This is a genomic window from Amycolatopsis stemonae, from assembly GCF_054781455.1.
In genome coordinates, this window is the sequence record NZ_BAAGUJ010000009.1 from 166432 (window position 1) to 223267 (window position 56836).

General features: G+C 71.6%; 50 protein-coding genes and 1 pseudogene (2 of these 51 running past the window's edge). 28 read left to right on the top strand and 23 right to left on the bottom strand.

Annotated elements, in window-relative coordinates:
* Positions 1 to 158, top strand: the final stretch of a protein-coding gene (locus tag ACYVLJ_RS30460) for an LLM class flavin-dependent oxidoreductase (RefSeq protein WP_451981875.1). It extends 865 nt beyond the left edge of the window; the window shows 158 of its 1023 coding nt (coding positions 866–1023); its start codon lies off the left edge, out of view; its stop codon occupies positions 156 to 158.
* Here the strand turns inward: ACYVLJ_RS30460 and kstD are convergent.
* Positions 155 to 1870: a 3-oxosteroid 1-dehydrogenase gene (kstD, locus tag ACYVLJ_RS30465; protein ID WP_460441258.1), complete on the bottom strand. Its 1716-nt coding sequence runs from the start codon at positions 1868 to 1870 to the stop codon at positions 155 to 157. The two genes, ACYVLJ_RS30460 and kstD, sit on opposite strands and share 4 nt — an antisense overlap.
* Before the next feature lie 179 nt (positions 1871 to 2049).
* On the opposite strand from kstD, the gene ACYVLJ_RS30470 reads away from it, so the two are divergent.
* Together ACYVLJ_RS30470 and ACYVLJ_RS30475 are read left to right on the top strand one after the other, a co-directional pair.
* On the top strand, positions 2050 to 2745 hold the full coding sequence (locus ACYVLJ_RS30470) for an SDR family NAD(P)-dependent oxidoreductase (RefSeq protein WP_460441459.1): 696 nt from the start codon (positions 2050 to 2052) through the stop codon (positions 2743 to 2745).
* A gap of 10 nt (positions 2746 to 2755) precedes the next feature.
* The gene (locus ACYVLJ_RS30475) at positions 2756 to 3484 is read left to right on the top strand and encodes a nucleotidyltransferase domain-containing protein (RefSeq protein WP_460441259.1); all 729 of its coding nucleotides are present in this window, start codon (positions 2756 to 2758) and stop codon (positions 3482 to 3484) included.
* Here ACYVLJ_RS30475 and ACYVLJ_RS30480 read toward each other — a convergent pair.
* On the bottom strand, positions 3445 to 4752 hold the full coding sequence (locus tag ACYVLJ_RS30480; RefSeq protein WP_460441260.1) for a 6-phospho-beta-glucosidase: 1308 nt from the start codon (positions 4750 to 4752) through the stop codon (positions 3445 to 3447). The two genes, ACYVLJ_RS30475 and ACYVLJ_RS30480, sit on opposite strands and share 40 nt — an antisense overlap.
* Entirely contained in the window at positions 4749 to 5492 is a 744-nt protein-coding gene (locus tag ACYVLJ_RS30485) for a DeoR/GlpR family DNA-binding transcription regulator (protein WP_460441261.1), read from the bottom strand. Before ACYVLJ_RS30485 ends, ACYVLJ_RS30480 begins: the two co-directional genes overlap by 4 nt.
* Before the next feature lie 113 nt (positions 5493 to 5605).
* Between ACYVLJ_RS30485 and ACYVLJ_RS30490 the strand changes: the two genes are divergently transcribed.
* From ACYVLJ_RS30490 to ACYVLJ_RS30510, 5 genes are all read left to right on the top strand, one after another.
* Entirely contained in the window at positions 5606 to 6628 is a 1023-nt protein-coding gene (locus ACYVLJ_RS30490; protein ID WP_451981890.1) for a carbohydrate kinase family protein, read from the top strand.
* Complete coding sequence (locus ACYVLJ_RS30495; RefSeq protein ID WP_460441262.1) at positions 6628 to 7353, top strand: heavy metal-binding domain-containing protein; 726 nt, start codon at positions 6628 to 6630, stop codon at positions 7351 to 7353. Before ACYVLJ_RS30490 ends, ACYVLJ_RS30495 begins: the two co-directional genes overlap by 1 nt.
* A gap of 75 nt (positions 7354 to 7428) precedes the next feature.
* Complete coding sequence (locus ACYVLJ_RS30500; RefSeq protein ID WP_451981896.1) at positions 7429 to 8226, top strand: heavy metal-binding domain-containing protein; 798 nt, start codon at positions 7429 to 7431, stop codon at positions 8224 to 8226.
* 9 nt (positions 8227 to 8235) lie between these two features.
* Positions 8236 to 9054 carry a heavy metal-binding domain-containing protein gene (locus ACYVLJ_RS30505; RefSeq protein WP_451981898.1) on the top strand — a complete coding sequence of 273 codons (819 nt, stop codon included), beginning with the start codon at positions 8236 to 8238 and terminating at the stop codon, positions 9052 to 9054.
* Complete coding sequence (locus ACYVLJ_RS30510; RefSeq protein ID WP_460441263.1) at positions 9054 to 9452, top strand: hypothetical protein; 399 nt, start codon at positions 9054 to 9056, stop codon at positions 9450 to 9452. Before ACYVLJ_RS30505 ends, ACYVLJ_RS30510 begins: the two co-directional genes overlap by 1 nt.
* Before the next feature lie 36 nt (positions 9453 to 9488).
* On the opposite strand, the gene ACYVLJ_RS30515 is transcribed toward ACYVLJ_RS30510, so the two are convergent.
* Positions 9489 to 11555, bottom strand: coding sequence for a PQQ-dependent sugar dehydrogenase (locus ACYVLJ_RS30515; protein ID WP_460441264.1), 2067 nt, complete (start codon positions 11553 to 11555; stop codon positions 9489 to 9491).
* Between the two features lie 283 nt (positions 11556 to 11838).
* The gene (locus ACYVLJ_RS30520) at positions 11839 to 12693 is read right to left on the bottom strand and encodes an alpha/beta fold hydrolase (protein ID WP_460441265.1); all 855 of its coding nucleotides are present in this window, start codon (positions 12691 to 12693) and stop codon (positions 11839 to 11841) included.
* A gap of 100 nt (positions 12694 to 12793) precedes the next feature.
* Here ACYVLJ_RS30520 and ACYVLJ_RS30525 point away from each other — a divergent pair, with 100 nt between their 5' ends.
* A complete protein-coding gene (locus tag ACYVLJ_RS30525; protein ID WP_460441266.1) occupies positions 12794 to 13369 on the top strand; it encodes a CGNR zinc finger domain-containing protein in 576 nt (191 codons plus the stop codon).
* Between the two features lie 462 nt (positions 13370 to 13831).
* Here ACYVLJ_RS30525 and ACYVLJ_RS30530 read toward each other — a convergent pair whose 3' ends face one another.
* Positions 13832 to 14668: an oxidoreductase gene (locus ACYVLJ_RS30530; RefSeq protein ID WP_460441267.1), complete on the bottom strand. Its 837-nt coding sequence runs from the start codon at positions 14666 to 14668 to the stop codon at positions 13832 to 13834.
* Between the two features lie 111 nt (positions 14669 to 14779).
* Here ACYVLJ_RS30530 and ACYVLJ_RS30535 point away from each other — a divergent pair, with 111 nt between their 5' ends.
* Both ACYVLJ_RS30535 and ACYVLJ_RS30540 read left to right on the top strand, forming a co-directional pair.
* The gene (locus ACYVLJ_RS30535) at positions 14780 to 15340 is read left to right on the top strand and encodes a TetR/AcrR family transcriptional regulator (protein ID WP_451981912.1); all 561 of its coding nucleotides are present in this window, start codon (positions 14780 to 14782) and stop codon (positions 15338 to 15340) included.
* A 72-nt stretch (positions 15341 to 15412) separates the two neighbouring features.
* A complete protein-coding gene (locus tag ACYVLJ_RS30540; RefSeq protein ID WP_460441268.1) occupies positions 15413 to 15820 on the top strand; it encodes a VOC family protein in 408 nt (135 codons plus the stop codon).
* 284 nt (positions 15821 to 16104) lie between these two features.
* Here ACYVLJ_RS30540 and ACYVLJ_RS30545 read toward each other — a convergent pair whose 3' ends face one another.
* From ACYVLJ_RS30545 to ACYVLJ_RS30560, 4 genes are all read right to left on the bottom strand, one after another.
* The gene (locus tag ACYVLJ_RS30545) at positions 16105 to 16860 is read right to left on the bottom strand and encodes an SDR family NAD(P)-dependent oxidoreductase (protein ID WP_460441269.1); all 756 of its coding nucleotides are present in this window, start codon (positions 16858 to 16860) and stop codon (positions 16105 to 16107) included.
* A 72-nt stretch (positions 16861 to 16932) separates the two neighbouring features.
* Complete coding sequence (locus tag ACYVLJ_RS30550) at positions 16933 to 17769, bottom strand: SCO6745 family protein (protein ID WP_460441270.1); 837 nt, start codon at positions 17767 to 17769, stop codon at positions 16933 to 16935.
* A 10-nt stretch (positions 17770 to 17779) separates the two neighbouring features.
* Positions 17780 to 18985 carry a cytochrome P450 gene (locus ACYVLJ_RS30555; protein ID WP_451981924.1) on the bottom strand — a complete coding sequence of 402 codons (1206 nt, stop codon included), beginning with the start codon at positions 18983 to 18985 and terminating at the stop codon, positions 17780 to 17782.
* 98 nt (positions 18986 to 19083) lie between these two features.
* Entirely contained in the window at positions 19084 to 19806 is a 723-nt protein-coding gene (locus tag ACYVLJ_RS30560) for an SDR family oxidoreductase (protein WP_451981927.1), read from the bottom strand.
* 164 nt (positions 19807 to 19970) lie between these two features.
* Between ACYVLJ_RS30560 and ACYVLJ_RS30565 the strand changes: the two genes are divergently transcribed.
* Both ACYVLJ_RS30565 and ACYVLJ_RS30570 read left to right on the top strand, forming a co-directional pair.
* Positions 19971 to 21548, top strand: coding sequence for a discoidin domain-containing protein (locus ACYVLJ_RS30565; protein ID WP_460441271.1), 1578 nt, complete (start codon positions 19971 to 19973; stop codon positions 21546 to 21548).
* A 75-nt stretch (positions 21549 to 21623) separates the two neighbouring features.
* Positions 21624 to 22241, top strand: a complete 618-nt coding sequence (locus tag ACYVLJ_RS30570; RefSeq protein WP_460441272.1) for an SAM-dependent methyltransferase — start codon at positions 21624 to 21626, stop codon at positions 22239 to 22241.
* A gap of 63 nt (positions 22242 to 22304) precedes the next feature.
* Here ACYVLJ_RS30570 and ACYVLJ_RS30575 read toward each other — a convergent pair whose 3' ends face one another.
* Entirely contained in the window at positions 22305 to 23321 is a 1017-nt protein-coding gene (locus tag ACYVLJ_RS30575) for a S1 family peptidase (RefSeq protein ID WP_460441273.1), read from the bottom strand.
* A gap of 162 nt (positions 23322 to 23483) precedes the next feature.
* A complete protein-coding gene (locus tag ACYVLJ_RS30580) occupies positions 23484 to 23780 on the bottom strand; it encodes a GNAT family N-acetyltransferase (protein ID WP_460441274.1) in 297 nt (98 codons plus the stop codon).
* A 167-nt stretch (positions 23781 to 23947) separates the two neighbouring features.
* On the opposite strand from ACYVLJ_RS30580, the gene ACYVLJ_RS30585 reads away from it, so the two are divergent.
* The 7 genes and pseudogenes from ACYVLJ_RS30585 (at position 23948) to ACYVLJ_RS30615 (ending at position 30808) form a co-directional block, all read left to right on the top strand.
* A complete protein-coding gene (locus ACYVLJ_RS30585; RefSeq protein ID WP_460441275.1) occupies positions 23948 to 26104 on the top strand; it encodes a terpene synthase family protein in 2157 nt (718 codons plus the stop codon).
* A gap of 61 nt (positions 26105 to 26165) precedes the next feature.
* The gene (locus ACYVLJ_RS30590) at positions 26166 to 26957 is read left to right on the top strand and encodes an MBL fold metallo-hydrolase (protein ID WP_460441276.1); all 792 of its coding nucleotides are present in this window, start codon (positions 26166 to 26168) and stop codon (positions 26955 to 26957) included.
* Entirely contained in the window at positions 26954 to 27535 is a 582-nt protein-coding gene (locus ACYVLJ_RS30595) for a DedA family protein (RefSeq protein WP_460441277.1), read from the top strand. The genes ACYVLJ_RS30590 and ACYVLJ_RS30595 overlap by 4 nt, the downstream gene beginning before the upstream one ends.
* Positions 27532 to 29640: a phage holin family protein gene (locus ACYVLJ_RS30600; protein WP_460441278.1), complete on the top strand. Its 2109-nt coding sequence runs from the start codon at positions 27532 to 27534 to the stop codon at positions 29638 to 29640. The genes ACYVLJ_RS30595 and ACYVLJ_RS30600 overlap by 4 nt, the downstream gene beginning before the upstream one ends.
* Positions 29637 to 29867, top strand: coding sequence for a thioredoxin domain-containing protein (locus ACYVLJ_RS30605; protein WP_460441279.1), 231 nt, complete (start codon positions 29637 to 29639; stop codon positions 29865 to 29867). The genes ACYVLJ_RS30600 and ACYVLJ_RS30605 overlap by 4 nt, the downstream gene beginning before the upstream one ends.
* Positions 29864 to 30016: pseudogene (locus ACYVLJ_RS30610) on the top strand (putative acetyltransferase); the annotation flags it as partial. The gene ACYVLJ_RS30605 and the pseudogene ACYVLJ_RS30610, both read left to right, overlap by 4 nt.
* 39 nt (positions 30017 to 30055) lie before the next feature.
* On the top strand, positions 30056 to 30808 hold the full coding sequence (locus ACYVLJ_RS30615) for a methyltransferase domain-containing protein (RefSeq protein ID WP_460441460.1): 753 nt from the start codon (positions 30056 to 30058) through the stop codon (positions 30806 to 30808).
* Here ACYVLJ_RS30615 and ACYVLJ_RS30620 read toward each other — a convergent pair.
* Positions 30786 to 31574: a TetR/AcrR family transcriptional regulator C-terminal domain-containing protein gene (locus ACYVLJ_RS30620; RefSeq protein ID WP_460441280.1), complete on the bottom strand. Its 789-nt coding sequence runs from the start codon at positions 31572 to 31574 to the stop codon at positions 30786 to 30788. The genes ACYVLJ_RS30615 and ACYVLJ_RS30620 overlap by 23 nt on opposite strands.
* 77 nt (positions 31575 to 31651) lie before the next feature.
* Here ACYVLJ_RS30620 and ACYVLJ_RS30625 point away from each other — a divergent pair, with 77 nt between their 5' ends.
* From ACYVLJ_RS30625 to ACYVLJ_RS30645, 5 genes are all read left to right on the top strand, one after another.
* Positions 31652 to 33925 (top strand): excinuclease ABC subunit UvrA, encoded by a 2274-nt coding sequence (locus ACYVLJ_RS30625; RefSeq protein WP_460441281.1) that lies wholly within the window; start codon positions 31652 to 31654, stop codon positions 33923 to 33925.
* The gene (locus ACYVLJ_RS30630; RefSeq protein ID WP_460441282.1) at positions 33922 to 34734 is read left to right on the top strand and encodes a siderophore-interacting protein; all 813 of its coding nucleotides are present in this window, start codon (positions 33922 to 33924) and stop codon (positions 34732 to 34734) included. Before ACYVLJ_RS30625 ends, ACYVLJ_RS30630 begins: the two co-directional genes overlap by 4 nt.
* A 118-nt stretch (positions 34735 to 34852) precedes the next feature.
* Positions 34853 to 38020, top strand: coding sequence for a hypothetical protein (locus ACYVLJ_RS30635; RefSeq protein ID WP_460441283.1), 3168 nt, complete (start codon positions 34853 to 34855; stop codon positions 38018 to 38020).
* Positions 38021 to 38031: 11 nt separating this feature from the next.
* Positions 38032 to 41895, top strand: coding sequence for a hypothetical protein (locus tag ACYVLJ_RS30640; RefSeq protein ID WP_460441284.1), 3864 nt, complete (start codon positions 38032 to 38034; stop codon positions 41893 to 41895).
* A 19-nt stretch (positions 41896 to 41914) separates the two neighbouring features.
* On the top strand, positions 41915 to 43150 hold the full coding sequence (locus tag ACYVLJ_RS30645; RefSeq protein WP_460441285.1) for a hypothetical protein: 1236 nt from the start codon (positions 41915 to 41917) through the stop codon (positions 43148 to 43150).
* Here ACYVLJ_RS30645 and ACYVLJ_RS30650 read toward each other — a convergent pair.
* From ACYVLJ_RS30650 to ACYVLJ_RS30660, 3 genes are all read right to left on the bottom strand, one after another.
* Positions 43117 to 44280 (bottom strand): cytochrome P450, encoded by a 1164-nt coding sequence (locus tag ACYVLJ_RS30650; RefSeq protein WP_460441461.1) that lies wholly within the window; start codon positions 44278 to 44280, stop codon positions 43117 to 43119. The two genes, ACYVLJ_RS30645 and ACYVLJ_RS30650, sit on opposite strands and share 34 nt — an antisense overlap.
* A 98-nt stretch (positions 44281 to 44378) precedes the next feature.
* Complete coding sequence (locus ACYVLJ_RS30655) at positions 44379 to 44942, bottom strand: TetR/AcrR family transcriptional regulator (RefSeq protein WP_451982256.1); 564 nt, start codon at positions 44940 to 44942, stop codon at positions 44379 to 44381.
* A gap of 213 nt (positions 44943 to 45155) precedes the next feature.
* Positions 45156 to 45860, bottom strand: coding sequence for an SDR family oxidoreductase (locus ACYVLJ_RS30660; protein WP_460441286.1), 705 nt, complete (start codon positions 45858 to 45860; stop codon positions 45156 to 45158).
* A 101-nt stretch (positions 45861 to 45961) separates the two neighbouring features.
* On the opposite strand from ACYVLJ_RS30660, the gene ACYVLJ_RS30665 reads away from it, so the two are divergent.
* Positions 45962 to 46453 (top strand): winged helix-turn-helix transcriptional regulator, encoded by a 492-nt coding sequence (locus tag ACYVLJ_RS30665; RefSeq protein ID WP_460441287.1) that lies wholly within the window; start codon positions 45962 to 45964, stop codon positions 46451 to 46453.
* 175 nt (positions 46454 to 46628) lie between these two features.
* Positions 46629 to 47183 carry a snapalysin family zinc-dependent metalloprotease gene (locus ACYVLJ_RS30670; protein ID WP_451981984.1) on the top strand — a complete coding sequence of 185 codons (555 nt, stop codon included), beginning with the start codon at positions 46629 to 46631 and terminating at the stop codon, positions 47181 to 47183.
* A 198-nt stretch (positions 47184 to 47381) separates the two neighbouring features.
* Here ACYVLJ_RS30670 and ACYVLJ_RS30675 read toward each other — a convergent pair whose 3' ends face one another.
* Genes ACYVLJ_RS30675 through ACYVLJ_RS30705 form a run of 7 tightly spaced genes read right to left on the bottom strand, consistent with a single transcriptional unit; the run spans position 47382 to position 56398 of the window.
* A complete protein-coding gene (locus ACYVLJ_RS30675; protein ID WP_460441288.1) occupies positions 47382 to 48053 on the bottom strand; it encodes a GntR family transcriptional regulator in 672 nt (223 codons plus the stop codon).
* A 29-nt stretch (positions 48054 to 48082) separates the two neighbouring features.
* The gene (locus ACYVLJ_RS30680) at positions 48083 to 49438 is read right to left on the bottom strand and encodes an ABC transporter substrate-binding protein (protein ID WP_460441289.1); all 1356 of its coding nucleotides are present in this window, start codon (positions 49436 to 49438) and stop codon (positions 48083 to 48085) included.
* The gene (locus ACYVLJ_RS30685) at positions 49435 to 50388 is read right to left on the bottom strand and encodes an acetylxylan esterase (RefSeq protein WP_460441290.1); all 954 of its coding nucleotides are present in this window, start codon (positions 50386 to 50388) and stop codon (positions 49435 to 49437) included. The genes ACYVLJ_RS30680 and ACYVLJ_RS30685 overlap by 4 nt, the downstream gene beginning before the upstream one ends.
* Positions 50388 to 52664 carry a glycoside hydrolase family 95 protein gene (locus tag ACYVLJ_RS30690; protein WP_460441291.1) on the bottom strand — a complete coding sequence of 759 codons (2277 nt, stop codon included), beginning with the start codon at positions 52662 to 52664 and terminating at the stop codon, positions 50388 to 50390. The genes ACYVLJ_RS30685 and ACYVLJ_RS30690 overlap by 1 nt, the downstream gene beginning before the upstream one ends.
* Complete coding sequence (locus tag ACYVLJ_RS30695; RefSeq protein ID WP_451981999.1) at positions 52661 to 53539, bottom strand: carbohydrate ABC transporter permease; 879 nt, start codon at positions 53537 to 53539, stop codon at positions 52661 to 52663. Before ACYVLJ_RS30695 ends, ACYVLJ_RS30690 begins: the two co-directional genes overlap by 4 nt.
* Positions 53540 to 53547: 8 nt before the next feature.
* Complete coding sequence (locus tag ACYVLJ_RS30700; protein WP_451982002.1) at positions 53548 to 54438, bottom strand: carbohydrate ABC transporter permease; 891 nt, start codon at positions 54436 to 54438, stop codon at positions 53548 to 53550.
* A complete protein-coding gene (locus ACYVLJ_RS30705; protein WP_460441292.1) occupies positions 54413 to 56398 on the bottom strand; it encodes a fibronectin type III domain-containing protein in 1986 nt (661 codons plus the stop codon). Before ACYVLJ_RS30705 ends, ACYVLJ_RS30700 begins: the two co-directional genes overlap by 26 nt.
* A 182-nt stretch (positions 56399 to 56580) precedes the next feature.
* On the opposite strand from ACYVLJ_RS30705, the gene ACYVLJ_RS30710 reads away from it, so the two are divergent.
* On the top strand, positions 56581 to 56836 hold the 5' portion of the coding sequence (locus ACYVLJ_RS30710) for an AAA family ATPase (protein ID WP_460441293.1). 896 nt of this gene lie beyond the right edge of the window; the window shows 256 of its 1152 coding nt (coding positions 1–256); it begins with the start codon at positions 56581 to 56583; its stop codon lies off the right edge, out of view.

The window sequence follows — 56836 nt, forward strand, 5'->3', positions numbered from 1 at the left end:
AGGAGATCGCCGACCGGATCATCGAGGTCGGCAAGCTCACCGGCGCCGACCGCTACGCGATGCAGATGGACTGGTCCGGCGTGCCGCAGGCCGACGTCATGCGCGCCATCGAGCTGCTCGGCACCGAAGTCCTTCCGTTGGTGCGCAAGGAGTTCTAGACGTCGTTCCCGGCGATGAAGCCGAACGTCATCGCCGGGCCGATGGTCGAGCCGGCGCCGGCGTAGCTGTGGCCCATCACGGCCGCGCTCGCGTTGCCGGCCGCGTAGAGACCGGGGATCACGGACCCGTCCGGGCGCAGCACGCGCGCCCGGGCGTCCGTGCGCATGCCGCCTTTGGTGCCGAGGTCGCCCGGCACGATCTTGAACGCGTAGAACGGCGGCGCCCACAGCGGCGCGAGACAGGAGTTCGGCAGCACCAGCGGGTCGGTGTAGTAGTGGTCGTACGCGCTGACGCCGCGCCGGAAGTCGCCGTCCACCCCGGACCACGCGAAGCCGTTGAACCGGTCCACAGTGGACTTCAGGGCGGCGGGCGGCACGCCGATCGCCGAGCCCAGCGCCGTGATGCTCGACGCCTTGAAGACCGCCCCGGCCGAGTACCAGGCGTCCGGCAGCGGCAGCAGCGGCAGGGTGTCGCGGAAGAGGTACTTGTTCCGGTAGTTCTGGTCGACGACGAGCCACGCGGGGATGTCCGGCTCGGCCGGGTTCTTGTCGTACATCACGTGCACGACGTCGCTGTAGGGCGCGGCTTCGTTGACGAACCGCTTGCCCGCCTGGTTGACGATCAGACCGCCGGGCAGGGTCCGCTCGGCCAGGCAGAAGTACGGGTCGCCGGGGATCGGGATGGCCGGTCCCCACCACGCGTCGTCCATCAGGTCGAGCGCGGCGCCGGCCCGCTGCCCGGCGCGGTGGCCGTCGCCGGTGTTCTCCTTCGCGCCGACCGTCCACGCCGTGCCGATCGGCTGCCGCTGGTACTGCGCCCGCATCGCGGCGTTGTGCTCGAACCCGCCGGAGCCGACGATCACGCCCCGCCGGGCCCGGACGAGCCCCTGCGGCGTCAAAACCCCGGTCACCGCGCCGTTTTCGACGTTCAGGTCGAGCAGCGGCGTGTTCAGCAGCACCGGCACGTTCGCCTGCAGCAGGCCCGCCCGCAGGCCGGCGGCGAGCGACTGGCCCATGGTCAACGGCTTCTGCCCGGCGAGCGCGGCGGCCGTCCCCCGCTCGAGACAGGCGGCCGCGACCGCCGCACCCTTCGCGTTGACCGCGGCCAGGTTCAGCCACTTGTAGTCGGCGCTGAACACGACCATCCCGGCCGGGACGGCGAGGTACGGCGGGTTCAGGTTCGCGAGTTCGGCGCCGAGGAGATTGCCGTCGAACTGGTCCGGCTCGATCGAGCGGCCGTTCGGCAGGCCGCCCGGGAGCTCCGGGTAGTAGTCGCTGTAGCCCTCCATCCAGCGGAACCGCAGCGGGCTGTTCGCCAGCACGAACGCGATCATCTCCGGACCACTGCGCAGGAACGCGTTCTGCCGCTCGATCGGGACGTCGGAGCCGACGACGGCGGCGAGGTACTGCGCGGCTTTCGCCGCTGTGTCCGGGACACCGGCAGCGAGCAGCACGGGGTTGTTCGGGATCCAGATCCCGGCACCGGAGCGGGCCGCGGAGCCGCCGAACGTCGGCGCCTTCTCGAGCACGACGACGCTCAACCCCCGCTTGGCGGCGGTAAGCGCCGCGGTCATCCCGGCCGCGCCCGCGCCGACCACGACGACGTCGTACTCCGCCGGGGTCGCCGCGTGGGCGAGCCCGGTCGTCATGGCGAGGCCCACGCCCGCCGCGGTGCCGCGCAGGATCTGGCGGCGGGTCAGCTCGGCATCCATGGCGCACATCGTGTCTGCCCACCCTCAGAACTGAAACATGTTCTACCCGCTTGGAGCAGCCTGGTAGGCCACTGGTCCGAACCCATGACGACATTCGCGCACCAAGTTGACGGCATCCTCATCTTCTGGCTAACTTGAGAGCAGTCTCAAGTTATTCCGAGGAGGAACCCTTGTCGAAAGTGATCGCCGTCCTGGGTGTCGGGCCCGGGCTCGGCCTGTCGATCGCCCGGCGCTTCGGCCGCGAAGGCTTCACCGTCGCGCTGGTTTCGCGCACCGACACCCGGCACGCGCAGTACCGCGAAGCGCTGCCGGACGTCACCACGCACACTTACACCGCCGATCTGACCGACGAAGCCCAGCTCCGAACGGTCCTCGACCGCATCTCCGCCGACGCGGGCGAAATCGACACCGTCTACTTCGGGCCGGCCGTCGCGGTGGACCTCAAGCCGCTCACCGAGGCCGGCGCCACCGACGTGCTCAGGGGGTTCGAAGCCGCCGTGCTCCCGGCGGCCCGGCTCGTCGAAGCCCTGCTGCCGCGGATGCGCGAGCGCGGTTCGGGCTCGCTGCTGTTCGCCGGCGGCCTGAGCGGAAAGCACCCGATGCCGATGCTCGGGAGCCTCGCCCCGGCCTCCGCGGCCCTGCGCATGTACGTCCTGACGCTCCACGCGGCCCTGCGCGAAACGGGCGTCTACGCGGGCATCCTCACCATCGGCGGCCTCATCGAGCGCGGCGACATCCACCGGGACTTCAGCCGCCAGGACCTCGGCTTCGAGGTCGGCACCCTCGACCCGGACGACATCGCCGACCGGGCGTGGTCGCTGCACAGCGAACGCACCGACGCGGAAGCGGAGTTCTCCGCGATGGCGGCCGTCTAGCCTGGGGATCATGTTCACCCCGGGGGATCGAAACCAGCTCCGCGAAGCCCTGGTCGAGGCGGCCCGGTCGGACGAGCGCGTCACCGGCGCCGCGCTCACCGGCTCGGCCGCGCTCGACGCCGAAGACGCGTGGTCGGACATCGACCTGGCCTTCGCCGTCACCGGCGATCCCGGGCCGGTGCTCGCGGACTTCACCGCGCTGATGTACCGCGAGCACGGCGCGGTGCACCACATGGACGTCGTGTTCGAGCGGACCGTGTTCCGCGTGTTCCTGCTGGCGAACACGCTCCAGGTCGACCTGGCGTTCTGGCCGGAGGCGGACTTCGGCGCGACGACGCCGAAGTTCCGGCTGCTGTTCGGCACGGCCCAGGACCGCCCGCCGGCCCCGCCGCCGGACGCGCGGCGCCTGATCGACCTGGCCTGGCTGCACGCCCTGCACGCCCGGTCGAGCATCGAACGCGGCCGCGGCTGGCAGGCCGAGTACATGATCGGCCGGGTCCGCGAGTACGCCCTCGCGTTGGCGTGCCTGCGGCACGCCGTCCCGGCGGGCGAGGGGCGCGGCCTGGACCTGCTGCCCGCCGCCGTGCTGGAACCGTTCGAAGCCACGCTCGTCGGCGGTCTGGGCGATCTCGGCCGGGCGTTCCACGCCGTCACGGACCTGCTGATCGGCGAGGCCGAGCGGGTCGAGGCCGACCTGGCTCAGCGCTTGGCGCCGTTGCTGCGCGAGCTGGCCAGGTAGGCGAGTTCCGGGTGCGCCGCGACGTAGGCGTCGAGCAGCCGCCGCGCGACGGACACCGAGTCGACCAGCGGATGCAGCGCGAACGCCCGCAACGCGGCGTCGCGCGACCCCGTCGTCGCGGCTTCGATCACCGCCCGCTCGACGGCCTTGACCGCCGTAACCAGCCCCAGCGCGTGCTCGGGCAGCGGCCCGGTGGCCAGCGCGCGGGCGCCGTTCGCGTCGACGTCGCACGGCACCTCGACGACGGCGTCGGCGGGGACGCCCGGGAGCGCGGAGCCGTTGCGGACGTTGAGGATCAATGTCGTGCGTTCGCCGTGTGCGATCGCGCGCATCAGCCTAAGCGCGACCTTCTCGTAGCCGCCGCCTTCGAGGTCGTCACGCTCCCCTTCGCGCGTCTCGGCCATGTACGTCGCTTCGCGCTCTAGCCGCGTGCGCTCCCACGAAGCGAGCGAAGGCGCCGCGTAGAAGTCACGTTGCTGCTCCAGAAGCTGAGCGCCGCGAGAGTGCGGGCTCATCGCTTCGCGCGCGAAGTAGTAATAGTGCAGATACTCGTTCGGCAAGGCGCCGAGAGCGCGCAGCCAGTCCGCGCCGAAGAGCTTGCCCTCCTCGAAGGACTCCAGCGCGTCAGTGTCGGCGAGCAGCCTCGGCAGCACGTCGTCGCCACCGACGCGAACTGCGCGAAGCCAGCCGAGGTGGTTCAGGCCCGCGTAGTCGAACCACGCCGTCGCCGGATCGACGCCGAGGGCGCGCGCGACGCGACGGCACAGCCCCACCGGCGAGTCACAGATGCCGAGCACCCGGCCGCCGAGGTGCGCGGCCATCGCTTCGGTGACCATCCCGGCCGGGTTGGTGAAGTTGATGACCCACGCTTCCGGCGCCCGCTCGGCGATCGTGCGCGCGAGCTCGACGGCGACCGGGACCGTCCGCAGCCCGTAGGCGATCCCGCCCGCGCCGACGGTTTCCTGGCCCAGCACGCCTTCCGCGTGCGCGATCTGCTCGTCGAGCCGCCGCCCGCGCAGGCCGCCGACGCGGATGGCGGAGAACACGAAGTCCACATCGGACAGTGCGTCGCCGAGGTCGGTGGTGGTGCGCACCCGCGGCGCGGCGCGCACCCCGGCGGCCTGCTCGGCGAGAACGCGTTCCGTCGCGCCGAGCCGCCCGGCGTCGACGTCGTGCAGCACCAGCTCGGTGACGCCGCCGTCCGCCAGCAGCGCGCCGTGCACCAGCGGCACGCGGAAGCCGCCGCCGCCCAGGATCGCGAGCCTCATCGCAGCACCTCGACCCCGGCTTCGTCCAGGGCGGCGCAGGTCGGCTCGTCGGCCCCGGTCGTGGTGACGACGACGTCGAGCGCGTCCGGCCCGCAGACCCGCGCCAGGCCGGTGCCGGGGAACTTCCCGGCGTCGGCGAGCAGCACCACGCGGTCCCCCGCGGCGACCATCGCGCGCTTGACCGGCACCTCGACGACCGTCGAGTCCATCACGTGCCCGTCGCCTCGGACGCCGCTGGCGCCGAGGAAGACCGTGTCGGCGTGGACTTGGCGCAACGCGTCCTCCGTCAGGAATCCCACCATCGAGTGATAACTGCGCCGGACCACGCCGCCGAGGAGCACGAGCTGGACGTCGTCGGCGTCCTTCAGCTCTTCGTAGACGGCGAGGCTGCTCGTGATCACGGTCAGCGCGCGGTCGCGCAGGTGGCGCGCGAGCCGGTGCGCGGTGGTGCCGATGTCGAGCAGCACGGTGTCACCGTCGCAGACCAGGCTCGCCGCGCGGCGGGCGACGGCGTCCTTCTCGTCGGCCCGCTCGGCCGCCACGCGGGCGAACGGCTCGTCGTCGGCCGCCATCGCCCCGCCGTAGACGCGGGTCAGCCGGCCTTCGCGATCGAGCTGCACCAGGTCGCGGCGCACGGTGGCCGGGCTGACGCCGAGCCGCTCGGCCAGCACACCGACCGGCGCCGGACCCTCCGCGCGCAGGGCCCGCAGGATCAGCTCGTGGCGGCGCTGGGGCAGCATGCGGGGACGATAGCAGTCAAACTCGCTCATTTTCCGAGCGAGTTTGCGCGGGTCTTGCGGATTCTGCGCATCTGAAGCACGCTCGTGCGCATCCGTGACCCCTGGAGGCGCCCGTGGCGGACGAGCCCGACATCGATGTCTTCCTCTCCGGCCTGCTGTTCTTCGACCTGGTCTTTACCGGGCTCGAGCAACCGCCGGCGCCGGGCACGGAGGTGTGGACGGGCGGCATGGGCTCCGGCCCCGGCGGGATCGCGAACTTCGCGGTGGCCCTGAGCCGGCTCGGCCTGCGGACGTCGCTGGCGGCCGCGTTCGGCACCGACGTCTACGGGCGGTACTGCTGGGACGTGCTTTCGCGGCAGGAGCACATCGACCTGTCCCGCTCACGGCGGTTCCCCGAGTGGCACTCGCCCGTCACGGTTTCCCTGGCCTACGCGGGCGACCGCGCGATGGTCACGCACGGCCACCCGCCCCCCGTCCCGGTCGCCGAACTGGCGGGCGCACCGCCGCCCAGCCGCGCGACGGTCGCGCACATCGGCCTCGACACCGCCGAGTGGGTCCACAGCGCGCACCAGGCGGGCAGCCTCGTGTTCGCCGACGTCGGCTGGGACCCGTCGGAGGCGTGGTCGCCGGCCCTGCTCGACCAGCTCGCGTGCTGCCACGCGTTCCTGCCGAACGACGTCGAAGCGATGGCCTACACCCGCACCGGCAGCCCCGAAGCGGCGCTGGCCGCGCTCGCCGAACTGGTCCCGGTCGCCGTGATCACGCGCGGCGCCTCGGGCGTCCTCGCGGTCGACGGCACGACCGGCGAGACCGCGGACATCCCGGCCCTGCCGGTCAACGTCCTCGACGCGACGGGCGCGGGCGACGTCTTCGGCGCGGGGTTCGTCGCCGCGACCCTGACCGGCTGGCCCCTGGCGGACCGGCTCCGGTTCGCGGGCCTCACGGCGAGCCTGTCGGTGCAGCACTTCGGCGGCGCCCTGGCGGCCCCGGGCTGGCACGAGATCGCCGAGTGGCACACGCGCAACCGCTTGCCGGAGTACGGGTTCCTCGACGACGTCCTGCCCGCCGAGACCATCGCCGAGACGTCCCGCCGCGGCCCGGTGACGCTCGGCTTCGGCGACGACAGCTGGCGCTAGTGCACCCGCGCGCCCGCCGCTACACGGCATCCGGGCTGCGGACGTCCCTCCTGTCGGTGCCGGGCGCGGTCGGCACGGAGGCGGTGGGCCTGCGGCCGATCGGCGAAGTGATGGGCTGCGTCGTCTCGCAGGACCCCGACGTCTCCTCGGGCATGCGCCACGGCTACGCGACGGCGCTGGACCGGCTGCGCGCGGAGGCGTCGGCGCTCGGCGCGGACGGCGTGCTGGCGATCGCCTGCACGGTGACGCGGGTGAGCGCGACGGTCCGCGAGTTCGTCGTCCTGGGCACGGCCGTCCGCGCCCGGCGTGGCCCGCGCCCGGCCCGGCCCTTCACGACGGGGCTGCCGGGCCCGGACGTGGCCAAGCTCCTGCTGGCGGGCTGGGTCCCGGTGACCGTCGCGATCGGCATCGGCGGCGGCGAGGCGTACGACCTCGCGATGACCGACCACCCGGGCACCGAGGCGGCGGCCCCGACGGCACTGGTGACCCGCGTCCGCGCGGCGGCCCGGGCGGAGTTCTTGTCGGCCGTGGCGGCCTCGGGAGCCGACGGCGGCCTGGTGTCGTCGACCACGCTGCGGGCCTGGGCGCTGGGCCGCACGGGAGTGGCGGCGGTGGCGAGCGTCTTCGGCACGGCCGTGGCCCGTTCCGGGGGCGGTCCGGCCGAGTCCCGCACGGTGCTGCCCCTGGATCGCCGCCGACCGGACCTTCCGGACATCCGCCGGTGATCGGCCCGCGTGCACCGCACGACCGCGCGGATCCGTGCCACGATGGGAGGCGAACCGGTCGAAGGAGGTCCGCCAGTGCCCGAGTGGGACGGTCGTGGCCTGCCGCCCGTCGCACGGGCGCGCGTCGATCGCTTCGCGGCGTCCGGCCTGAAGACGTCCCTGCTCAGCGTGCCCGGCGCGGTCGGCGCCGAGGTCGCGGGCTTCACGCCCGTCGGCGAGGTCATGGGCTGCGTCGTGCAGCAGGTCGGCTGGACCGGGCCGAGCACGTGGCCCGCCGACCAGGTGAAGCTGATGTCCGGGATGCTGCGCGACGGCTACGCGACCGCGCTCGACCGCCTCGGCCAGGAAGCCACCGCGCTCGGCGCCGACGGCGTCCTCGGCATCACGTTCAAGGTCACCTCGCTCGACGGCGTCATGCAGGAGTTCGCCGCCCTCGGCACGGCCGTCCGCGCGGAGACGAAGCAGCGGCCGCGGCGGCTGTTCACCACCGACCTGCCGGGCCAGGACGTCGGCAAGCTGATGCAGGCGGGCTGGGTGCCGGTGCGCGTCGTGATCGGCGTCGCCGGGCGCGCCCAGTACGACTACAACATGCAGTACCAGACCAACGTCTGGGCCGGGAACACCGAAGTCGACGCGCCCACGAAGGTCGTCAACGAGGTCCGCGGCGCGGCCCGCGCGGAGTTCGCCCGCGCGATCCGCGACAGCGGCGCCGACGGCGGCATCGTCTCCGGCATGACGCTGCGGACGTGGCCGGTGCAGGAGGTCGCGATGGCCGGCATCGCGACCATGACCGGCACCGCGATCGCCCAGTTCCACGCCGGCCGCACCGCGCCGGCGAACGCGCTCAAGATCCTGCCGTTGAACCGTTCCTGAGGAGGCTTCGTGACCACCGCGGATCCCGCCGCGCAGCACATCCCCGAGGATGCGATGCGCCGGCTCGCCGAGATGCGACCTGGTCAGAAGACCAGCCTGTTCACCTCCGACCTGAGCGTCAACGAGTTCCTCCTCGTGCGCGAAGCCGGGTTCCGGCCGCTCGGGCTGGTGCTCGGCTCGAGCATCTACCACGTCGGGTTCCAGATGGGACGGTGGAGCAAGAACCAGGAGATGGACCGGCTTTCGCAGGCGATGTACCACGCGCGTGAGCTGGCGATGTCCCGGATGGAGGCGGAGGCCGACGTCCTCGGCGCCGACGGCATCGTCGCGGTCCGGCTCGAAATCGAGTTCAAGGAGTTCGGCAGCGACCTCGCCGAGTTCATCGCCGTCGGCACCGCGGTGAAGGCCGACGAGCCCGGCGAATGGCGCAACAACACGGGGAAGCCGTTCACCTCGGACCTGTCCGGACAGGACTTCTGGACGCTGGTCCAGGCCGGGTACGCCCCGCTGGGCATGGTGATGGGCACGTGCGTCTACCACATCGCGCACCAGCGGTTCCGGCAGATGATGGGCAACATCGGCCAGAACGTCGAGATCCCGCAGTACACGGAAGCGCTGTACGACGCGCGCGAGCTCGCGATGTCGCGCATGCAGGCCGAGGCGGAACAGCTGGAGGCGGAAGGCATCGTCGGCGTGCAGCTGCTGTCGCTGCCGCACCGCTGGGGCGGCCACACCACGGAGTTCTTCGCGATCGGCACGGCGGTCAAGCCGTTGCGCGCCGACCACCACATCGCCAAGCCGCAGCTCGTGCTGCCCCTCACCGACTGATGGGCGAGCTGGACTTCCACCTGGTGGCGGCGGCCCTGCGGCTGGACCGCGCGGACGTCGAGTCCTACCACCGCGTCCTGTCGGAGACCCTCGGCAGCGCCCTGCCGCGGGGCATGGTCGAGGTGACGCGGCAGCGCTCGTTCGCCGACCGCGTCGCGGGCCGCGACGGCCAGGCGGTCGCGGTGCGGGTCACCACCCCGGACCGGGTGCTGGTGCTGAGCGCGGCCGAGCACGGCGGCGTGGCGGCGGAGATCCACCAGGTCGTGCGGGGCGTGGTGATCAGCCGCAAACCGGCCGCGATCGACGACTGGCTCGCGGCGCTGGCCCAGGAGCTGACGGCGTTGGCGGAGAAGGACGCGAAAGCCCGAGACGCGCTCTCGCGCCTGCTAGGCGGCTAAGGCCGGCCGGACCGCGGGGCCCGGCCGGCCTTCCGGTCATCCGACCGTCACCAGCAGGATCTTGTTGTGGCTGTTGTGCGGCGTGCTGTCCTTGTCACCGTCCACACTGGTCGCCAGCCACATCTTGCCGTCCGGCGCGGGCTCCACCGTGCGGAGCCGGCCGTACGTGCCGTCGAAGAACGTCTGGAAGTTCGTCAGGGAGCTGCCGCTGATCACCGCGCGGTAAAGGCGCGTGCCGCGCTCGCACGCCACGTACAGCGCGTCGTGGATGATCGTGATGCCGCTGCACGAGCCCTGCGCCACCGGGTACGTCTTCTTCGGCGCGATGAACCCGGCCGTGCCGCACGTCCCCGACGTCCCCTCGCACGAAGGCCAGCCGTAGTTGCCGCCCTTCACGATCAGGTTCGTCTCGTCCATGATGCTGTTGCCGAACTCCTGCTCCCACAGCCGGCCCTGCGAGTCGAACGCCAGGCCCTGGACGTTCCGGTGCCCGTAGCTCCACACCGCGTTGTGGAACGGGTTGTCCGCCGGGACCGTGCCGTCCGCGCTGATCCGCAGCACCTTTCCGTTGAGACTGCTGGTGTTCGACGCGTTGTCGCCGTTCTGGGCGTCGCCCGTGCCGGCGAACAGGTAGCGGCCGTCGGGGCTGAACCGCAGCCGGCCGCCGTTGTGGAACTTGTTGCGCGCGATGCCCGTCAGCAGGATCTGCTCGGTGCCCGTCGACAGCGAGTCGGCGGCCGCGTCGTACTTGATCCGCACGATCCGGTTGTCGCTGGGCGACGTGTGCATGATGTAGAGCCAGTGGTCCGAAGCGAAGGACGCCGGGTTGATCTCCAGCCCGGTCAGGCCGCCTTCGCCGTCGGTGCTCTGGACGTTCGGCACGGTGCCGATCGTCTTCTTCGCCCCGGTCTTCGGGTTCAGGTGGACGATCGCGTGCGCGTCGCGCTGGTTGTAGAGGATGGTGCCGTCGGGCAGGGTGACCAGGCCCCAGACGACGTCGTCGTCGGTCCCGACCTGCGTCGCACCGCAGACACCCTGCGACGGCGAGCAGCTCGACCCCCCGGTGGTCGTCACGTCCAGCACCGGCGTGCTGGGATCGCTCAGGTTCCCGTTCCCGTCGACGGCCCGCACCTGCAGGTGGTAAGGCGTGTTCGCGGTCAGCCCGCCGAGCGTGGTGCTCGCCGTGTCCGACGTGCCGATCTGCGTGCCGCTGTCGTAGATCCGGTAGCCGGCGACACCGACATTGTCCGTCGAAGCGGTCCACGCCAGCCCGATCGACGTGCTGTTGACCGCGGTGGTGTGCACGTTCCCGGGCACGGACGGCGGCGTGTGGTCGTCGGACGGCGGCGTCTTCACCGCGAGCGTCCCGCTGGCCTGCGAGACGTTCCCGGCCGCGTCGCGCGCGTTGACGTAGAAGCCGTAACTGCCGTTGGGGCCGAGGTTGCCGCAGGTCGCCGTCAGGGCGCCGGTGGTGCTGGCGCAGAGCTGGCCGTCGCGGTAGACGTCGTAGCCCACGACGCCGTTGTCGTCGCTGGCCGCGGTCCACTCGATCGTCGCGCTGGTGGGCGTGACGCTGACGAGCGTCGGCGTGCCGGGCGGCGAAGGCGGGACGACGTCCCCGGTCGAGCCGTAGACGCCGATCTCCTGCAGCGAATAGCCCTTCGACGCGTCGGTGCGGCAGCGTTTGGTGCCGTACATCCGCACGTAGCGGCCGGTGCCGTCGAGGGAAGTCAGGTCTTCGACGCCGCCCTTTCCCGCGGTGGTCGAGTAGATCCGCGTCCACGTGACGTGGTCGGCCGAGGTGTCGATCTCGTAGGACGCCGCGCACGAGGCGTCCCACTGCAGCCGGACCCGGCTGACGTGCGCGGTCGCCCCGAGGTCGACGTAGATCCACTGCGGATCGACCCCGGCCGCGCTGGCCCAGCGCGTCGCCGAACTGCCGTCGACGGCGCCGGGCGCCGGACAGCACCCGCCCGCCGACGACGCCGTCACCGGCTTTCCCTGGGACAGCAACGTATCCGCGGCCCGCACGGGCCCCGCCACGCCGATCGTCGCGGCGACGAGCGCGAGCACGACCGTCCCCACCTGAAGTCGTCTGATCATCCGTCCTCCACGCTGCCGGTGCGGAGGGTCGACGAACAGGCACGCCTCCGCGGAACACCGTCCCGCCGCCCGGCGCCGGTCTCCTGCGCGCCCGGGCCCGTCGGCGAACGACCCGTCGGCGCAGGCAGAGGCGGATGCCTGACGACGACGGCGGGGTTCTCCGGGACCGGACCGACCTGGAGCCAGGGCGATCTCGGGGAAACCCTACGAGCACGCCGCCGGACCGGTCAACCGGCACCGCACCGGCGTCCCGCTCACCGAACTCCCTGCGGGGAAACGGATTTCAGGGCGTCACCACCCGTCCGAGGAATCCGCGGACATACCCGGCGATGGCGTCGAGGTGCGATTCGAGCGCGAAGTGGCCGGCGTCGAGCAGGTGGATCTCGGCGTCGGGCAGGTCGCGGGCGTAGGCCCGGGCACCGTCGGCGACGAAGATTTCGTCGTTGCCTCCCCACACGGCGAGCAGCGGGACCTGGCTGGTCCGGAAGTACTCGTGGAACTTCGGGTACAGGCCGATGTTGTGGTGGTAGTCCGCCAGCAGGGCCATCTGGATTTCGGCGCCGCCGGGCCGGTCGAGCAGGGCCTGGTCGTGAACCCAGACGTCCGGGCTCACCAGGACCGGGTCGGGCACGCCGTCGAGGTACTGCGCCCGGGTGGCTTCGAGGCTGACCATGCCCCGCAGGTCGTCCTCGCTCAGCGTGCCGGCGGCGAGCTTCTGCGGGAGGCCGGCGCCCAGGCCGTCGACGTAGGCGTTGCCGTTCTGCGTGACGATCGCGGTGACCCGCCCCGGGTTCCCGGCCGCGATGCGCAGGCCGACCGGCGCACCGAAGTCCTGGATATAGAGCGCGAAGCGGTCCAGGCCGATCCGGTCGAGCAGCCCGAGCGTGAGCTCGGCGAGCGCGTCGAAGGTGTAGGTGAACTCGTCCACCGAGGGCGCGTCGGACGCCCCGGCCCCGAGGTAGTCGGGCGCGACGACGTGGTAGCGGTCGGCCAGCGCGGGGATGAGGTGCCGGTACATGTGCGAGCTGGTCGGAAACCCGTGGAGCAGCACGATCGTGGGCGCGTCGACCGGCCCGGCCTCCCGGTAGAACAACCGGCGCCCGTCAACGGTGGCAAAGCGGTGATACACGGCAACCATCGGTCACTCCTCACGTCTCATGGATACTCTTACATTTATCCATGAGACAACGTAGACTTGTCAACGACCTGGACAATGAAGGCCGAGCGAAGGAGGCGACGTGGTCACAGCGGCCCCCGGCGAGGAGCGGTCCCCCGCGCTGGCACTGGTCAACACCCGCCGCCTGAGCGCGAACGGCGAAGTCGACGACCTCACCACCCCAGCCGGCGCCACCGAGTGGCTGCGCGAGCACAACCTCCCACCCGCCCCACTCGACGCGGACACCCTCACCCGAGTCACGGACCTCCGCACCGCGGTCCGCGAGCTGCTAGCCGCCCTGGCAGACGACCGCCCGCCGGCCTCGGCCGCGGTGGAGACGGTGAACGCGGCCGCCCGCGCGGACGCCGCAGCCCCCCAGCTGACCTGGCCGGCCACCCCACGCCGGGAGTGGCGCAGCACGAGCCCGGGCAGCGTCGAGGAGGCCCTGGCAACCCTGGCCCGCGACGCGATCGAGGTGCTCACGGGCGACATGGGCAGCTTGGTACGCCCCTGCGAGGCCCACGGCTGCGTCCGGTATTTCGTCCGCGAGCACGCCCGCCGCCGCTGGTGCTCGACAACGTGCGGAGACCGAGTCCGCGCGGCCCGCCACCAGCGCTTGGTGGTGGAGCAACGCGAGGCTGCCCAGGAGCGGGCCTGAGGCCCGTTTCGACCGCAGCCGGGCTCAGGTCACACCGGATGTCGGTAGCCGTGACCATCGGCTCGCCGCACCCTGGCCCGCGACGCAACCGGCCCGCGCGTGCAGCGGCGACCGCGTGTGCAGCCGCGACGCAACGGGCCCGCGCGTGCAGCCACGACCCGCGTGTGCAGCCGCGACCCGCGTGTGCAGCCGCGACCGCGTGTCGCCGCACACCGCCCGCCCGCACGCCTGCCCCACGCGCGATCGACCCACGGCATCGCGCCGCGTCTCACCCAGCCTGGCTCAAGAGGATCGCCCCTCGGCGTAAGCCGGAGCGCGAACCGACGCCCGCAAAGCCCGGCAGCGCACCGAAACCGGCACGCGCAACCAGAGACGGCCGCACTCAGTCCGCGAAAGCCGCCCGCACGCCACCTACGGCCCGCACTGTCGCCGACCACCGCGCCTGGCCGCGTGGCCAACGGCTCAGTCCGTGGTGAACGCCGCCGATCGGCTGACCTCGGCCCACTCCGCCACCTCCGCTCCTCGGGCTCGGTCCGAACGCTGCACCGCTTCCACCGCGTCCGCGCCGAGCAGCAGTCGCAGGGGCGGCCTTTCCAGGCGAACGACGTCGGCGAGGATTCGGGCTCCTCGGGCCGGGTCGCCTGCTTGCTTGCCGTCCGTCGCGTCGCGGAGGCGGTGCATCTCGCCCACCGAGGCGTCGTACTCCGGGCGGACCTGGGCGCGTTCCATCGAGGCGCCCTGCCAATCCGTCCGGAACGCGCCCGGCTCCACGATCGTGACCTTGACGCCGAACGGCTTCACTTCCGCGTTGAGCACCTCCGAGAATCCCTCCACCGCGAACTTCGCCGCCTGATAGGCGCCCAAGCCCGGCGACCCACCGACCCGGCCGCCGACCGACGAGAACTGCAGGAAGTGGCCTGAGCCCTGCTCGCGGAACACCGGCAAGGCCGCCCGCGTGACGTTGACTACGCCGAAGAAGTTGGCCTCCACCTGCGCCCGGAAGTCGTCCTCCGGCATGTCCTCGATCGGTGCGCTGTTCGCGTAGCCGGCGTTGTTGGCCACGACGTCGAGCCCGCCGAACTCGCGCACCGCGAAGGCCACGGCCTCGCGCGCGGCCACGGGGTCCGTGACGTCGAGCTCGAACGCGCGGACCGCGTCGCCGAATTCGGCCACCAGATCTTTCAGCTGCTCCGGCCGGCGCGCGGTGGCGACCACGCGATCGCCGTCCTCGAGCGCGACCCGGGCCAGCTCCCGCCCGAAGCCGCGGGAACTGCCCGTGACCAGCCAAGTCCTGCTCATGATGCCCTCTCCTCGCTCGTTCGAACCGGCTAAACAACCGGTTGGTTACCTCAAGACAACACCTCATCGGGGGATTTGTCAACCAACCAGTTGGTTGATAGAGTGGTTCACATGAGAGACGCGGCGGAGACCAAGCGGCGACTGCTGGCCGCCGCCACCGAGGAGTTCGCGGAACGGGGCATCGCAGGCGCCCGCGTGGACCGGATCGCGGACGCCGCCGGATGCAACAAGGCGATGCTCTACAAGTACTTCGTCAACAAGGACACCTTGTTCGACACGGTTTTCGGCGAATCGGTCGGCAAGTTCGTCCTCGACGTCCCGGTCGACGCCGAGGACCTGCCGGGCTACGCCGGGAAGCTCTTCGACCGGTACGAAGAGCAACCGGCGACGCTGCGGCTGGCGATCTGGCACCGACTGGAACGCCCCGAAGGCAAATGGGTCACGGAGATCGTGCTGGCCAACGAGATCCGGCTGGGCGACCTGCAACGAGCACAGGACGAAGGGAGACTGTCCAAGCACTACACACCTCTGGAGCTGCTGGTGCTGATCCAGTCGATCTCGACGGCGTGGGCGACGACCAATTCGGAACTCGGCGTGCGCACCACGATCCCCCGCGCGCAACGGCGGGAACTCGTGGTGGACGCGGTGCGGCGGCTGATCGCGGAGAGCTGACGAGCGGTGCGCGAAGAACTCCGGCGCGAGTAGCGTGTGGTCCGCCGAGCCGGGCCGAGGGAAGGACACGCGATGGACTGGACGCTCGAAGTGGTCGTGGTGCCGGTGTCCGATGTGGACCGCGCGAAGGCGTTCTACGCCGACCAGCTCGGGTTCACCCTCGACCACGACATGACGGTCGGCGAGAACGCGCGGATCGTCCAGCTGACCCCACCGGGCTCCGGCTGCTCGGTCGTGATCGGCAAGGGAGCCGTGGCAGAGATGCCGCCCGGTTCGCTCAGGGGGTTGCAGCTGGTGGTCAAGGACCTGCCGAAGGCGCACGCGATGCTGCTCGAGCGGGGCGTCGACGCCGGCGAGATCGAGGTCTTCGGCGCGGGCGCCTGGGACGGGAAGGCCGACCTCGACAACGTCGGGTTCGTGCACTTCGCGGACCCGGACGGGAACGAATGGACGGTGCAGCAGATCTCGTCGCGCCACTGACGAGACACCTTTCGGCAGCAAGCCGGGCAACGTCCGGGCGGCCGCCGAGCACGGTCGGCGGCGGACGACCAGGCGGCAAGGCACGGTCGGCGGCAGCCGATCGACGGCGGACAACCGGGCGCCAAGGCACGGTCGGCGGCAGCCGATCGACCGCGGACAACCGGGCACCAAGGCACGGTCGCCCGCGACGGGCTACGGCGGCGGGCTGCGGCTGCGGCTGCGGCTGCAGACGGCGGCAAGCCGAGGAGCGCGAAGCGCCCCACCGGCTCACCCCCGACGCCGGGCTAGTCCACCAGGGCACCACAGCTGACGTTGACCGTCGACGCGGTCATCGTCCGCGCCCGGTCCGACGCCACGAACGCTGCCACCGCGCCGACGTCGGCCAAGGTCGCCGCGCGGCCGAGCATTGTCTTGCCGGCGATGTTTTCCTCCAGTTCCTCACGGCCCGGGAAGCCGGACGGGAGCGTCTCCGGGATGCCGCCCGTCCGGAGCGTCACCGCCCGGACGCCGTGCGGGCCCAGCTCGGCGGCGAGCTGGCGGCGCATTGCCTCGAGCGCGTGGAACGCCACCTGCAGCCCGCCCACCGAGAACTCGCGCACGGGATCGCCCGCGCCCCCGAAGAGGAGGATCACGCCGGAACCCTTCTTCACCATGTGCCGGGCCGCCGCGCGGGCGGTCAGGAACTGGGTGCGCACCGCCGTCAGCACCGGGCGCTCGTAGTCGGCCAACGTCATGTCCAGCAGCGGTTTGCCCTGGACGTCGCCGTGGGCGATGAGGTTGAACGAGATGTCCAGGCCGCCCTGGGCGGCTACCTCGTCGGCGTGGTCGTCGACCGCCTGCTCGTCGAGGGCGTCGACCTCCGCGGCCTCGGCCGACCCGCCCGTGGCGCGGATGCGCGAGGCGACCTCGTCCAGCCTCGCGCGGGTGCGGCCGGCGAGGAAGACCCTCGCGCCTTCCTCGGCGAATGCCGTGGCCACGGCCGCGCCGATGCGGCCCCCTCCGCCGTAGACGATCGCGTTCTTGCCGGCCAGCAACGTCATGGGTCCCTCCGATGTCCGGGGTGCGGTCACCGACGCGTCGAACGGGAGGGGCCGGAATCGACCGGGGTCACGTCACGGCCGGGGGACGCCCATCGGGTTCGGGACCGGGACCACGCCCGCGTCGATCACCGTGCGGCTCAGGGGCACCGCCAGCTCCAGCACCCGCTCGAAGTCGGCGCCGAGCGCGGCGACCGGGGCCGAGGCCAGCCGATCCGTGTCCTCCTCGATGCGGCGGCGCAGCGAGGCCCCCGCCGGGGTCAGCCGACCGGCCTCGTCCAGTAGGCCGCGGCTTCGCAACGCCTCGATCGCCGACGTCCACTGCTCGTCGGACCAGCCGCGGTGGGGCTGGACGTCCGCGCGGGTGATCACGCCGTCGCCGATGTGGGTCAGCGTCGTCTCCAGGCCCGTCAGGCCCGCGTGGACCGCCGCCAGGACGTGGCCGTCGCCGCGGTGCTCGCGCAGCACCGTCGCCGCCAGCCAGAGGCGGGCCAGGGCGCTCGACGGCCGGGGTACCGCGGACCAGGCCGCCGCCAGCGGGCGGCCGTCGAAGCCGCACGCGCCGACGGCCCGTTCGAGCAGCGAGGCCAGCTCGTCGGCCGGCCCCGAGACCCGCGAAAGGGCCGCTTCGACGGCCGCGAGCCGGGACGCCAGGACGTCCGCGGGCGCGGCGAACGTCCACGCGTCCGGCACGGCCCGCGCGACCATCGCGGGCGCGAACCCGAACAACATCGACGTCGCCGCCGCGGGACCGATCGGGCCCAGCGGGGCGAGGCGGCCCGCGAAGTAGCCCATCCAGTACCCGCGCAGGCCCACCTCCTTCGCCGCGGCCGCCGTCTCCGGCGCGAAGTAGACCACCGCGTGCAGCGGCTCGACCGCCGCCCACAACCGCCGGGCCGGTGAGGTGCTCATGCCGCCATTCTCACCCCCACGCGACCGGCAGCTCCCGCACCCCGTACACCAGCGTGTTGTGCTTGTACGCCAACGACTCCCGCGGCACCGCCAGCCGCAGGTCCGGGACCCGGCGGAACAGCCGCGTCAACGCCTCCTGCAGCTCGACGCGCGCCAGCTGCTGGCCGATGCACTGGTGCGCCCCGAAGCCGAACGCCACGTGCGTGCGCGGCGAGTCGCGGTGGAAGTCGAGCTTGTCGGCGCCCGGGAACAGGTCCTCGTCGCGGTTCGCCGAGTTCAGGGCCGCCACCAGCCACTCCCCCGCCTTGACCGACCGCGCGCCGACCTGGACGTCGGCCGTCGCGTAGCGCAGCACGCCGAACTGGACGACCGACAGGTACCGGAGCAGCTCCTCGACCGCGCGGTCCGGCGCCGAAAGCACGACGTCGCGCTGGGCCGGGTGGTCCAGCAGCACCAGCGTGCTGAGCGCGATCATGTTGGCCGTCGTCTCGTGCCCGGCCACCAGGAGGCTGAGGCCCAGCACGACCAGCTCCTCCGTCGTGAGCGGGTCCCCGGTCGACGCGCCCCGGGCGATCAACCGGCTGAACAGGTCGTCCTGCGGATTCCGCTCCTTGTCGGCGAACAGCTCCGCCAGGAAGCCGGAAAGTTCGTCGTAGGCGCGTTTTCCGTCTTCGGGACTCGTGTCGGTGCTGACCAGCAAGCCGCTCTGCTGCTGGAACCGCGACCGGTCGGCGTACGGGACGCCCAGCAGCTCGCAGATCACCAGGGACGGGATCGGCAACGCGAAGTCCTGCACCAGGTCGGCCTCCCCCGGGCGGGCGAGCATCGCGTCGAGGTGGCTCTCCACCAGCTGCTGGACGTAGCCGCGCATCGCCTCCACGCGCCGCACGGTGAACTCCGCGATCACCATCTTGCGCAGGCGGGCGTGCTCGGCGCCGTCGAGCTGGATGATCGAACCGGGGCTGACCTCCTCGTCGAGGTCGGCGTTCGGGTTGACGTGCACCGAAGAAGCGCCGCGCGAGCTCATCGTGCGGTCGGCGAGCACCGCGCGGACGTCGCCGTAGCGCGTCACCAGCCAGGCGTCCATGCCCGCCGGGCAGCGGACCTGCGACGTCGGCGCGGTCTCCCGCAGGGTCGCGTAGTTCTCGGGCGGGTCGAACGGGCATCCGGCCGGTCGCGTCGTCGGGAGGGCCGGGGTTTCGGATGCTGCCGTCACGGCGGATCACACCTCTCTTCCGGTGGTCTGGACACTTCCCACCATGGAGAGAACCGCGGCCGTCGTGGGACGTTCGACCCACTTCCGACCCGGATGGCCTAGCGGGCGCCGTACGCGCCGCCGTTCACGTGCACGACCTGCCCGGTGATGTGCCCCGCTCCCGGCGATGCCAGGAACCGCACCGTTTCCGCGACTTCGCCCGGCGTCCCGGCCCGCTTGTCGAACGCCGCCGAGATCCGCGAGCTGAGCCATTCTTCGGTCAGCGTGCCGTGGAAGAACTCCGTGTCGAGGATGACGCCGGGCGCCACGACGTTGGCCGAACCGGCGGCACCGAGCTGGCGCGCGAGGTCGGTGTTCCACGCTTCGATCGCCGCCTTCGCCGCGCCGTACGAGCCGGAGCCCTGCTTCGCCGCTACAGAGCCGAGAGTCACGACGCGCACGTTGTCCGCGAAGCGCGGCTTCAACGCCGAAGTTACGAGCACGGCGGAGAGGACGTTCGCGGCGAAGTTCGCCTGCCACGCCTCCGCCAGCCCGGCCAGGTCCGTCGGCGCTTCCCGGACGCGATCGGTGTTGCCGCCTGCGTTGTTGACCAGGACGTCGACGCGCGCCGGCAGGTCCGCCAGCGCGGCCTGGACCGCCGCCGGGTCGCTCGCGTCGAACGCCACGGCCCGCGCGCCGATCTGCTCCGCCGCCGCCTCCAGCACGTCCTTGCGGCGCCCGGTGACGGTGACCCGCTCGCCCGCCGCCGCGAAGCCGGCGGCGATCGCCAGCCCGATGCCCGTGCCGCCTCCGGTGACCACGACTTCCCGCTGTTCGCTCATGACGCCATCTTCACCGAGGAAAGCGCTTCCCGCTCGGATTTCCCGGTCAGCGGGAGGCGATTCGTTAGGAAACTTTACGAACAGGTCTTGACGCCGCGCCGCCGCCCGGCGAACCTGGACGCACGCCGCAGTCATCGTCCGCCCCACCCCCTTCCGGAGGCAGCATGACCCGGCGCGCGCTCGTGCTCGTCGCGACCCTGTTCCTCGCTCTGACCGGTGCCGGCCTGGGCACGGCGAGCGCGGCCACCACCCAGCCGACGTTCCTCACCTTCTACGGCTGGTGGGACAACACGCCGCCCGGCGGCGACATCTCCTACCCGCAGATCCACGACACCGCAGGCGGCAAGGGCACCTTCGCCGACCCGATCACCTTCGCCACCAGCAGCGACGAACTCAAGCCCGGCACCAAGGTCTGGGTGCCGCGGGTGAAGAAATACTTCGTCATGGAGGACGGCTGCGACGAGTGTTCGCAGGACTGGAGCGGCAAGGGCCCGAACGGCGGACCCGGCCTGCGGCACATCGACCTCTGGCTCGGTGGCAAGGGCGGCAGCGCCTTCGACGCGATCGACTGCGAAGACGCGCTGACGCACTACAACCCCGACAACACGCCGGTCATGGAGCCGGTGGTCGTCGACCCGCCGTCGGACGAGCCCTTCGACGCGACGCCGATCTTCAACACCGGCACGGGTGAATGCTGGGGCGGCGCGAAGCCGAACACGACGGTCGGCCAGTACCAGAACAGCTCCACCGGTACCTGCCTCGAAGCCCCGGGCAGCGGCACCACGCTGAAGGTGGCCGCCTGCACCGGAGGCGACGCGCAGCGGTTCACCTTCCACGGCGCGTTCCTCGTGATCGACGACAAGTGCGCGGGCATCTCCGGCAGCTCCATCGTGCTGCAGACGTGCACCGGCGGCCCGGCCCAGCAGTGGTCGATCAACCCCGACGGCACCATTTCCGACATCCAGACGAGCAAGAAGTGCTTCCGCGCTTCGGGCACGACGCTCACCGCGGGCAGCTGCTCGGGCACCCAGGCCCGCTGGACGTTCACCGCGGCCGGCACCGGGTCCAGCCTCAGCGTGGCGCCGTCGTCGGTTTCCGTCGCCCCGGGCGGCACGGCGACGGCCACCGTCACCAGCACGGACGCCGTCACGCTGGCCTCGAGCGGCGCTCCCGCGGGCGTCACCGTGTCCTTCTCCCCGGCGTCGGTGCCGGCCGGCGGAACCTCGACCGCCACGGTCGCCGCCGGCGCGTCCGCGAGCCCCGGTTCGGCGACGATCACCATCACCGGCGGGACGAAGACCGCTTCGCTGGGCGTGACGGTCACCGGCGGAGGCGGCGGCCAGGAAACCCTGCTCTCCCAAGGGAAGACCGCGACGGCGTCGTCGACGGAGTCGTCGTCCTACCCGGCGAGCGCGGCCTTCGACGGCAACCTGACCAGCACGCGCTGGGCGTCGAAGGAGGGCACCGCGAGTGAGTGGCTGCGCGTCGACCTCGGCGCCACCAAGGCGGTCTCGCACGTCAAGCTGAGCTGGGAGGCCGCCTACGGGAAGGCGTACAGCATCCAGACCTCGGCCGACGGCACGACCTGGACGACGATCTACAGCACCACGACCGGCAACGGCGGCACGGACGACCTCACCGGCCTCACCGGCAGCGGCCGCTACGTGCGGATGAACGGCGTCACGCGCGGGACGTCGTACGGCTACTCGCTGTACGAGATGCAGGTGTACGGCACGGCCTGAGTTGCCGGATCGGCAACACGATTTGCCTCCTCGGTGACGTCCTCCGCATCCTGGGGACGTCACCGAGGAGGAACCATGCCGCACGAGGGCCCCATGATCGTCGAAGACATGCTCAAGCAGGAGTTCTGGGAAGCGATGTACCAGCGCGACGAGCACCGGATCTGGAGCGGGAACGTCAACGCGAACCTCAGCTCCGAGGTCGAGGGGCTGACGCCCGGACGCGCGCTGGACCTCGGCTGCGGCGAGGGCGGCGACGCGATCTGGCTCGCGAAGCAGGGCTGGACGGTCGACGGCGCCGACATCTCGACCGTCGCGCTCGCCCGCGCCGAGGCAGCCGGGAAGGAAGCGGGCGTGACCGTGAACTGGCTGCACCGCAACATCCTGGAGTGGCAGCCGGAAGAGCAGTACGACCTGATCTCCGCGCAGTACATGCACCTGCTGCCGAAGCTCCGTGCAGACGTCTTCACCGCGGCCGCCAAAGCGATCCGGCCGGGCGGTTCGCTGCTGGTCGTCGGGCACTCGCCGAAGGCCATGCGCGAGTTCGACGGCCAGAAGCCGCCGGAGGAGCTGTACTTCGAGCCCGAGGAGATCACCACGTACCTCGGCGACGCCTGGGAGTGGCTCGTCGAGACGTGCGAGACGCGCGGCGAGGGTCACCACACCGACGCCGTCTACCGCGCGAAGCGGCTCTGAAATGGCAGCAGGGCCCCTTCACACGCCCTCGACGCGCGTGAAGGGGCCCTGCGGGCTCTTTTCTCAGGCGAGCTGGAGGCCGTAGGCCTGCAGCTCCAGGGTGAGCGGGTAGAAGTAGCTGGTCACGGTGTCGCCGCCGGACAGCGTGCCGAGGCCCTTCTCGCCGTCGTACGCCGGGCCGCCCGAGTCACCGTGGTCGGTGTGCGCGGTGGTGCCGAACTCGTGGTTGAGCACGCCGACGTCGAAGTTGACCGACTCGTCGACCGAGGTGACCTGGCCGCTGCCGCCACCGGTGGTCGAGCCCTGCTTCTGCATCTGCTCACCGACGGTCGGCTCGGCCGCCGAGGTGATCTTCTGGCCGGTGTTGATCTCGCCGGGGCCGGAGCCGTTCGGGCGGGTCAGCAGGCCGGAGTCGGCGCCGGGGCAGTCGCTCTCGACGACCTGGGCCCCGGAGACGTCACCGCCGGCCCAGGTGCCGCCGAGGTTCGTGCAGTGGCCCGCGGTGAGCAGGAACGGCGAACCGCCGCGCGTCACGTTGAAGCCCAGCGAGCAGCGGCCTTGGTCGTTCTGGATCGCGTCGCCGTCCTGGATGTGCAGTTCCAGCTTGCCGGTGCGGTGCTCGACGCGGACGCTGTCGCCGTACTTCGCGGCGGCCGCGGTGACCTTGTCGGCGGTCTCCTTGCTGGCCGCGTCGTAGACCTTCACCACGACCTGGTTGGTCTTGGTGTCGATGCCCCACGCGGTCTGCGGGACGTTCTTCACCGCGTCCAGCTGGTTCTTGACGCCGGTGAGCGCGGCGAAGGTGTGCTTGACCTTCTTCACGGTCAGGCCGGCGGCCTGCACCTTCTGCGCCGCGGCGTCGTCGACGACGTTCACGACGGCCTTGCCGTTTTCCAGGAAGATGCCACCGGAGGCGGCGCCCAGCGACTGCGCGACCTGCGTCGCGTTCGTGATCGCGTGGGCCTGGAGTTCCGAGAGGGCCAGCGGGGACGCGGTGGCGGCCGACGCGCACACGCCGCTCGTCAGCGCGGCGGCCGACAAGACGGCGAAGGTCTTGAGGGCGGTCTTCCGGGGAGTCATCAACTTCCTCCAGTTTGCCGGTTCGAAGCCTGCGCCGGTCACTTTCGTTGCCGGGCAACCAACGCAACACCGACGAAGGTTGGTTAATAACCAATAGATCCGGACATACCGCTCATCTTGGACCCGAACGGTCCAGTGACGTTGCTGCGTACGGCGTAACAGTCAGCCCTTGGGCCAGCGGACGTGCGGCTCGTAGTCCGGGTGCTTCCGCAGGTATCCGGCGATGAAGGGGCAGACCGGCACGATCGTCCGGCCCTTCGCCACGACGTCGTCCAGCGCGCCGGCGGCGAGAATCTTGCCCAGGCCCTGGCCGGAGAAGGCGTCGTCGATCTCGGTGTGGGTGAACACCGTCAGGTCGCCGCGCTCGTCGTAGAACGCCATCCCCGCCAGCTTCTCCCCCGCCCACAGCTCGTAGCGGCCTTCGTCGGGGTTGTCGACCACTCGGGTCTCGTCGGTCATCGGCTCTCCTCGCTCGGGGTACGTCCTCCATCGTGCGACGGCGGACGCCCGGGTGCTATCCGGGTCGTGAACGTCGCTGGGCCGCCCGGGGGACGCGCCCGGCACGTTCGTGTGCATCCCGGCCGCGCCCCTTGGCGGGCACCGGCGGCGTTTGGTTGCCTCACGGGGTGCCTCAGCAGCCGTTCGCCCTCCCCGAGTTCTACCTCCCCCACCCGGCGCGGCTGAACCCGCACCTCGATCGCGCCCGCGCGCACAGCAAGGCGTGGGCGAGCGGCATGGACATGGTCGACGTGCCGCAGCACGGCACGGTGATCTGGACCGAGCACGACCTCGATTCCCACGACTACGCGCTGCTGTGCGCATACACGCACCCGGACGCCGACGCCGGCGAGCTCGACCTGATCACCGACTGGTACGTCTGGGTCTTCTACTTCGACGACCACTTCCTCGAGCTGTACAAGCGCACCGGCGACATCGACAGCGCGCGCACGTACCTCGACCGGATCGAGCGGTTCATGCCCGCCGAGGGCGAGATCACCGCGACGCCGGAGAACCCGGTCGAGCGCGGCCTGACCGACCTGTGGAACCGGACGGTCCCGCAGCGCTCGGCCGGCTGGCGGCGCCGGTTCGTCGAGAGCACAAAGGCGCTGCTCGAAGAGTCGTTGTGGGAGCTGGCGAACATCAACGAAGGCCGGCTCGCCAACCCCATCGAGTACGTCGAGATGCGGCGGAAGGTCGGCGGCGCGCCGTGGTCGGCGAACCTCGTCGAACACTCGATGCACGCCGAAGTGCCGGACGGGATCGCCGCGTCCCGGGCCATGGAAGTCCTGCGCGACTGCTTCGCCGACAGCGTCCACCTGCGCAACGACCTGTTCTCCTACCAGCGGGAGGTGCAGGACGAGGGCGAGCTGTCCAACGGCGTGCTGGTGTTCGAGAAGTTCCTCGGGCTCTCGACGCAGGAGGCGGCCGACGCCGTCAACGACCTGATCACCTCGCGGCTGCACCAGTTCGAGCACACCGCGCTCACCGAGGTGCCGGCGCTGTTCGACGAGCACGGCGTCGACCCGGCCGCCCGCGCGGCGACGTTCGCGTACGTCAAAGGCCTGCAGGACTGGCAGTCCGGCGGGCACGAGTGGCACCTGCGATCCAGCCGGTACATGAACAAGGGCGCGCTGGCGGGCCGCGGCGCGACCGGCCTCGGGACGTCGGCGGCCCGCGTCTTCACCTCGGTGCTCGCCACCGCGCCGCAACGGCTGCGCGCGTACGGGCACACGCCGTTCCGCGAGGTTTCGGTGCCACGGCCGTCGTTCGCGGCGCCGTTCCCGCTGCGGTCGAACCCGCACCTGGACGCGTGCCGCACGCGCAACGTCGACTGGGCGCGGCGGACGGGCCTCCTCGACGGCGTCGTGTGGGACGAGCGCAAGCTGCGCGCGGCCGACCTGCCGCTGCGCGCGGCGGGCAGTCACCCGGAGGCGACCGCCGAGCAGCTCGACGTCGCGAGCGACTGGCTGACGTGGACCGCGTACGCCGACGACTACTACCCGATGGTGTACGGCGCCACCCGCGACCTCGCGGCGGCGAAGGCGGGCAACCTCCGGCTGTCGTCGATCATGGCCGGTTCGGCGCCTTCGACGCCGGTGGAGACGGCATTCGCCGACGTCTGGGCGCGGACGACCGACCGGGACGCCGTGCGCCGGGCCGTCGACGCGATGACGTCGAGCTGGCTGTGGGAGCTGGCAAACCAGGCGGGCAACCGCATCCCGGACCCGATCGACTACGTCGAGATGCGGCGGCGGACGTCCGGCTCGGGCCTGGCGACGAGCCTCTCGCGGTTCGCCGGCGCGGTGCCGGCGGCGCTTCGCCGGACCCGTCCGGTGCAGGCGGTCGAGCACGCGGCGGCCGACTACTGCGGCCTGCTCAACGACGTGTTCTCGTACCGGAAGGAAATCCAGTTCGAGGGCGAGCTCAACAACGGCGTCCTGGTGGTGCGCAACTTCCTCGACTGCACGGAGGAGCGGGCGTTCGCGGTGGTGGCCGACCTGATCGAGGCGCGGCTGGCGGAGTTCCGGCACGCGGCTTCGGTCGAGTTACCCGCGTTGCTGCGCGACTACGACGTGGCGCCGGACGTGCGGGAGTCACTGCACGGGTACGTCGCGGAGCTGCGCGACCGGATGGCCGCGACGCTGAACTGGCACGAGAACGTGGGCCGCTACACGGAGACCGAGGCGCGCTACCACCCGATGGCGGCGACCGTCCTCGGCGGCCCGACGGGCCTCGGGACGTCCTCGCTGCGGATCTCGTCCCTGCTGCCCACTGGTCGCTGAGAGGCGTTGTTCGCGCCACTCCGAGGGGCGTGCGGCCGGCGGGAGGGCGATACTCGACACCGTGAGCGGCTTCAACCTGCGTTTCCTCGGCCATTCGACCGTCCGGTTGGAACTCGGTGGCCACGTCGTCCTGACCGATCCCGTGCTCACCGCGCGTGTCGGCGGGCTCACCCGGGTCGTGCCGCCACCGCCGCCCGAGACCTACGCCGACGTCGACCTCGTGCTCGTCTCGCACCTGCACGGCGACCACCTGCACCTGCCGTCGCTGAAGCTGCTGGGGAAGCGGACCCGCGTCGTCGTCCCGCGCGGTGCCGGGGCCTGGCTCGCCAAGAAGGGGTTCCCCCGGACCGAAGAGATCGCGCCCGGGGAGACGCTCGACGAGGGCGGCCTCACCGTCACCGCCACCCGGGCCGTCCACTCCGGACACCGGTGGGGCCCGCGCCTCACGCACGGCCCGCAGAGCCCGGCGATCGGGCACCTCATCGAGAGCGACGGCAAGAAGGTCTACAACGCCGGCGACACCGACCTCTTCGACGGGATGGCGGACTTCGGGCCGGTCGACGTCGCGCTCCTGCCCGTCTGGGGCTGGGGGCCGAACCTCGGGCCGGGCCACCTCGATCCGGCGCGCGCCGCGGAAGCCGCGCGACGCGTCCAGGCGCGGGCCGCGGTCCCCGTGCACTGGGGCACCCTCGCGGTGCCCGGCCTGAGGCGCACCGCGCGGATGCGGCGGCTGCTCGCCGACCCGCCGCGGGTGTTCGCCGCCGAAGTGCGCAACTCGGCCATCGCCACCGAGGTCCTGTTCACCGAGCCCGGCGCCGAAGTCGTGCTCCCCGCGCCGACGGACCGGGCGTGAGCTGGACCGACCCGGCCGCCATCGGGTACCCGGCCCTGTTCGGCGGCGTGCTGCTCGGCTCGATCATCCCGATCGTGCCCACCGGGGCGGTCGTCGGCGCCGCGGCCGCCGTCGCGACGACCACCGACCACCTGTCCCTGCCGCTGGTCATCGTGCTGGCCACGCTCGGCGCGTACCTCGGCGACGTCGTGACGTTCGGGATTCCGCGCCTGGGCAGCGAAGCCGCGTTCCGCTGGATCAGCCGCCGCCAGCCCGCCGAACGGCTGGAAATGGCCCGTGCCCAGTTCGCCCGCCGCGGCTGGCAGCTCGTCGTCATCGGCCGGCTCGTCCCGGCCGGCCGGATCCCGGTCCTGCTGGCGGCCGCGGCGCTGAGCTACCCGTGGCGGCGCCTGCTGCCCGCCGCCCTCGGCGCGTGCGTGCTCTGGGCGACCGCGTACGCCCTGCTCGGGATCGTCAGCGGCGGCATCTTCGACTCACCGGTCATCGCGACGGTCCTGGCGACGGTGCTGGTCCTGCTGGTCACCGTGCTGGCGAACCTGATCGCGAAGTGGCGACGCAAGGCGAAGGAGCGAGTGTGACGACGTCCGCGCCGAAGGGCCGGCTGCTGCGCGGCGGCCGGGCTGTCGCCCGCATCCTGCTGGTGTGGGCCGCCGTGACGGGCGCGTTGCGGCTGCTCGACGTGCTGCTGCCCGGTTTCCGGATGACGCACTGGTGGCAGCCGACGGTGTGCGCGCTCGTGCTCGGCCTGCTCGTCGGCGTGGTCTGGCCGCTCGTCATGCGGATCGCCTACCCGCTGGCCTTCTTCACCTTCGGCCTCTTCGGGTTCCTGCTGCTCGGCGCGGGCACCCTCGCCGTGTTCCGCACGATCCCCGGCGTCGAACTGGTCGGGTTCCGGACCGCGGTGATCGTCACCGTCGCGATGGCGGGGGTCGGCGCGCTCATCTCGACGGCCCTGGCCGTCGACGAGGACGAGATCTTCTTCCGCCGCGCCAACCGGCGCCGCCGTCGCCACGCCCCCGCGCCCGGCCAGGGCGAACTGCCGCCCGGCGTGCTGTTCCTGCAGATCGACGGCCTCGGCTACGACACGGCGCGCCGCGCGGTCCGCGACGGCGACATGCCGACGTTCGCCGCCTGGCTCGCCGAAGGCAGCCACACGCTGACGCGCTGGCACACCGACTGGAGCTCGCAGACCGGGGCGAGCGTCTGCGGCATCCTGCACGGCTCCAACCAGGACATCCTCGGGTTCCGCTGGTACGAAAAGGACCGCGACCACGTCATGGCGTGCGCGCACCCGACCGACGCGGCCGAGATCGAACGGCGGCACTCCGACGGGCGCGGCCTCCTCTCCGGCGACGGCGCGAGCCGCGGCAACCTCTTCTCCGGCGACGCCGCACACGTCAGCCTCACGATGAGCTCGATCCCGGTGCTGGTGCCGAAGGGCCTGCGCCACCGCAACCGCGACCGGATCGGCGCGGGCTACTACGCGTACTTCGCGAACCCGGTCAACGCGCTGCGCACGCTGGTCGTCGCGCTGGTCGACGTCTTCCGCGAGATCAGTGCGTCGGTGCGCCAGCGCCGCGCCGGCGTGGTGCCGCGGGTGCCGCGCGGCGGCTGGTACCCGCTGGCCCGCCCGGGCACGACCGTGATCGCGCGCGACGTCGTCGTCTCGGCGCTCCTCGGCGACATGCTCGCCGGGCGGCCTGTGGTGTACGCGGACTTCCTCGGCTACGACGAGGTCGCGCACCACTCGGGCATCGAACGGTTCGACACGCTGTCGGTGCTGCGCTCGATCGACCAGCAGATCGCGCGGCTGCACCGGGCTTCGCGGCTCGCCCCGCGCCGCTACCACCTCGTCGTGCTCTCGGACCACGGCCAGACGCAGGGGCAAGCGTTTTCGCAGCGGTTCGGCGAGACGATCGAGGCGTACGTCGGACGGCTGTGCGGCGGTTCGCCGTCGGCACCGTCGGGCAAGCGCCGCCAAGCCGAGAGCTGGCAGATCAACGCGGCACTGGCGGAGGCGACGAAGGGCGGCGGCCTGATCGCGCGCCGGCTGCGTGCCCGGGTGGAGGACGCGGAGTGCGCCGAAGACCGGCCGCGCACGACGTCCGGCTCCCCCGGCGCGGTCACGCGCGTGGCGCCCGGCGTGGTGGTGGTCGTGTCCGGGCACGTCGCGATGGTGTCGTTCACCGAGCACGAGGGCCGCGTCGAGCTGGAGACGATCGAGCGCGAGTTCCCGGACCTGCTGCCGTCGCTGGTCGACCACGACGGCGTCGGGTTCCTGCTGGTCCGCAGCCGCGAGTTCGGCCCGGTGGTCCTGGGCCGCGACGGCCTGCACCGGCTGGCGACCGGCGTGGTGATCGGCGAAGACCCGCTGCTGCCGTACGGTCCGCACGCGGCGGACCTGGTCCGGCGGGTCGACACGTTCCCGCACTGCGCGGACGTGATGATCAACAGCCGCTACGACCCGGATTCCGACCAGGCGTCCCCGTTCGAGACGCACGTGGGTTCCCACGGCGGCCTGGGCGGGCCGCAGCAACGCGGTTTCGTGGTGCACCCGCGGGAGTTCACGGTCCCCGGCGAGGTCGTCGGGGCGGAGGCACTGCACCGGGTGTTCCGCGGCTGGCTGACCGAGCTGGGCCACCCTTCGCCCGTTCCCGACGCTGTTTCGGAGGTTGTTTCGTGAGTTTGACGGTGTACGGCGCTTCCTGGTGCCCGGACGTGAAGCGCAGCCGCGCGCTGCTCGACCGCGAGGGCGTCGAATACTCCTATGTGGACGTCGAAGCCGACGCGGCCGCCGAAGCGCGGGTGCGCGAGCTGCAAGACGGCGAGCGCCGGATCCCGACGATCGTGTTCGCCGACGGCACGGTCCTGGTCGAGCCGTCGGACGACGAGCTGAGCGAGCGCCTGTGAAGCTGTTGCGCGAACTGCCGCTCGGCACGCGGGTCGTCGTCCGCTACCGGGTCGAGGGCGGGTTCACCGACGCGCTCGGGAACCTCGTGGCCCGCGACGAAACCACCTGCACCGTGGACACCCGGCGCGGGCCGGTCGTCGTGGCGTTCGACCGCGTCGCCCTCGCCAAGCCCGTGCCGCCACCGCCGGTGCGGGCGTCGCGGTTCGACGCGCTCGTGGCCGAAGCCGACGCGGTGTCCGTCGACGGCTGGGACTTCTCCTGGCTCGACGGCCGCGCCACCGAAGCCCGTCCGTCCTGGGGTTACCAGCGGCTGCTCGGCGAGCGTCTCGCCACGGCCGAGGCGGCCCTCGACCTGGAGACCGGCGGCGGCGAGGTGCTCGACGGCTGCCCGTCGCTGCCGCCGCTCATGGCCGCCACCGAGTCGTGGCCGCCGAACGTCGCCAAGGCGAGCGCGCGGCTGCGGTCGCGCGGGGTGGTCGTCGTGGCCACCGAGGGCGTCCCCTTCGGCGACGACGTGTTCGACCTCGTCTCCAGCCGCCACCCCGTGACGACGGCGTGGGCCGAGATCGCCCGCGTCCTGCGGCCCGGCGGGAGCTACTTCTCGCAGCAGGTCGGCCCGGCGAGCGTGTTCGAGCTGGTCGAGTTCTTCCTCGGCCCGCAGGAGCCGGAAACCCGCAACAGCCGCCACCCCGACCGGGCCGTGGCGGCGGCCGAAGCGGCGGGCCTCGAAGTCACCGATCTGCGGTCGGAGTCCCTGCGCACCGAGTTCTTCGACGTCGGTGCCGTGGTCTACTTCCTGCGCAAGGTGATCTGGATGGTCCCGGGGTTCACCGTGGCCCAGTACCGCGGCCGGCTGCGCGAGCTGCACGAGAGGATCGAGCGCGACGGCCCGTTCGTCGCCCACACGACGAGGTTCCTCATCGAAGCCCGGAAGCCTTGACGATCGCCGCTTCGACGCCGTCCAGCAGCAGCTCCAGCCCCGCCTCGAACGACTGCCGGGCCTCCCGCTCCAGGTAGGGCTCGTCCGAGGCCTCCACCGGTGCGCTCAGCCGCGCCACCGTGGGAAACCGGGCCGCCAGGTCCGGGGCCAGCTCGCCCAGCAGGGCCGACCGCGCGTACCACCAGTCCTCTTCGGACAGTCCCGTCTCGCGGGCCGCCTGGCGGGACTCCGCCGCCGTCTGGACCGAGCCGCGGACGATGTTGAACAGCGCCGACACCACCCACCGGACCCGCGCCAGGGGCAAGCCGGTCGTCGCCAGGACCGACAGCAGCGTCTCCTGGACGTGGAACTCCCCCGGCCCGAGCACCGGGCGCGCCGGCGAGACCTGCAGGAGCCACGGGTGCCGCAGGTGCAGGTCCCACAGCGCGTCGGCCAGCGCCGACGCGGCGGCCCGCCAGCCGTCGGAAGACGCGAACGTCGACGGCAGCTCCCCCAGCGTCCGGTCGTACATCAGGTCGACCAGCTCGGTCTTGCCCGGCACGTAGGTGTACAAAGCCATCGCCGTCCGGCCCAGGCGCTCACCGACCGAGCGCATCGACAGCGCCGCCATGCCGTCGGCGTCCGCGATCTCGATCGCCGCCGCGACGATCGCCTCCACCGACAGGCCCGGTTTGGGCCCGGGGCCCGTGCGCGGCGCGACCACGCGCGGCCCCCACAGCAGTTCCATGGACCGCCGGGCGTCGCCCTGACCCGCGAAGACGACCACCTTGCCGACTCCTTACACCATAAAGTAATGTACGATCGAGAATCACTATACGGCCTAAAGTATCAAAGAAGGACGGTATGACCTCACCCAGGCGGGCCGCCGACACCCACGACGTGATCGAGGTCCGGGGAGCCCGGGAGAACAACCTCGCCGGCATCGACCTGGACATCCCGAAGCGCCGGCTCACGGTGTTCACGGGCGTGTCCGGCTCCGGCAAGTCGTCCCTGGTCTTCGGCACCATCGCGGCCGAGTCCCAGCGGCTGATCAACGAGACCTACAGCGCCTTCCTCCAGTCGTTCATGCCGAGCCTGTCGCGCCCGGACGTCGACCTGCTCGAGAACCTGAGCGCGGCCATCGTCGTCGACCAGGAGCGGATGGGCGCCAACTCGCGCTCGACGGTCGGCACCGCGACCGACGCCTACGCGATGCTGCGGATCGCTTTCTCGCGCCTGGGCGAGCCGCACGTCGGCACGTCCGGCGCGTTCAGCTTCAACCTGCCCGAGGGCATGTGCCCGGCCTGCGAGGGCCTCGGCCGGGTGTCCGACCTCGACGTCCACGCCCTGCTCGACTTCGACAAGTCCCTGCACGACGGCGCGATCCTCGTCCCCGGCTTCACGCCGGACAACTGGTACGTGCAGACCTACCTCTCCTGCGGCTTCTTCGACCCCGACACCAGGATCCGCGACTTCACGCCCGCGCAGCTCGACGACCTGCTGCACAAGGGCCCGTGCAAGGTGAAGGTCGGCAAGACCACCGTCACCTACGAGGGGCTCGCGGTGAAGGTCCGCCGGCTCTACCTGCAGAAGGACACCGAGTCGCTGCAACCGCGGCTGCGCGCGTTCATCGAGCAGGCCGCGACGTTCAAGACCTGCGACGCCTGCGGTGGCGCCCGGCTGAACCCGGCCGCGCTGTCGGCGAAGATCGACGGCAAGAACATCGCCGACTGCGCCGCCCTCCAGATCAGCGACCTCGCCGAGTTCGTCCGGAACCTCGACGCGCCGTCGATCCGGCCGCTGCTGGGCAACCTGCGCGACACGCTCGACTCGCTCGTCGAAATCGGCCTCGGCTACCTGTCGCTGGACCGCGAATCCGCGACGCTCTCGGGCGGCGAGGCGCAGCGCGTGAAGATGGTGCGGCACCTGGGATCCAGCCTCACCGACGTCACGTACGTCTTCGACGAGCCGACCGTCGGGCTGCACCCGCACGACATCGAGCGGATGAACAACCTGCTCCTTTGCCTGCGGGACAAGGGGAACACGATCCTGGTCGTCGAGCACAAGCCGGAGACCATCCGGATCGCCGACCACGTCGTCGACCTCGGTCCCGGCGCGGGCGCCGACGGTGGCCGGCTCTGCTACACCGGCGACCTCGACGGCCTGCGCGCGTCCGGCACGCTCACCGGCCGCCACCTCGACCACCGCGTGACGCTCCGGCAAGAGGTCCGCACGCCGTCGGGTCACCTGAGCATCACCGGCGCGAAGCTGCACAACCTGCGTGACGTCAGTGTCGACCTCCCGCTCGGCGTGCTGACCGTGGTGACCGGCGTGGCCGGGTCCGGCAAGAGCTCGCTGATCCACGGCTCGCTCGCGCACCGCGAGGACGTCGTCGTGGTCGACCAGTCGGCGATCCGCGGCTCCCGGCGGTCCAACCCGGCCACCTACACCGGCCTGCTCGACCCGATCCGGACGGCGTTCGCCAAGGCCAACGGCGTCAAGGCGAGCCTGTTCAGCGCCAACTCCGAAGGCGCGTGCCCGCAGTGCAAGGGCCTCGGCGTGATCTACACGGACCTGGCGATGATGGCCGGTGTCGCGTCGACCTGCGAAGAGTGCGAGGGCAAGCGGTTCACGCCCAAGGTGCTCACGTTCGAACTGCGCGGCAGGAACATCAGCGAGGTCCTCGGCATGTCCGTCGCCGAGGCGCGGGAGTTCTTCCCGGCCGGCACCGCGCGGAAGGTGCTCGACCGGCTCGCCGACGTCGGCCTCGGCTACCTGACGCTCGGGCAGCCGCTCACCACGCTCTCCGGCGGCGAGCGGCAGCGGCTCAAGCTCGCGATCCGGATGGCCGGGAAGGGCTCGACCTACATCCTCGACGAGCCGACGACCGGGCTGCACCTCGCCGACGTCGACCAGCTGCTCGCGCTGCTCGACCGGATCGTCGACGCGGGCAACACGGTCATCGTCATCGAGCACCACCAGGCCGTGATGGCCCACGCGGACTGGCTGATCGACCTCGGCCCCGGCGCCGGCCACGACGGCGGCCGGGTCGTCTTCACCGGGACGCCCGCCGAACTGGTGGCCGGCGCGTCCACGCTCACCGCCCGCCACCTGCGCGAATACCTGGGGAAGCCGTGAACCCGACCGGACTGCTCGAAGTCACCGCGGTGCGCAAGCCGACACCGCGCACCGTGCGCGTCACCTTCACCGGCGACGGGCTGGCCGACCTCGAACCGTGGCCCGACCAGCAGCTCAAGCTCCTGTTCCCGCCGCCGGGCCGCCCGGTGCGGCTCCCCGAACCCGACGACGACGTCATGCGCTGGTACCAGGCGTACCTCGCGATCCCCGAGGACGAGCGCCCGGTGATGCGCAGCTACACCGTGCGCTCGCGGGAGCGCGCCACGATCGACGTCGAGTTCGTGCTGCACGACGGCACCGCGGGCCCGGCCACAGCGTGGGCCGGGACCGCGAAGGAGGGTGACGTGCTCGGCCGGTACGGCCCGGACGCCGCCTACCGCCGCGCACTGTCCACTGCGGACACCCTGGTGCTCGCCGGGGACGAGACCGCGGTGCCCGCCATCGCCGGCATCCTGTCCGAAGTGGACAACGCCGTGGCGTTCGTCGAGGTCCCGGACGCGGCCGAGGAACGGCCGCTGCCCGTCCACTGGGTGCACCGCGACGGCGCCGGGCACGGCGTCAAGCTGCTGGCGGCCGTCCGAGCGGCGAAGTTCCCCGAAGGTTCGGTGTCGGCGTGGCTCGCGGGCGAAGCGGGGATGGTGCGGTCGCTGCGGCGGCACCTCGTCGGCGAACGCGGGCTCGAGAAGCGGGCGATCGAGTTCACCGGGTACTGGCGCCGCCGGCTGACCCAGGACGACGCGCCGACCACCGAGGACCTGGCCGACGCCGCCGAACTGCTCGCCCGAGCGGGCGAACCACCGGTGGGCTGATCGGCCGCGGGGGCGGACAAGGCTGCCCGAAGGGGAGGTATCCGGTCCCGGTGCTTGCCGGGGCCGGACCCCGGAGCGACCGTGATCGAGCTCAGTTCGCTCCGGGAGGTCCTCAGCCATGCCCGAACCCGCTCCGCACGCCACCGAAGACGTCCCGCCGAGACCCGTCTGGCAGCGCGACGTCGGCCGCCGCACGATCCTCGCCGCGGGCGGCGCCGCCCTGCTGCTGGCGAACCTGCCCGGGGACTCGCCGCCGCAGGCCGTCCTCGCCGCCGACGCGACGCCGGATCTCACGCTCGACCTGCTGCGCCGCGAAGACATGCTCAAGCTGCGCTTCGAATTCTTCAACCTGCGCCGCTCGACCGCCGCGGGGCCGCCGAAGCTGGTGCCGGTCGACGCGGGCGCGCAGTCGGTGATCGTCGTCCACTTCGACAGCCAGCACCTGATGGAGGAGACGACGTACGTCTCCGACCCGAACGGGAACCCACCGGCGAACCTGCCCGCCCCCGGCTTCATCGCCGCCCGCGCGGCCGGCCCGAGCCGGATCGCGTTCCTCGTGCCGTCGACGGTGAAGGAACTGCCCTACACCGAAGAAGGCCTGCTCGCCTGGCCGGCGTGGGTGATGCGGGTGGTGCCGAAGACCGCTCCGGCGCCGCCGGACCCGCTGACCAGCGACCTGCTGCTGGTCGACTGGCTGCACCTGACGCCCGAGCAGTACGCGTCGTGGGCCCACGTGACGCACCCGGTGACGTCGGCGGGCCGCACCGAGCTGTGGCACACCCGCCTGGCGCCGCGTGACGACTTCGGCCGCCCGGACCCGTTGCTGGGCCCGGCCGAGATCCGGGCGGTCGCCGCCGACACCCCGGACGACCCGCGGTTCGACGACCTGCTCAGCCGGCCGCAGACGCTCACCGACATCGTCACGCAGTCGAACACGCGCGGCGCGGTCCGGGGCGACCTCGTCCTGCTCTCGGCACTGGGCTCGTCGCTCGAACTGGAGGGCAGGTGGGCCGAGGGCACGCTCGCCGGCTGGCGGCACCGCTCAGCGCTGGGTCGCGACAACTACGTGCGCATCGAGGAGCGAGGCTTCCTCTTCCCCCACGGCCACAAGGCGACGCTGATCACCGAGACCGAGCGCACCATCGCGGGCGGTGCCGCGCGGCTCCTGCGCCGCCAGTTCGTGCGGATCCGGGAACCGGTGAAGTTCTTCGAGGACAACGGGTTGCCGTTCCGGTCGGTCGAGATCGCGATGACCACCACCCCGAACCTCGCCGCGAACCGCGAACGCATCGGGAGCACCGACGCGTTCTGGGTGCAGTACCAGCTCGGCACGGACGTCGTCGACGTCCCGGTGCCGATCGTCGCCGTCGACTGGGCCGGCAACCGGATCGACTCGGTCGCGCACGTCGCGTTCGTCTACGAGGACGACGCCACGAAACCCGCGGTGCTGACCGCGTTGCAGGGCCAAGCGGACCCGAGCCAGTTCGAGACCGTCCACCCGCGCCGCACCCACGAGCTGGGCGGGCAGGAGGTCGCCTTCGGGCCCGTGCCCGCCGCGGCCGGCCTGGCGGCCGATCCCCCGCGCACCACCACGTTCCCGGCGCTTCGCCTGCACCTCAACGTGAAGCTGCGCGTGCAGGCCGGCGAGGCCGGGTTCGCGCCGCAGATGCTGGCCGCCGAGATCCGGATGCCCGCGGTCGAGGCGCTCGCCGGCGGGCGGGAACTCGCCACCGCCATCGGCTACGACCCGGACTACGTCACGGGTTCCTTCGAAGCCGTGAAGGGCGAGCTGTTCGCGCGGGTCAGCCCGACCGTCGCCGACGTCGGCCGGCTGGTGCAGGCGATCACCGCCCAGAATCCGCTGCCCTCCGTCGAAGCCGTGACGGCGAAGTTCGGGCAGCAGGTCGCGCAGCTCGGCGGGATCGCCGCGCCGGACCTCGACATCCGCGGCCTGTCGCGGTCGCTCGGCCCGCTGTCCGGGCCCGCGGCCGCGATCGGCGACATCGCGAAAACCGGGTCGTTCAACCCCGGCACCTTCTTCCCGGCGACCGCGAAGCTGCTCGGCGGGCTCAGCCTCGCCGAGGTCCTCGGGTTCGACCCGGACGCGCCGAAGCCGCCCGCGCTGCCGATCGAGAACGCGCCCAAGATCGTCACCACCCCGGAGTACGCCAACGGCAGGGACCTGCCGCCGACCGCCGTCACGACCGTCCTCGACTGGCAGCCGAAGCTGCCGGACAAGCTCACCGCCGGCGTCTTCCACCCGGTCCTCGACGACGGCACGCACGCGACACTGACCCTGCACGGGGAGAACCGCACCACCTTCGGCACGAGCGGCGTCACCACGACGTCGACGATCAAGGGCGACCTGCGCGACTTCGCGATCGAGCTGGTGAAGGGCGACGACGACCAGCTGTCGTTCATCAAGCTCACCTTCCGCCGGTTCGCCTTCGAGCAGCACGACGGCGCGAAGCCGGTGATCCACGTCGAGCTGGACCGGATCGACTTCGAGGGCCCGCTGAAGTTCGTCAACACCCTGCAGCAGTTCCTGGTCAGCACCGGCAAGGGCCTGGGCATCGACGTGCGGCCGTCCGGCATCACGGCGGGCTACACCCTCGCCATCCCGGACGTCGGCATCGGCGTGTTCGCGTTGCAGCACCTTGCGTTCAGCGCCGCGTTGTCCATCCCGTTCGACGGCTCGCCGGCCCGGGCGCGGTTCGCGTTCTGCAGCCGGGAGCACCCGTTCACGCTCACCGTGTCGCTGTTCGGCGGTGGCGGGTTCTTCGCGCTGGCGCTGGGCACCGACGGCTTCGAGCTGGTGGAGGCGTCGATCGAGTTCGGCGGCGCGGTCGCGTTCAACCTCGGGGTCGCCAGCGGGTCGGTCTCGGTGATGGCCGGGATCTACTTCAAGCTCGAGCGCCTGCCGGCCCCGCCCTCGGGCGGCGAAGGGCACGACGAGATCACGCTCACCGGGTACGTCCGGGCGAACGGCTCGCTCAACGTCCTCGGCCTGATCACCATTTCGGCCGAGTTCTACCTGGCGCTGAGCTACACCGGCGGCGGCGGGAAGAACCTCGTCGAAGGCGAGGCGTCGCTGACCGTCGAGATCGACATCCTGTTCTTCTCGAAGTCGGTCACGCTCACCGTGCACAAGTCCTTCGCCGGTCCCGGTTCTTCGTCGCTCGCCGCCCGCGACGCGGCCACGCTGCCCGCCGGCGGTCCGCCGTCCTTCGGCGACCAGATGAGCCAGGACGACTGGAACACCTACTGCGACGCGTTCGCGGCCTGAGGAGACGAGTGATGGCCACCCAGACGATCCTGTGCACCGCCCTGCCCAACGGCGTGCGGACCGAGCAGGGCAAGACTTTCCTTTACCTGTCGGCGTTCCTGTCCCCGCGGTTGACCGGCGCGGACACCCTGTCCGCGTTCCCCGACTGGCTCGACTGGCCCGCCGCCGCGGTCGAGTTCGACGTCTCGCTCGGCGGCGCGGTCACCCGTGCCGAGAAGCTGCCGCAGGACCTGCGGTCCGACCTGTGGAAGAGGCTCTTCGCCGGCACCTCGGCCGTCGGGGCGGCGACCGCGCCGCCGATGCCCCCGGCCAAGACGTTCGTCCGGTCCTACCCGGTGCGCAACGTGCGCGACTTCGTCCGCGACCAGTACGCGCTGATGGCGGCGAACAACCCGACCACGCACCCGACGATCACCGACTACCTCGGCGCGCCGCAGCAAGGCGCGCGGGTGAGCGGGAACCGGTGCGGGCCGCGGAGCCGGTACCGGCTGCACGACACGTGGATCTCGCCGTCGACGAAGGCGGCGGTCACGGGCGACCTGGCGCTGTACTTCTTCTACGCCAAGTTCATCGACCGCGACGACCCGGCGTTGCGCCGGATCCGGGACTCCCACGGCCTGAGCGACCAGCAGCTCGACTTCCTGCTCTCGGAGCACTTCCACGGCCGGCCCGCCGCCGCGCGCCCGCACGTCGTGAACTTCGCGGGCGACGCGTTCCGGGCCGCGGCCGTCCCGGAACCGCCGAACTTCCACTCGGTCGTCGGCTCCCTCGGCCAGTACCCGGCCCTGCTGCGGAAGTTCGGCCTGGTCCGCGACCTGCGCATCCCGCTGCCGGACCCGCTGCCGAGCGGGCCGACCTGGGTGACGGTCACCCCGGTCCGGCCCGGCACGCAGGTGACCGCCCAGCGGACCGACTGCACGGTCACCGCGACGACGTTCACGGCGAACGCCCGCACGCCGCTGCTCGCCGACGGCCTCCTGCAGCTGAGCGGCCCGGACTTCGACGTCACCGAGGTCGACCCCGACTCGGCCGCGGTGAAGCTGCTCGGCTTCGGCGAGAGCGTCGCGCGGCTCGACCCGTTCGGCGGCGTCGGGCGGCCCTCGTCCGACGCGCCGGACACCGCCGCGCCACCCGCGTTGCAGAGCAACGGCTTCTCGATCACCGAAACCGGGCGGGCCAAGCGGATCTGGGGCGCGGTGGACCAGGCGGACAAGCTGGCGAACGGTGCGTCGGCGAGCGCTGAGGACCTGACCCGCGGGCTGCGCTTCGACGTCTGGGACGACGTCACGAAGAGCTGGCACAGCCTCTGCCGGCGCCAGGGCACCTACACCGTGGCCGGCACCGCGGTCACCGCCGCCGACGAAGGCGTCGTCACGACCGCGCACACGACCCAGCCGGACGACCCGACGCAGACGGTGTTCCTCCACGAGTCCCTGGCCCGGTGGAGCGGCTACAGCCTGGTCGCGCCGCGCCCGGGCAAGGCCGTCGCGGACGACGGCGCGCTCGTCGCGGGCGACGGCACCGAGCCCGACCCGGCGTTCCCGCTCGCCGTGAAGTTCAAGGCCGTGCCGGGCAGCCTGCCGCGGCTGCGGTTCGGCCGCTCCTACCGCTTCCGCGCGCGGACGGCCGACCTCGCGGGCAACGGCCCGGCCCTCGCCGACGTGCCCGGCGACGCCGGGGCGACCGCGCCGCAGAAGTACACGCGGTTCGAGCCGGTCGTCTCGCCGCACGTGCTGTTCCGCAAACCCCGCACCGAAGGCGAGTCGGCGGAGCGGCTGGTGATCCGCAGCAACTTCGACACCGCCGCGACCGCCGACTGCCAGCGGCACCTCGCGCCGGTCCGGATCGCGGAGCTGCTGGCCGAGCAGCACGGCCTGTTCGACCTGCCGGCGACCCTGCTGACCCCGCCGGTGATGAACAAGCTCGCGTACGGCCGGATCAAGCAGAAGGACACCGGCTCGTTCGACCAGGGCGGCACGCCCGACAGCGGCGGCTACGGCATCCCGTACTACGACACCGACCAGCTGACCCTGCCCTACCTGCCGGACGTGCTCAGCCGTGGCGCCGCGTTCGCCGGGCTGCCCGGCACGGCCGACGGCGAGGTCGTCACCGGGGACTTCGATCCCGTGCCGCTGCTGGGGACCTGGCCGGACTACCGGCCGTTCCGGCTGCGGATGGTCGAGGGCACCGGAAAGCCGAAGTTCGACCCGCTGTTCCGGGTGCTGACCGTGCAGGTCCCGAAGGGCCGGACGTTCGAAGTGAACTACAGCAGCGTCCTCGCCGACGCCGACATCGACCTGCTCGGGCCGTGGAAGTGGCTGGCGGACGCGGTCGCCGCGGGCACGGTGACGCTCCCGGCCGGGACGACGCTCGACTCCCTGCGGGCACTGGCCCGGCAGGGCCGGCTCTGGCAGCTGACGCCGTTCCGCACGCTGACGCTGGTCCACGCGATCAAGCAGCCGCTCACCCCGCCCACGCTGGGGAAGCCGGTCGCGGTGCGCAAGCCCGGCGAAACGTCCGCCCGGATCGTCGACCGGCTCACGTTCGACCGGCCGAGCACCAGCCGCATCGACCTGCAGGCCGCGTGGAGCGAGCAGATCGACGACGTCACCCTGCCCGCCCCGGCACCGAGGGCGGGCGCCGCGGCGGCGTTCGGCGTGGTGGCGCAGCCGGACGACCCGGCGGGCCCGGTGCTCCCGCTCGACGAGCGGCACGAGTTCCACGACACGAAGTACCGCAGCGTGCGGTACACGCCGATCGGCACGTCCCGGTTCGCCGAGTACTTCCTGCAGCGCGCCACGGTCAAGCCGGCCTCGTCGGCGGTCGTCGTGGACAGGGGCGGCATCGTGCCCGCGTCGGACGTCGTCCGGGCGAACGCGACGACCTACGTCCGCGGCACCGACTACGACGTCGACTACGGGCAGGGCACGATCACGTGGCGCGCCGCCCCGGCGCCCGCGTCGGTCGAGGTCGCCTACGTGCCGCCGCCGATCACGCGGGCGGGTGCGGCGCTGACGATCGACGTCCCGAGCACCGCGCGGCCGGCCGTGCCGGACATCGCCTACGTCGTACCGACGTTCGGCTGGACGACGGAGACGACGGCGTCGCAGGTGACGAGCACCCGGCGCGGCAACGGCCTGCGGGTGTTCCTGAACCGGCCGTGGTTCTCCTCCGGCGACGGCGAACAGCTCGGCGTGCTGCTGGCCGACGGCCCGGCGGTCCCGGCGGACCTGGCCCGGTACGTGACCGACTGGGCGCAGGACCCGGCGTGGCGGTCGGCCGCGTTCACCCGGCCGCCGCAGGCCGGCGACTTCCCGCTGGCCGTGCACCCGCGCTCGGGGCTCAAGCTCGTCGAAGGCGTGGCGTCGCCGGTCGCCGTCGCGCCGCACGACGTCGGCTACGACGCCGAGCGCAAGCTTTGGTTCTGCGACATCACCTTCGCGGCTCCGCAGCCTTCGCCGTACACGCCGTTCGTCCGGCTGGCGCTGGCCCGCTACCAGCCGGTGTCGGTGCCCGACGTCGAGCTGTCCGCGGTGGTGCAGGCGCAGTTCGCGCAGCTGTCGGCGGACCGGGTCGCGACGGCGGTGTTCGCGTCGCCGACGTCGGTGCGGCTCACGGTGACCGGGCCGATGCCGGCACCCGCGACCGAGCTGAGCGCGCAGCTGCAGGTGGCCGACCCGGCGCTGAGCGGGAACGTCGCCTGGCAGGCCACCGGGGCGCCCGTCGTGCTGACGGCGTCCGCCACCGGCTGGACCGGCACCGTGGCGCTGCCCGCGCCGCGCGGGAGCCGCCCGTTCCGCCTGGTGTTGACCGAAGCCGAACAGCCGAGCCAGGGCGGCGCGCGGCTCGCCTACGCCGACGCCCTCACCTTCTGAGTCCACTGTGGAGGATCTGATGCACCGAACCGGACTGCTGTGCGCGGTCGCGGCGCTGCTGCTGGCCGGGGCCGTCCCGGCGCAGGCGGCACCCGAGCCGCCGGCGCAGTGGAAGTCGCGAACGCACACCGCGCTCGCCGCCACGCCCACCTTCGGCAACGACGTCTTCCGCGTGTCCCTCCAGCAGGCGCGCGGGCTCGGCGTCGGCTCGTTCACCGTGCAGACCGGGCCCGCCCACCCGGCGGGCGCCGGCCGGGACGTGCTGTTCGGCGGCGGCGTGCCCGGCACGTCGTTCACGACCGTGCGGGACCTGACCTCGCACGTCGACTACGTCCAGGGCCAGTACCTGACGACGGCGTCGGAGGTCGCGCTCGACTCGCTCGGCCCGACGACCACGGCGGTCGGCACTACCGGGTTCCACACGAACTGGTGGACCTACGTCGACAGCGGCTCGGTGGAGATCGACCAGTACGTCGTCGTGCACGGCACCACGGTGGCCGACTCGAGCGTCGAGGTGACGACGACGGTCACCGGGTCGAGCACCGACACGTTCCAGGTCCAGTACCTGTGGGACACCGCGGCCGGCACCGACGACGCGCCGGTGCTGCAGACCGGCGCGTACAACCCGTTCGCCACCTCGGCGACGCACGAGGTCACTCTGTCCGGTGTGGACAGTGCAGCACTGGCCGGGCCGAGCCTGTCCTACGGCCTGACCGGCACCGGCCCGGCCCGGATCACGCCGCCGCCGACGCCGCCGCAGTCGATCCAGTTCGTGTGCTGGCCGCGCGCGGTGGGCGCGGCACCGGGCCGGTACCAGACCGACCCGGCGATCGACGTCACGACGACCGGGGCGGGCTGCCCGGCGCCGTCCGGGCCGGACTCGGCCGTGCAGTACCTGTTCGCCCCGGCGCCGAGCGGGCTCCGCACGTCGGCGTCGCTGTTCTCGACCGCGCCGGACCCGACGTCGTTGAGCGTCGCGCCGGCCCGGCTGGGCTCGCCGGCGGTGAGCGCGACCTTGACGGACACGCGGTACGGCCGTGGCGTGCCGGGCCGCACGGTGACGTTCGCGGCGGGCGGCCGCACCCTGTGTTCCGGGGTCACGAACGCGAACGGCGTCGCGTCGTGCGGCGGGCCGGCGGAAGGCCTGGCGGCGCTGCTCGGCTACTCGGCCTCGTACGCCGGCGACGGGATCTGGGCGGGTTCGGCCGGCGGCCGCTGTGATCACCAGGTGACCGGCAGGCAGTGCACCCCGTAGACCAGCATGTCGTCCTTGAAGGTCAGCTCCTCCACCGGCACCGCGAGCCGCAGCTCCGGGATGCGGCGGTACAGCGTTCCGTAGACCACCTGCAGTTCCACGCGCGCCAGCGTCTGGCCGAGGCACTGGTGCACGCCGTAGCCGAACGCGACGTGGTGCCGGGCCTCGCGCGTCACGTCCAGGCGGTCCGGCTCGGCGAACACCGCGTCGTCGCGGTTGGCGGCGTCGCCCGCCGCGATGACGCCCTCGCCCGCGCGGATCAGCTGGCCGCCGACCTCCAGGTCCTCGACCGCGACGCGGCGGCGTCCGGAATGCGTGATGTTCAGGTACCGCAACAACTCTTCGACCGCGCGCCGCAGCAGGCCGGCATCGCCGGTGCGGACCAGCTCGAGCTGGTCCGGGTGCTCCAGCAGCGCCACCGTGCCCAGCGAAATCATGTTCGCCGTCGTCTCGTGGCCCGCCACCAGCAGCAGCTGGCCCATCGACGCGACGTCTTCGGCGGACATCTTGCCGGTCGCGTACTGCGACACCGCCAGCTTGCTCAGCACGTCGTCGCCCGGGTCGGCGGCCTTCCGCTCGACCAGGCCGCCGAGGTAGGCGAGCAGCTCTTCGGTGGCCTTGACGGCTTCCTCCGGCGTCGCGGTCCGCGACACCATCACCTTCGTGATGTCCTGGAACAGCTCACGGTCCTCGTAGGGGACGCCGAGCAGCTCGCAGATCACCAGCGACGGCACCGGCAGCGCGAACGCCGTCACCAGGTCGACCGGCTTCGGGCCGGCCAGGAGCCCGTCGACCAGGTCGTCGACGATGCGCTGGATCGCCGGGCGCAGCGCCTCCATCTTCTTCACCAGGAAGTCGCCGGTGAGCAGGCGCCGCTGCGCCGCGTGCTCGGCGCCGTCCATGGTGATGAACGACTTCGCGCGCTTGCGCCGGGCCGCCGAAGCGGCGCTCTGGTGCGGGTAGCCGGGGCGGTCGGAGTCGGCACTGATCCGCGAGTCGCGCAGCACCGCGCGGACGTCGTCGTAGCGCGTCACCAGCCACGGCGTGCTGCCGTTCCAGAGCCGCACGCGGGAGACGGGCGGCAGCTCGCCGAGCTCGGCGGGCGGGTCGAAGGGACACCGCCGGGTCATCGGAAACGCGGGCACGCCGTCCACCGGATACCTCCCGAAGCTGCCGGAAATTTACATAGCTATGCTAAGCATATTCTGGCAGCTTCGCCACACTCCGATCAGGCGAAGACCAACGACACCAACTCGTCGACGAACGGCTCGACCAGCTCGGCGCCAGTCCGGTTCAAGGCGCTGTGGAACAACGCGACCCGGCCGTGCGCGCCGACGAACACCACCGCGGCCGCGCGGCCCGGGGTCACGCGCAGCTCGTGGCCGGCCTCGACGCAGCGCTCGAAGCCCGCCGTCAGGCGCTCGATCACGTCGAGCAGCGGCCCCTCCGGGTGGGCGTCCGGCGACGACCGCGTCGCGCCGTTCGCCAGCATCAGGCGGTAATGCCCCGGATTCCGCATCGCGAAGGCGCAGTAAGCGTGAATTTGCGCGCGAACACGTCCGACGACATCGGATTCACCCAGTGACTCCTCGGCCGCGCGCATCGATTCCGCCAGCCGCGCGTATTCGTGGTCGAGCAGCCCGCGCACCAATTCCGCACGGTCGGAAAAATGCTGGTAGATGCTGGCCGGGGCGATGCCGACCGCGCGCGCCACCCCGCGGATCGTCAGTCCGTCCTCGCCGCCGAGCTCGGCCAGCAACCGGCCCGCCGCCGCGAGGATTTCGCCACGCAGCCGTTCGCCTTCGCCCCAGCGGTTCCTCGTTCGGCCGATTCCGGCTTCCACGTTCTCCGGCACCCGCCCATTCATACGCCCGGGGCGGAACCACCTGTGTTCCGGGGTCCCCGAAAGGACCCCGGAACGGTCGCGTCAGCGGTTGTTCACGAACTGCCGCGCGAGAATTCTCGAAGGAACCCGTTCAGCCGGCCGACACTGTCCGAAGTGGACTCAGGAGACGAGCGCCGGGTACAGCCCCGCGAGGTCGCCCGACAGCCCGGCGCGGACGTTCCGGCTCAGGTCGTCGACGAGCACCTCGAACCGGCCCTGCTCGACGCCGTCGAGGGCGAGTCCCGCCGCGAGCGCCGGGTCGACCTTCGGCCCCTCGACGTGCTTGGCCATGTCCGTGTCCATGTAGCCGACGTGCAGCGCGGTCACCTGCGTCTTCTGCGGCGCCAGCTCCAGGCGCAGCGCGTTGGTCAGCGACCAGGCCGCCGCCTTCGCCGCCGAGTACGCCGCGAGGTGCGGCGCGGTGATCCAGGACAGCACCGAAAGGACGTTGAGGACCGCGCCGCCGCCGTTGCGCTCGAGGATCGGCGCGAACTCGCGCGTCACGGCGAGGGTGCCGAAGTAGTGCGTGTCCATCTCCAGCCGGATGTCCTCGAGGGTGCCGCCGAGCAGCGACGACCCCGTGGACGACCCGGCGTTGTTGACCAGCAGCGTGACGTCGCCCGCGATCTTCGCGGCCTCGCGGACCGACTCCGGGTCGGTCACGTCGAGGCGGATCGGCACCACTCCCGGCAGGTCGACCGACTCGGGATTGCGCGCGGCGGCGTAGACCTTCGCCGCGCCACGCTCGAGCAGCGCGGCGGCGAACTGCCGGCCGAGCCCCCGGTTCGCTCCGGTGACCAGCGCCACCGCACCCGTGATCTCCATGACGAGCTCCTCTCGCACCTGACTTGCTCATTGCAAGCTAGCTGAGGCCGACTGTACGGCGTAGACTTGCTCCGAGCAAGCCAGGTAGGAGGGATCACACCATGAGCCGCCGCATCACCTGGGAGGACGCCTCCTGCCCGATCGCGCGGGCCGCCGACGTGCTCGCCGAGCCGTGGACGTTGCTGATCCTGCGCAACGCCACCGCGGGCACCACCCGGTTCGAGGACTTCCGCGTGCAGCTCGGCATCGCCGACAACGTGCTGACGACCCGGCTGGCCAAGCTCGTCGACCGCGGGCTGCTGACGAAGCTCCCCTACCGCGACGGTGGCCGGACCCGGCACGAGTACCGCCTCACACAGGCCGGCTCGGACGCGTTGCCGGTGCTGCACGCGCTCGGCGCGTGGGGTGACGCGCACACGTCGTCGGCGAGCGCGTACGGACCCATGAAGCTGGTCCACACGCCGTGCGGCGAGCTGACCCGGCCGGGCGAGAAGTGCGACGCGTGCGGAAAACCGCTGGTCAGGGACGATCTGGCGTGGCGTGGCTCGTGGCTCACCGAGGGCGAGATCCCGCTGGCGGAGCCGGTCGGTTAAGCCGAACGGGGCATCCTTGTATGCACGGCTGTGCATGTCAATAGTTTCGAATGGTTGGTAAATCACCGTTCGCCGTGCAGTACGAAAGTCGGGTCACAAGCGCGGGGCGATTCCGTAAGTTCGACACCCAGCGCGCGCAAACCCGGCAAATTCCCCACGGCAAGGAGTCGTCCCGATGTCCAGGAAGTACTTGCTGCCCGGCGCCGCCGTCGCGTTGGCGATGATCGCCACGCCGCTGACGGCCGCCCCGGCCCTCGCGGCCCCGGCCGCGGCCACGACCGTCTACTACGACACCTCGGACGCCCCCACCTTCCGCGACGTGATCAACGCCGGCGCGGCCAACTGGAACGCGGCGGTGTCGAACGTCAAGCTCGAAGAGCGTTCCTCGGGCGCGACGCTGCACTACACGGAAGGCAACGACCCGCAGGGTTCGTACGCCCAGACCGACGGCCACGGCAGCGGCACGATCTTCATCGACTACACGCAGGCGCAGCAGTACAACCAGACGCGCATCGCGGCGCACGAGACCGGGCACGCGCTGGGCCTGCCGGACCACTACGAAGGCCCGTGCTCCGAGCTGATGTCGGGCGGCGGCCCCGGCCCGTCCTGCACCAACGCAAACCCGAACGCGGACGAGTCCGCCAAGGTCGAGTCCCTCTGGTCGGGCGCGTTCCGCTCCGCGGCGGCCACGCCGAAGCGCATCTACGAGGTGACGATGCCGGTCAAGTGACCAGCATCCGACGTCGTCGGGGGAGGCCGCACCGGGAAGTCCCCGGTGCGGCCTTCACATTCGAGGCATCACACGTGATTGGCGGGGCATCACACGTGATCAGACGGGCATCACGCGTGATTGAGCGGGCATCAGCGTGATGCCCCTTCAATCACACGTGATGCCTCCTCAATCACGGGTGATGCCTCTTTGCGCACGTCAGAGGCGGGAGAGCAGGCGGTCTCGGGCCACTTCGAGGTGGTCGGTCATCGCTTTTCGGGCCGCCTGCGCGTTGCCGGTTACCAGGGCGTCGACGATCAGGCGGTGCTCCGAGATCGTCTGCTCGCCGAACGGCTGGTTGTAGTTCAGCCGGAAGAAGTGCAGGTGGCAGTGGGTGCGTGCGAACGCCTGCTCGACCGCCGCGTTGCCCGCCATGCGCAGGATCAGCTCGTGCAGCCGAGCGTCGTGGGCGGTCAGCGCCTTGTAGTCGCTGTACGCGTCCTCCGCCGGGGCCGCCGGGCACGTCGCCAGCTCGGCTTCGAGCGCCGCCACGTGAGCGTCCGACATCGCGGCCGCCGCCAGGGCCGCCGACGGTGGCTCCAGCAGCAGCCGGAGCGCGTACATGTCGTCGACTTCCTTGCGGTTCAGCAGTTCCGTGACGCGGTAGCCGCGCAGCGGAAGCCGGCTGACGAGCTCCTCGGACTCCAGCCGCGCCAGCGCTTCACGCACCGGGGTGCCCGACACGCCCAGCTCGCGCGCGATCTCGTCGATGTTCACGCGCGCGCCGGGCTCGATGCCGTCGTTCATGATCAGCGCCCGGATCTGCTCGTAGACGCCGTCGGCCAGCACCTGCCTGCTCGGCAGGGCCTCGAGGCGCCGACCCTCCACCATGACTCCCCTTCACACGTCGTGAGCACAGGCTACTGCTTGGCCAGCACGTCCCGGCTCTTCGACGCCATCTCCGCGAACACGTCGTCGTCGCGCTGGTGCGCGAAGTACGCCTCGAACAGCGGACGTTCCGCGTCCTGCAGGGCGGCGCCGTTGCCGTAGACGACCGCCGGGACCAGCGAGCCGTCCTTCATCATCGTCGTGAACACCGACAGGTCGACGCCCTGGCCCTTCATCGCCGCCGCCGACGCGTCCATCGATGCCGGGATCGACGGGAAGAACGTGCCGCTCGCGCCGGCCGCCGACTGGCACTCCGGCGAGCCCATGTACGAGACCCACTTCCAGGTCAGGTCCGGGTTCTTCGTGCCGGCCCAGATGTTGTCGCCGTTGGAGTTCGACAGCGCCGAGCGCTTGCCGGCCGGCCCGAGCACCGTCGGCGCGATGCCGACCTTCACCCCGGGCAGCTTGGCGAACGTGCCCGCCGACCACGAGCCCGCGGTCTCCATCGCCACCTTGCCCGAGCCGAGCAGGTCGACGTCGCTGATGGTCGCCTGGCCGCCGGTGGTGAACGTGCCGATCTTCGGCGCGAAGCCGCGGTCGGTCAGCGACCGCACCCAGCGCATCGTCTTGGCGAACACCGGATCGGCGTAGCTGAACGTCGTCGGCCACGACGGCTTGTCGGCCAGCCGCCAGCCGGTGGTCATGGCGAACGAGCTCCACGTCGCCTCGCCGATGAAGTCGCGCGACGCGAGCTGCCCGGTGCCGTAGGTGGCGACGTGGTCCTTGTCGAACCCGGGCTGGTCGCCCCGGACGCCGTTCTTGTCGACGCTCAGGTGTGCCGCGACCTTCTCGAACGTCCCGCCGTCGTCGGGGTTCCAGGTCAGCTTCGCGATGTCCGCGGGCGTGTATCCGGCTTTCGTGATGACGTCGGTGTTGTAGTACAGCCCGGTCGCGGACCAGTCCAGCGGCAGCCCGTACTGCTTGCCGTCGGTGAACTTCCACGCGTCGACGCCGACGGAGAACCGCTTCAGGTCGAACTTGTCCCGGCCGATCAGGTCGTCCAGGGGCAGCAGCTGGTGCTGCGAGGCGTAGGCCTGGAAGTACTGGACGCTGTTCTGGAACGCGTCCGGCGCGGTCCCGCCGACGAACCCGGCGGTCAGCTTGGTGAAGTAGTCGTCCACGTTGTACTGGGTGATCTTCACCGTGGTGCCGGGGTTGGCCTTCTCGAACCCCGACGCGCAGGTCTGGTACGCCGCCGCCTGTTTGTCGTCCCAGGTCCACCAGTTGACGGTGGTCCCGCTGCCGCTCGCCGAGCCGCCTCCGCAGGCGGCCACGAGCGCTCCGAGGGTCGCCGCCAGTCCGGCGGCGGTGAGCGTGCGCAACTTCATGTCAACTCCAGAATGGGCCGGAATCCTTCGAGTACCGCCTGAACGTCGTCGGGGCCGCCGGCTTCGTGGCCGTTGTACTCCCAGACGGCGAGCTGCTTCTGTCCTTTGTAGACGTGGTAGGCGCCGAACACCGTGGACGGCGGCACGATCCCGTCCATCAGCCCGGTGCTGAACCACGCCGGGGCTGTCGCGCGCGAGGCGAACCCGACACCGTCGAAATAGGACAGCACGCCGAACACCCGCGCCACGGCGTCCCGGTGGTCGGCCAGGTACCGCGACAGCTCGACGTACGGTCGTTCCCCGCCGACCAGGCTGGCGCGCCGGAAGTCGCAGAGGAACGGGGCTTGCGCGTGCAGGGCCGCGACGTCCGGGACGAGGCCCGCCGCGGCGAGGGCGATGCCGCCACCCTGGCTGTTGCCGAGCACCGCGACCCGCGCCGGGTCGACGTGGTCCAGGGCCCGGACCGCGTCGACCGCACGGGCCGCGTCGGTGAAGATCCGCCGGTAGACGTAGGTTTCGCGGCTCTCGATGCCGCGGGTCAGGTGGCCGGGGTACGCCGGTCCGCTGCCCATCGGGTCGGGCGTCACGCCACCCTGGCCACGCACGTCGACCTGCAGGTGCGCGTATCCCGCGGAGGCCCAGTGCAGCTCCTGCAGCGCGCTGCCCCGGCTGCCGCCGTAGCCGTGGAACTGGACGATCGCCGGCAGCGGCCCGTCGACCCCGCGCGGCTGCCGCAGCCAGGCCCGCTGCGGATGACCGCCGAAACCCGCGAACGTCACGTCGAAGACGTCGAGCGTGCGCAACGGCGTTTCGACCGGGGTCAGGGTCAGCGCGAGGTCGTGGTCGCGGGCTTCGTCGAGCGTCGACGTCCAGAACGCGTCGAAGTCCGGCGGCGCCACGTAGTCGCTGCGGTACGCCCACAGCGCGTCGAGCCCGAGGTCGGTGAACATCACAGTCCTTTCAGGACGGTCGATTCGCCGGTCCGCAACCGCAGCTCGGTCCCGCGGCCGCGGTAGCGGACCCGGACCGGCTCGGCCGGGTCGCCGGACAGCCGCCGCAGGACGGCGTACCGCAGCTCGCCGTCGCGCCACTCGACGTCGGCCGCGAGCCCGCCGCGGCAGCGCAAGCCACGCGCCTCGCCGGAAGGCCAGTCCGCGGGCAGCGCGGGGAGCAGCCGGACCACGCCGTTCTGGCTCTGCAGCACCAGTTCCGCGAGCGCGGCCGGGAAGCCGTAGTTGCCGTCGATCTGGAACGGCGGGTGCGTGCTGAACAGGTTCGGCAGCAGTCCGCCCCACTCGGAGCCGTCGAACGGCGCGTCGCGGTGCCGGTCGCCGGTGAACGGCTGTGATGCTTCGCCGAGCAGCTTCCGCGCGGTCTCGCCGTCGCCGAGCCGGGCGCGCAGCGCGATCTTCCAGGCCCACGACCAGCCCATCGCCCCCGGCCCCCGGCGGTCCAGCACCCGTCGCGCCGCCTCCGCCAGTTCCGGGGTGCCGAGCTGCCCGAGCGGGTACAGCGCCACCAAGTGCGACATGTGCCGATGCGTGGGGTCGGCTTCGGGGAGGTCCGACGCCCACTCCCCCAGCCGCCCGTCGGGCAGCACCGGCAGCGGGCGCAACCGCGGCAGCGCGGCCTCGATCTCGCCGCAGACCGGGTCGTGGACGCCGAGCGTCTCGGCGGCGGCGAGGCTCCGCTCGAACACCGCGCGGATCAGGACGAGGTCCATGGTCGCCGAGTGCGTGAGCGATTCCTTCGTCCCGGCTTCGGAAAGGAACAGGTTCTCCGGCGACGTCGACGGGCACGTCCCGAGAAAGCCGTCCTGTTCGACGAGCCAGTCCAGGCAGAACTCCGCGCAGCCCCGCAACAACGGCCACGCCGTCTTTTCGAGGAAGGCGTGGTCGCGCGTGAAGTCGTAGTGCTCCCAGGCGTGCTGCACGAGCCATGCGCCACCCAGCTGCCAGATCGCCCACGACGGGTTGCCGTGCCCCATCCCGACCGGCAGCGCCCAGCCCCACGGGTCGGTGTTGTGGTGGGTGACCCAGCCGCGGGCGCCGTACAGCTCGCGCGCGACGTCCGCGCCGGTGACCGCGAGCTTCCCGAGCAGGTCGAACAGCGGGAGGTGGCACTCGCCGAGCCCGGTCGTCTCGGCGGCCCAGTAGTTCATCTGGGTGTTGATGTTGACCGTGTAGTTGGACGACCAGGCCGGACGCAGGTCGTCGTTCCAGATGCCCTGCAGGTTCGCCGGCGGCGCGCCCGGCCGCGACGCGCTGGCCAGGAGGTACCGCCCGTACTGGGAGAGCACGGTCGCGGTGAGCTGTTCGTCCTTTCCGGACAGCAGCTCGGCGACGTCGTGGGTGCCGCCCCGGCGTTCGCCGATCCTGAGCGACGACGCGCCGAGCAGGGGACGCAGGTCGGCCTCGTGTGCACGCCGCAACTCCGCGGCTCCGGTCTCGACGGCCTGCTCGGCGAGGACCGCCGCGCGGCGCCGGTGCTCGTCGCGGGTGTGCTGCCGGTCGCCGATCCAGGCGTCGTACGCGCTGGTGGAGCTGGCCAGGACGATCAAGACTCCGGTGTCCGTCCTGGCGACCCGGACGGACACCGCGCCGAACGGGTCGTACCCCTCGGCCGTCCCGTACCGCAGTGGCTCGGCGACCTGCGGCTCGTGCCGCGGCGCGCCGTCGATCGGGATCTCGACGCCGAGATCGAGGCCGTCGCGCGACACCTCCCGCAACGGTGTCGACAGATCGACCTCCACGTCGATCGCGCCGGACAGCGCGACGCACAGCACCTGGGCGGGCCGGCTCACCCACGTCGTGCGCTCGACGTCGTGGCCGCCGATCGTGAGCCGCTCGGTGGTGACGCCGTTGTCGAGGTTGAGGGTCCGGCCGTGCGAGGTGCCTTCCGGGAGGGTCAGCCAGAGGTCCACGTACGGCAGGAACTCCTGGCTGTACGGGCCTTCGAACCCCATCAGGAGGTCTTGGGCGCGCCGGAAGTCCTTCGCGAACACGGCCTCGCGCACCTCGGCGAGCCGGTCCGGGCCGGCGTCGACGTCGGCCAGCGCGGCCGCCGGGCCGTCCGGGGTGCCGGACCAGACCGTGGCGTCGTTGACCTGGATCCGCGTGCGGCCGGCGCCGCCGAAGACCATCGCGCCGAGCCGGCCGTTGCCGACCGGCAGCGCTTCGGTCCAGTCGGCCGCCGGGTGCGGCCAGGAGAGCAGGAGATCCGTCATTTCAACCCCGTGAAGCCGATGGAATTGACCAGCCGGCGGCCGAACACCACGAACAGCAGCAGCATCGGCAACGCGGCGACGAGTGTGGCGGCCATCAGGCCGGCCCAGTCCAGCGCCGCCTGCGGCGAGGACTGCTTGAACACCGCGAGCGCCAGCGTGAGCGGGCGGACGGTGTCGTCGTTGGTGACCAGCAGCGGCCACAGGTAGTCGTTCCAGGTGGTGATGAACGTCAGCAGCGCCAGGGTCGCGAGCGGCGCGGCGCTCATCGGCAGCACGATCCGGAAGCAGACGCGCAGCGGCCCGGCGCCGTCGATGATCGCGGCCTCTTCGATCTCGGTGCTGAGGCCGAGCATGAACTGGCGCAGGAAGAAGATGTTGAACGCGGAGAAGAACGCCGTCGGCAGGATCATCCCGCCGAAGCTGTTGAGCAGGCCGAGGTCCTTGATCAGCACGAAGTTCGGCAGCAAGGTCAGCACCTGCGGCACCATCAGGGCGGTCAGCAGCACCGCGAAGACGGCGTTGCGGCCCTTCCACCGCAGCCGCGAGAACGCGAACGCCGCCAGCGCGGAGAAGAACACCGTGCAGATCGTCAGCAGCACCGCGTAGACCACCGAGTTCCGCAGCGACCGGAGCAGGTCGATCGAGGCCGCGGAGCCACCCTGCGCCGCGGCCTCGGCCGGGTCGGCCAGGCCGAGCGCCCGCTCGAACGCGCCGAGCGTGAACCCGGCCGGCAGCGGCGAAGCCGGGTCCGTGGCCAGGGCGTAGTTGTTCGACAGCGCGGTCCGCACGATCCAGTAGAACGGGAAGATCGTGACGACGAGGACGAGCACGAGGTACGTCCACGCGACGACCCGGCCCGGCGAGCTCCGGCGCACGGTCCCTCCTAGGTGGTGTCGGACTCGCCGGCGCGAGCCATCTTCAGCTGGGCGAACGTCACGGCCGCCAGCAGCACGAACAGGGCCAGCGACATGGTCGCGGCGTAGCCGAAGTCGAACTGGCCGAACGCCTTGTCGTAGATGTACATCTGCAGCACCTTCGACGCGTCCGCCGGCCCGCCCTTGGTCGTCACCTGCACGATGTCGAAGATCTGGAACGAGCTGATCACCGTCAGAACCACGACCATCACCAGGATCGGCCGCAGCAGCGGCACGGTGAGCCGCCGGAACATCTGCAGCTCGCTCGCGCCGTCGATCCGGCCCGCTTCGTACACAGTGGACGGGATGGTCTGCAGCCCGGCGAAGATCAGCACCGCGTTGTAGCCCATGGACTTCCAGATGTTGAGCCCGGCCAGCGTCGGCACCGCCCAGGCCCCCGAGCCGAAGAACAGCACCGGCTCGCCGGTGACCTTCGTGATCAGGATGTTGACGATGCCGAGCTGCGGGTCGAGCATCCACGACCAGACCAGCGCCGTGACCACGCCGGAGATGAGGAACGGCAGGATCATCAGCCCGCGGACGGTGGCCGACACCGCGAGCCGGTGCAGGATCACCGCCGTGACCAGCGAAACCAGCACGCCCAGGACCACCGACAGCGCGACGAAGTAGACCGTGACGAGCAGGGAGTGCCAGAACTCGCCGTCGCCGGCCAGCTCCTGGAAGTTGCCCAGGCCGATCCAGCGCGGCTCGGTGAGGACGTGGAACTCGGTGAAGCTGAGGTAGAGCCCGCGCAGGGTCGGGTAGGCGAAGAACACCGCGAACCCGCCGAGCGCGGGGCTGACGAGCAGCCACGCGATCGGCGCGTCCCGGCCCCTAGACGGTGATCTTGTCGACGTCATAGACGTAACCGGCCTGGTTGCCGATCTGGACGGTGTTGGCCCCGGCCTGCAGGTACACCGGGACGGTCACGGTCTGCGGCGTGTTCCAGTCGTTGTCGTTGCTGCCGGCGACCGGCAGCGGGAACGACGTCCCGTTGACCGTGACGATGCCCGTCCGACTGGAGTCGCCGTCTACATAGGACAGCTGCAGCAGGTAGGTGCCCGCCTTGGCGGTGGTGACCGCCGGCAGGACGACGTACCCGCTGCCGCCGAGGTAGCCGACCTTCTTGCCGCCCGAGCAGGTGCAGTCGTAGACGGTCGCGCCGCCTTGCGGACTGCCGTTCTCGGCCTCGTAAGCCTGGGGTCCGGCGGCCGCCGGTGTCGTCACGCTGATCTTCCTGCTGGGCGCGGACGGCTTGCCGTACCGCTGGTTGGCGACGACCGTGAAGTCGTAGCTCGTCGACGGCTGGAGGCCGGTGACCGTGGCTTTTGCCTCACCGGTGCTGGTCAGCTTCTTGCCGTTGGCGTAGACGTCGTAGTCCTGCGCGCCCTTCGACGCGTCCCAGGCGAGCGAGACGCTGGTGCCGGTGGCCGCGGTGCCGTGCACGACGGCCGGGGCGGCGAGCGCGTTGCGGTCTCGCGGCGTCACCTTGAACAGGCGCGAGCCGTGCACCGGCAGGTCGGCGGTGGTGGTGCCGACCTCCTGGTGCGCCCACAGGTCCCGGATCTGCACCGGGCCGTTGATGCCGAGCTGCGCGAGGTCCGCGCCGACGCGGGCAGGCGCCGCGGCGAGGTTGAACAGCGCGACCGTGTAGCTGCCGTCGGCGTTGCGGTTGTACCAGACCTGCTGGTCGGTGGTCTGGCTCACCGGCTTGGCCGGGATGCCGGCCTGGTTGACCGCGATGACCTCGTCGTTGGTGAGCAGCTTGACGCCGTAGTCGTCGAGCTGGGTCAGGTCGTCGCCCATGTAGAGCGGAGCGGCTTCGATCGCCCAGAGCGTCATGTAGCTCTGGCGCTCGGCCGGGGTGATGCCGTCCAGCTTGCCGCTGCCGACGTCGAGCGAGTCGAGGTTGTTCCAGTGCCCGGGGCCGGCGTCGGGGATCCACTGCACGACGTCGTTCCAGCGCTGCTTGACCGAGTTGTTCCAGGTCACGAGGGTGTCGCAGTAGCACTCGACGTCCGTGTCGACACGCCAGCCGTTGGTGTTGGCCTTCCAGACGTCGGCCTGGCGGTGGCTCAGCGCCCAGGAGATGACGAACTCCATCGGACGGCCCGTCTTGGCGATGGCCTTGTGCCACGCCTCGACGTCGGCGGTGTTGGTGTAGTTCTCGCCGCCCTTGAAGGAACCGGGGCCGACGCCGTCGAGCTTGAGGAAGTCGACGCCCCAGCCGGCCAGCAGCTGCGCCACCGAGTCCACGTAGGACTGGGCACACGGGTTGGTGAAGTCGATCTTGTAGGCGGAGTCCCAGCCGTTGGTCTTGCGCAGGTCGGGGTAGACGAGGTCCTTGGTGTGGCAGTTCGTGGTGCCCGCGATCGGCGAGTTGCCGTCGCCGTAGGCCTTGAGGTCGAGCCCGACCGCGAGGTAGGAGCCGAGCTTGAGGCCCTTCTTGTGGACGTAGTCGGCGACGTACTTCATGCCGTCCGGGAAGGTCGTGGGGTTGACCACCGGGCGGGCGTTCGCGTCGAAGCCGTTCGACCAGCCGGCGTCGATGTTGACGTAGGTGTAGCCGTGCTGCTTGAACTTCGCGGCGAGGACGTCGGCCTGCTGGAGGACGTGGGCCTCGGTGAGCCAGCTGGCCGGGCCCGTCGGGTTGACGCCCGGGTAGTTCGTCGACTCCAGGCTCCAGCTGCTCCAGCCCAGGTAGGGCTTCTGGGCTGCCGGCTGGGGTTCGGCGGCGGCCGCCTGGGGTGCCACTGCCAGGGCCGCGACCACCCCCAGCCCGGCGAGGACACCCAGGGCCCGTCTGCCGCGTGCTGCCATGACCACTCCTTCGAGGTCGGTGTCAGACATCGGAGGTCCACGGTTCATCTCGACAAAACCATGGATCCTATAGGATCGACGGTTGGAGATTCTGGCTGCTGGAGTTCATGGATGTCAACGGCTGAGCCGGACAGAGATCAGACGAATCCGGAAGTGTCGGGGGTGGCGGCTAGGTTCGGGCCATGCTCACCACGCTGGCCGTCGAGAACTACCGTTCGCTGCGGGACCTGGTGCTGCCGCTGTCCGGGCTGACCGTCGTGACCGGGCCGAACGGCAGCGGCAAGTCGAGCCTGTACCGCGCGCTGCGGCTGCTGGCGGACGCGTCCCGCAACGGCGCGGTGGCGGCGTTGGCGCGCGAAGGCGGGCTGCCGTCGACGCTGTGGGCGGGTCCGGAAAACGGCTCCCGTCCGGGCGCGCGGGTCCAGGGCACGGTGCGCA

Coding starts and splice junctions, on each gene's coding strand:
- ACYVLJ_RS30565 (WP_460441271.1), top strand. CDS start 19,971: ATGACCCGGCGCGCGCTCGTGCTCGTCGCGACCCTGTTCCTCGCTCTG.
- ACYVLJ_RS30650 (WP_460441461.1), bottom strand. CDS start 44,280: ATGACCCGGCGGTGTCCCTTCGACCCGCCCGCCGAGCTCGGCGAGCTG.
- ACYVLJ_RS30640 (WP_460441284.1), top strand. CDS start 38,032: ATGGCCACCCAGACGATCCTGTGCACCGCCCTGCCCAACGGCGTGCGG.
- ACYVLJ_RS30530 (WP_460441267.1), bottom strand. CDS start 14,668: ATGAGCAGGACTTGGCTGGTCACGGGCAGTTCCCGCGGCTTCGGGCGG.
- ACYVLJ_RS30685 (WP_460441290.1), bottom strand. CDS start 50,388: ATGTTCACCGACCTCGGGCTCGACGCGCTGTGGGCGTACCGCAGCGAC.
- ACYVLJ_RS30535 (WP_451981912.1), top strand. CDS start 14,780: ATGAGAGACGCGGCGGAGACCAAGCGGCGACTGCTGGCCGCCGCCACC.
- ACYVLJ_RS30520 (WP_460441265.1), bottom strand. CDS start 12,693: ATGGTTGCCGTGTATCACCGCTTTGCCACCGTTGACGGGCGCCGGTTG.
- ACYVLJ_RS30675 (WP_460441288.1), bottom strand. CDS start 48,053: ATGGTGGAGGGTCGGCGCCTCGAGGCCCTGCCGAGCAGGCAGGTGCTG.
- ACYVLJ_RS30550 (WP_460441270.1), bottom strand. CDS start 17,769: ATGAGCACCTCACCGGCCCGGCGGTTGTGGGCGGCGGTCGAGCCGCTG.
- ACYVLJ_RS30575 (WP_460441273.1), bottom strand. CDS start 23,321: ATGACTCCCCGGAAGACCGCCCTCAAGACCTTCGCCGTCTTGTCGGCC.
- ACYVLJ_RS30645 (WP_460441285.1), top strand. CDS start 41,915: ATGCACCGAACCGGACTGCTGTGCGCGGTCGCGGCGCTGCTGCTGGCC.
- ACYVLJ_RS30665 (WP_460441287.1), top strand. CDS start 45,962: ATGAGCCGCCGCATCACCTGGGAGGACGCCTCCTGCCCGATCGCGCGG.
- ACYVLJ_RS30680 (WP_460441289.1), bottom strand. CDS start 49,438: ATGAAGTTGCGCACGCTCACCGCCGCCGGACTGGCGGCGACCCTCGGA.
- ACYVLJ_RS30660 (WP_460441286.1), bottom strand. CDS start 45,860: ATGGAGATCACGGGTGCGGTGGCGCTGGTCACCGGAGCGAACCGGGGG.
- ACYVLJ_RS30560 (WP_451981927.1), bottom strand. CDS start 19,806: ATGAGCGAACAGCGGGAAGTCGTGGTCACCGGAGGCGGCACGGGCATC.
- ACYVLJ_RS30705 (WP_460441292.1), bottom strand. CDS start 56,398: ATGGCAGCACGCGGCAGACGGGCCCTGGGTGTCCTCGCCGGGCTGGGG.
- ACYVLJ_RS30700 (WP_451982002.1), bottom strand. CDS start 54,438: ATGACGTCGACAAGATCACCGTCTAGGGGCCGGGACGCGCCGATCGCG.
- ACYVLJ_RS30540 (WP_460441268.1), top strand. CDS start 15,413: ATGGACTGGACGCTCGAAGTGGTCGTGGTGCCGGTGTCCGATGTGGAC.
- ACYVLJ_RS30570 (WP_460441272.1), top strand. CDS start 21,624: ATGCCGCACGAGGGCCCCATGATCGTCGAAGACATGCTCAAGCAGGAG.
- ACYVLJ_RS30545 (WP_460441269.1), bottom strand. CDS start 16,860: ATGACGTTGCTGGCCGGCAAGAACGCGATCGTCTACGGCGGAGGGGGC.
- ACYVLJ_RS30670 (WP_451981984.1), top strand. CDS start 46,629: ATGTCCAGGAAGTACTTGCTGCCCGGCGCCGCCGTCGCGTTGGCGATG.
- ACYVLJ_RS30475 (WP_460441259.1), top strand. CDS start 2,756: ATGTTCACCCCGGGGGATCGAAACCAGCTCCGCGAAGCCCTGGTCGAG.
- kstD (WP_460441258.1), bottom strand. CDS start 1,870: ATGGATGCCGAGCTGACCCGCCGCCAGATCCTGCGCGGCACCGCGGCG.
- ACYVLJ_RS30510 (WP_460441263.1), top strand. CDS start 9,054: ATGGGCGAGCTGGACTTCCACCTGGTGGCGGCGGCCCTGCGGCTGGAC.
- ACYVLJ_RS30625 (WP_460441281.1), top strand. CDS start 31,652: ATGACCTCACCCAGGCGGGCCGCCGACACCCACGACGTGATCGAGGTC.
- ACYVLJ_RS30580 (WP_460441274.1), bottom strand. CDS start 23,780: ATGACCGACGAGACCCGAGTGGTCGACAACCCCGACGAAGGCCGCTAC.
- ACYVLJ_RS30635 (WP_460441283.1), top strand. CDS start 34,853: ATGCCCGAACCCGCTCCGCACGCCACCGAAGACGTCCCGCCGAGACCC.
- ACYVLJ_RS30480 (WP_460441260.1), bottom strand. CDS start 4,752: ATGAGGCTCGCGATCCTGGGCGGCGGCGGCTTCCGCGTGCCGCTGGTG.
- ACYVLJ_RS30515 (WP_460441264.1), bottom strand. CDS start 11,555: ATGATCAGACGACTTCAGGTGGGGACGGTCGTGCTCGCGCTCGTCGCC.
- ACYVLJ_RS30690 (WP_460441291.1), bottom strand. CDS start 52,664: ATGACGGATCTCCTGCTCTCCTGGCCGCACCCGGCGGCCGACTGGACC.
- ACYVLJ_RS30485 (WP_460441261.1), bottom strand. CDS start 5,492: ATGCTGCCCCAGCGCCGCCACGAGCTGATCCTGCGGGCCCTGCGCGCG.